This window comes from Nocardia sp. NRRL S-836 (genome assembly GCF_001279525.1).
Classification (GTDB): domain Bacteria; phylum Actinomycetota; class Actinomycetes; order Mycobacteriales; family Pseudonocardiaceae; genus Lentzea.
Genome location: NZ_LGDY01000125.1, coordinates 1 through 55,442, shown reverse-complemented (window position 1 = coordinate 55,442; position 55,442 = coordinate 1). Strand labels below are relative to the sequence as shown.

Below are 55,442 nucleotides of genomic sequence, written 5' to 3'. Positions count from 1 at the left end.
ATCTGGCGGGTGGACAAGGAGAAGAAGGCCTACACGCTGGTGGTCGAGCCGTTCACCAAGGTGTCCAAGAAGGACCTCGGCGCCCTGGAGAAGGACGGCCACGCGTTGCTGGGGTTCGCCTTCCCCAAGGCCGAGTCGTTCGCCGTGCAGGTCCTGCCGAGCCGCTGACACGACAGCACGCCCGCTCCCCTCGGGGAACGGGCGTGCTTTCCGGCGTGCTCAGAAGAGCTTGATGACGGTGGTACCGCTGTACTTGCGGTTCAGCAGGTCTGCGAACGTCTGCGGCAACGCCGGGACACCGCCCTCGACCACGGTGTGCGGGAACGAGATCTTGCCCTCGCGCAGCCACTCGCCGAACTGCTTGTTCCACCCGTCGAGCTGCTCGGGCGTGTGGTAGCAGGCGAACGGGCGCAGCTGCAGCTGCTTCGGGATCGCGGCCAGCAGGTTCAACCGCGGCTGTGCCCCGTCGCCGGCCCCGAGCTGGCCGGACAGCGCACCGCACAGCGCGAACCGGGCGAACGGCGCGGCCAGCAGCACCGCGGCCTCGAACTGCTCGCCGCCCACGTTGTCGAAGAACACCGTGATGCCCTCCGGGGCCAGCGCCGCGAGCTGCTCGACCGCCGGTCCGTCGTGGTAGTCGAACGCGGCGTCGAACCCGAGCTCGTCGACCAGGTAGTCGACCTTGGCCTTGCTGCCGGCGCTGCCGATGACCCTCTTGGCGCCGCGGGCCTTGGCGATCAGGCCAGCCATCGACCCGACACCGGAGCTGGCGCCGGACACGAACACGACGTCGCCCTCGCCGACACCGGCCATGTCGGACATGCCGAGCCACGCGGTCGGCCCGTTCGACAGGAAGTACTCGGCCGACGGCAGCTGCGCGCGGTCGCGCCGGAAGAACGTCTCCGCCGGTCCGGTGGCGTACTCGCGCCAGCCGTAGCCGTTCTCGACCAGGTCACCCACGGCCAGCTGCGCGCTGTTGGACTTCACGACCGTGCCGACCACCCGGCCCCACATCGGCTCGCCGATCTTGAACGTGGGCAGTGGCACGGTCGTGTCCTGCACCAGCAGCTCGCGGGCACCGGTGCCGAGCGACTGCCACTCGTTGCGGACCAGCACCTCGCCGTCACCGGGCTCGGCGATCTCGACGTCGACGACGGTGAAGTGGTCGGCGCGCACGTCACCGTCCGGGTAGGACGCCAGCCGCACTTCCTTGCCCGTCGCCGGAATGGTGTAGTCGGTCATCGGGGGATCTCCTTAGGACGGTTACCAGGTGACGGGAAGCGAGAGCACGGTGTGGTTGACGTCGCCGTGCTGCCACCGCAGCGACGACTCCGGGACGGCGAGGCGCAGGCCGGGGAAGCGGCGGACCAGGCCGGTCAGTGCGATCTCCAGCTCGATGCGCGCGAGCTGGGCGCCGAGGCAGCGGTGGATGCCGTGGCCGAACGCGACGTGGCTGCGGGCTTCGCGCGTGACGTCCACGCGGTCCGGGTCGGGGAAGACGGTCTCGTCGTGGTTGGCCGACGTGAGTCCGAAGAGGACCAGCGCGCCCTCCGGGACCACGGTGCCGCCGAGCTCGACGTCCTCGGTGGCGATGCGCGGGAAGCCCGTCGTGTCGGTGCCGAAGAGGTTCACCACGCGCAGCAGCTCGTCGACCGCATCGGGGATCAGCTCCGGCCGCTCGCACAGCAGCCGCCACTGGTCGGGGAAGTGTTCGAGCAGCGCCAGCACGGAGTTCGCGATCTGGCTCGCGGAGGAGTCGAAACCCGCGCCCAGCAACGTGAAGCCGAACACCACGAGCTCCTGCTCGGTGAGCTGGTCGTCCTCGTCGCGCGCGGTGATCAGCGCCGACAGCAGGTCGTCGGCCGGGTTCTCCCGCTTCACCTCGATGAGCTCGGCGATGTACTGGCTCAGCCGGGCGATGCCCTCCTGGATCTGCTCCGGCGGGCCGCCGACGGCGGCGAACTGCCTGGCCCAGCCGTGGAAGCGGCCGCGGTCCGCCGCGGGCACGCCCAGCAGGTCGCAGATGACGGTGAGCGGCAACGGCGTGGTGAGCGTCGCGACCAGGTCCGCCGGCCGCTCACTCGCCTCCAGGTCGTCGAGCAGGCCCTCCACGACCTTCTCGATGTGCGGCCGCATCCCCTCGACGCGGTGCGCGGTGAAGACCTTCATCACGAGCCTGCGCAGCCTGCTGTGCACCGGCGGGTCCGTCGAGATGATCATCTCCGGCGGCACGAGCGACATGCCGGGGAACGGTTCGACACCGCGGTGGAACGTCTCGGCGCGGCTGAAGCGCGGGTCGGTCGACGCCGCCTTCACGTCCTCGTACCGCGTCACCAGCCAGACCTGCCTGCCGTCGGGCAGCGCGACCGGCGCCACCGGGCACTCGGCGCGCATCCGCGCGTACTCGGGGTCGGGGCCGAGATAGGTCGAACCGGGGAAAGGGAACGTGAGTGCCACCTCTGGAGCGACCAACTCGAACACCTCCGGGTTTGGCGTGGCGGGGACCTGAGTGGCGGGCGCGCATCGCGTCCCGAAGCCTCACCACACCCCCTCGAAACGGCCTCGCCCGCCACTCGAACCCGTGCGGCCGTCTTCGAGCCGTGTTCCGGCTCACTTCCAGGCAGCGGTGGAAATCTCGCGTTACCCGACCAGGAGGACGAGTCATGACCACAGGTGCCGCCGTGTCAGGCACAGAAGCCGAGGAGACGTTCCCCTACAAGCGGCAGTGCCCGTTCACCCCTCCCAAGCAGTACGAGGAGATGATCGGGGAAGACGTGTCGCAGGTGACGTTGACGGGGTCGGGTCTGCGGATCTGGACGATCACCGGCTACCACACGATCCGCACCATCCTCACGGACCCGCGGATCAGCGCCTCCCGCAAGCACGACAACTTCCCGTTCTACTTCATTGCGCCGCCGGAGTTCCGCACGGAGACGTCGTTCATCGGCTACGACGCGCCCGAGCACACGGCGACCCGGCGCAAGGCGGCGGTGACGTTCACCAACCGCCAGGTGAAGCGGTTGCGGCCGCGCATCGTGGAGATCGTCAACGACCACATCGACAAGCTCCTGGAGATGGGGCCCGTGGTCGACTTCCACCACGCGTTCTCGCTCCCGGTGCCGATGACGGTGATCTGCGAGCTGCTCGGCATCCCGCACGACGAGCACGAGTTCTTCATCAAGCACGGCACCTGCCTGCTCGGCGGGCACAGCACGCCCGAGCAGCGCCAGGCCGCCATCGTCGAGGTGAACGCCTACGTCAACGACCTGATCGCGATCAAGGAGCGCGAGCCGGGTGACGACCTGCTCAGCCGGGCGATGGCCGAGTACGCGGCGTCGGGCGAGGAGTACACCAAGCGCGACCTGTTCAACATGATCCGCCTGCTGATGAACGGTGGCCACGAGACCACCGCGAGCATGCTCTCCCTCGGCACCGCGTGCCTGCTGGAGAACCCGGACCAGCTCAAGCTGCTGCTGGACGACCCGGAGGGCATGATCGACTCGGCGGTCGAGGAACTGGTCCGCATCGCCACCATCGGCGACACCGCGATCCCGCGCGTCGCGCTGGAGGACATCGAGATCGCCGGCAAGGTGATCCGCAAGGGCGACGGCATCCTGTGCCTCGGTCTCGCGGGCAACCGCGACCCGGAGGTCTTCCCCGAGCCGGACAGGCTGATCCTCGAACGCGGCACCCGCAAGCACCTCGGGTTCGGCTACGGCCTGCACCACTGCATCGGTGCCGACCTCGCGCGCCTGGAGATGCAGATCGTGTGGACGACGCTGTTCCAGCGCATCCCGAGCCTGCGCCTCGCGAAGCCGTTCAACGAGATCCCGCGCAAGGAAGGCGCCGTCATCTACGGCCTGTGGGAGCTCCCGGTCACCTGGGACGCATGAGAAGGGGGCCACCAATGGCCAAGATCACCTACATCCAGACCGACGGCACCTCGACCATCGTCGACGTCAAGGACGGCGACTCCGTGATGCGCGGCGCCAAGCTGAACGGCGTCCCCGGCATCGTCGCCGAGTGCGGCGGGGGAGCGTCCTGCGGCACCTGCCACGTCTACGTCGACAAGGACAACACCAAGCCGTTGTCGGCCATGCACGCGGTCGAGGACGAGCTGCTGTACTGCACGGCCAGCCCGCGCTTGGACAACAGCCGGCTCAGCTGCCAGATCCCGGTGTCCGACGACGTCGACGGGCTCGTGGTGCACGTGCCCGAGAAGCAGATTTAGGAGAAGAGCATGACCGCCTTCGTCACGGGCGCCACGAGCGGAATCGGTCTCGCCGTCGCGCAGTCCCTCGCCGCGCAGGGCAAACCGGTGTTCGTCGTCTCGCGCAACCAGGAGAACGTGTCCTCGACGGTGAAGCAGCTGCGCGAGGACGGCTACGAGGCCGACGGTGCCGCGTGCGACGTCACGTCCACTGAGGACGTTCACGCCGCCGTCACCAAGGCCGTGGAGAGCTTCGGCCGCATCGACGTCCTCGTCAACAACGCCGGCCGCGGTGGCGGCGGTGAGACCGCGTCGCTGGACGAGAACATCTGGCTCGACGTCGTCGAGACGAACCTCAACAGCGTCTTCCGCGTCACCAAAGAGGTGTTGAGCACCGGCGAGATGCTCAAGGGCTCGTGGGGGCGGATCATCAACATCGCGTCCACCGGTGGCAAGCAGGGTGTCATGCTGGCCGCGCCTTACTCCGCGTCCAAGCACGGCGTCATCGGCTTCACCAAGGCGGTCGGCCTGGAGCTCGCGAAGACCGGCATCACGGTCAACGCGGTGTGCCCCGGTTACGTCGAGACGCCGATGGCGAGCCGGGTCCGCCAGGGTTACGCCAACTACTGGGGCGTGACCGAGGAGGACGTGCAGGAGAAGTTCAACGCGAAGATCCCGCTGGGCCGCTACTCGACGCCGGAGGAGGTCGCCGGGCTCGTCTCCTACCTGGTGACCGACACCGCGTCCTCCATCACCGCACAGGCGCTCAACGTGTGCGGCGGGCTGGGGAACTACTGAGATGGCCGCCGCGTCGTCGTCAGTGGTCGTCGTCGGTGCCGGCCAGGCCGGAGGTCAGGTGGCGGTGTCCCTGCGCGAGCAGGGGTACCGCGGCCCGATCACGGTCGTCGGTGCCGAATCCGTTGCGCCGTACCAGCGTCCTCCGCTGACGAAGGCGTACCTGGCGGGGAGGACCGATGTCGAGGGACTCCTCACGCAGAAGCAGTCCTACTACGCGGACAACGACATCGACCTGGTGCTGGACGACCCGGTCGCCGTGGTCGACCGGGCGGCCAGGGTCGTCGTGTTGAGCTCCGGCCGCACACTGGAGTTCGGCGACCTGGTGCTCGCCACCGGGGCGGAGCCGCGCACCCTGCCCGGCACGTTCTCGTTGCGCACCATCGCCGACGTGGACGCCGTGCGGGCCCGTCTCGACGGCCCCTCGCGGGTCGTCGTCATCGGCGCCGGGTTCATCGGGCTGGAGTTCGCCGCGGTGGCGCGGGAACAGGGCCACGACGTCACGGTCGTGGAAGCGTTGCCGCGTGCGATGGCGCGCGCGGTCACCCCGTTCACCTCGGCCCACGTCGTCTCCGCGCACGAGCGGTCGGGCGTGCGGATCCTGCTCGGCACGCAGGTGAAGTCCGTGCGACCGGACGTGGTCGAGCTCGCCGACGGCACCCTGCTGCCCGCGGATCTCGTCGTCGCGGGCATCGGTGTCGTCCCGAACACGGAGCTCGCCGCCGGCGCCGGGCTGACCGTGGACGACGGCGTGGTGGTCGACGCGCACCTGCGCACCGACGACCCGTCGATCTACGCGATCGGTGACTGCGCGCGGTTCTCCAGCCCGCGCGCCGGGCGCCGCATCCGGCTGGAGTCCGTGCAGAACGCCGTCGACCAGGCCGCCTGCGTCGCCGCGTCGATCACGGGCTCGGCCGAGCCGTACACCGGCCTGCCGTGGTTCTGGAGCGACCAGTACGCGGTGCGGCTGCAGATCGCCGGCCTCGTCGACGGGCACGACCGCACCGTCGTCACCGGCGACCCGGACGGCGGGCGGTTCTCCGTCTTCTGCTTCCGCGGCGACCGGCTGCTCGGCGTGGAGGCGGTCAACAAGCCCGCCGACTACATGATGGCCCGGCGGCTGCTCTCCGCCGGTGGCACCGTTTCCCCGGACGTCGTCGCCGCTCCCGGCTTCGACCTCCGCACGTACGTGCAGGGCGGCGCCGTCGCCGCCTGACCACACCGCTCGACTCGCGCTCGGCCGGGAAACCTTCCCGGCCGAGCGTTGTGCGTTCCTGAAACCGGGACGCCGCAACGACTTCCGCCCCCTCGAACCACCTGGGTTCGAGGGGGCGGAAGTCGTCGCAGGGGTTCTCAGTCCACCCAGGAGGGCTTCTCGGTGATCTCCAGGACCGCGCAGCCCCAGCTGTAGCCGGCACCGACGCCGACCAGCACGACCCGCTGACCGGGCTTGGCCTGGCCGGTGTCCACGAGGTGCCCGAGTCCGGCGAACTGGTCGCCCGCGCCCAGGTGTCCGACGGTCCGGCTCCACTCCCACGTCGTGCGCGAGGTGTCGATGTCGTAGGGCCGCAGGTAGTTCACGTCGAGCCGGCGGCGCCCGAAGTGGGGGAGCACGACCCAGTCGGCGTCACCCATCTTCATGTCGGCGTCGGCCAGCGCCTCCTCGATGGCCACGTTCTGGCCCGCGTTGGCCTTGTTGATGCCGTAGGACAGCCCGTACTGCCTGCTGAACGTGTGCTTGGCCGCCTCGAAGTCCACCGGCATGCGGTAGGTGAACGGGGCCGGCCCGAACGGCTCGTCGCCGCGGTGCAGCGGCTCCAGGTCGGAGTCGGCGTGCACGGCCAGCGACAGCAGCTGCGCGTAGCCGCCCCGGCGGGACAGCACGATCGCGGTCGCGCCGTCCGCGTAGGGCGTGCCGGGGTCGGTGCGCCACCGGTCGATGCCGGGCAGGCAGAACCGGTCCGCCGTGGTCAGCAGGGCGTCCGCACGGCCGTGGCGCGACGTCAGGTACGACACCGCGAGGTCGAGCGCCGCCATGCCGCCGTTGGACATCTGCCGGATCTCCAGCGCCAGGCAGCCGTTGCGCACGGTCTCCCGCTGGATGTAGGAGGCGACCGGCCACAGGTCCTGGCCCTGGTGGTAGGTGTCGGCGTGCAGGATCAGGTCGACCTCCGCCGCCGTCGACCCGGCCCGCTCCAGCGCCGTCGCCGCGGCCGCGACCGCCATCTCCGCGGCCGACTCCTCCGGCGACACCGCGACCGACACGACGTCGGTGCGGGCCACCAGCTTCGGCTCGCACTCGCCGGAGGCGATCGCGTCGGCCACCGACAACGTCGACGGCAGCCGGATCCCGTTGCCGCGCACGTACACGTTCTCGTTGATTCGCACCGGTTCAGATCTCCTTCAACGCCCGTGCCACCCGCACGACCCGATTTGCCTGCACTTGCGCTGCCTGCAGCGCCTGCTCACCGACGCGGAGGTTGTCGCGCCCCAGCACGTGCGACGTGCCGTAGGGGTTCTCGTTCAGACCGGGCGGCACGATGATGCCGCCGAAGTGGCAGACCATGTTGTAGATCGACACCAGCGTCGTCTCCATGCCCCCGTGGGCGCTGCCGCCGGAGGTGAAGGCGCTGTAGACCTTGTCGGCCAGCTGACCGCGGAACCACGCCGGCCCCAGCGTGTCGATGAACTGCTTGAGCTGGGCCGACATGTTCCCGAACCGGGTCGGCGTGCCGAACAGCACCGCGTCGGCCCACAGCACGTCCTCGACGCGCGCCTCCGGCACGTCCGCGGTCTCGGCCAGGTGGGCGGCCCAGGCGGGCTTGGAGTCGACGGCGGCCCGCGGCGCCAGCTCGGCCGCCCTGACCAGCCGCACCTCCGCCCCGGCCTTCTCAGCCGTCTCCGCCAGCTCCGTGGCGATCCGGTGGATGGTGCCCGTCGAGGAGTAGTAGACGACGGCGACGTTCACATTGAGGTCCATGTCGGGTTCCTCGGGGTCGGAGCAGCCTCGGAGTGTGGTGCTCACACCCTCGCGGGCCGCTCTCGACGTCAGATCGAGCGCAGGTCGAAACACTGGGCATAATGTGTCCGCATCGGGGTTGAGGGGACATCGCGGATGATCAGGGTCTTGCTGGCCGAGGACATGCACATGGTCCGGGGCGCTCTGGTGGCCCTGCTCAACCTCGAGCCCGACATCGAGGTGGTCGCGGAGGTGGACTCCGGCGACAAGATCGTGGCCATGGTCCGCCAGCACCGGCCGGACGTCGCCGTCATCGACATCGACCTGCCGATCCTGGACGGCCTGACCGCCGCCGGGACGATCCGCGAGACCCTGCCCGAGGTCCGCACGCTGATGCTGACGAGCCTCGCCCGGCCGGGCACGCTGCGCAAGGCGCTCGCCGCCAGGGTCGACGGCTTCATCCTCAAGGACGCACCACCCGCCCAGCTCGCCGCGGCCATCCGCGACGTGCAGCAGGGCAAGCGGGTGGTGGACAGCCAGCTCGCGTTAGCCGCCTGGGACCAGGGCGAATGCCCGCTCACCGACCGTGAGCTCGACGTGCTGCGGCTGGCCGCGAGCGGGACGGACGCACCGGACATCGCCCAGGTCCTGTCGTTGTCGGTGGGCACCGTGCGCAACTACCTGACCATGGTCATCAGCAAGCTGAACGCCCGCAACCGGGTCGACGCGATCCTGATCGCCCAGGACGCCGGCTGGATCTGACGGGCCTCAGCGCGACAGCGGGATCTCCGCCTGCAACCGGTAGGTGTCCGGGGAGATCGCGCCGGCCTCCAGCGTGCCGCCGATGTCGGCGATGCGCGCGGTCAGGTTGTCGATCCCGTTGCCGCCCGCCGCGCTCGCTGCGGGTTCGCGGTGCCCCGTGAGCCCGTCGTTCACGATCACCATCGTGAGCCGGTCGCCGCCGCGCACCAGGCTGATCTCGCAGTGCTCGGCCTTGCTGTGGCGCAGCAGGTTCGTCACGCCCTCGCGCAGCACGGTGGCGAGCGTCGTGCGGACCTCCTGCGACAGCTCGCACTGGTCGAGGTTCATGCTCACCTCGATGTCGGCCGCCGCGAGCAGGGCCCGCGCCGACTCCGTCTCGGTGGCCAGCGAGAGCTCGCGGTAGCTCGACGCGACCGCGCGGACGTCGGCGAGCGCCTGCCGGGAGATCTGCAGGATCTCGGTCAGCTCCTGGCGTGCCCGCTCGTCGTCCTTGCCGATCAGCCGGCGGGACAGCTCGCTCTTCAGCGTGATCGCGGAAAGGCTGAAGCCGAGCAGGTCGTGCAGGTCGCGGGCGAACCGCAGGCGTTCCTTGGTGACGGCCAGCTCGGCCAGCTCGGACCGCGCGTCGTGCAGCTGCGACACCATCGCGCGCAGCCGGGTGATCGCCCAGACGACGAGACCGATGTTCGTGGTGGAGATGAAGCCGTAGGCGCTGCTGACGAGGTCGCCACCGCCCGGCTCGAAGGTGTAGAGCAGCCCGACGCTGACGACGATGGCCGCGAACGCGACAACGCCGGTGCGCGGCGGCAGCACCAGCAGCGCGACACCGGCGAGGAAGCCGGGCATCCCCAGCCACGGACTGCCGAACACGAGGATCGGCGTGTAGGTGAGGACGAACATCGCCGCCAGCAGCCCGTACCCGAGCCGGGAGCTGACCTCGATGTCCGGCCTGCCGAAGTAGCCGAGCACCAGCACCAGCGAGCACACCACGCCCGCCCCGGCGAGGAACATCGACGGTTCGGGCAGGCCGGAGTGCCACACCAGGGTCAGCGCGCCGGTCGTGTAGCCGATGAACAGCACGGCCGTCAGCAGCGTCGCCAGCCTGGGCGCGATGCGGGGTGCGCGGCGGCGGGTGGCCGGCGGTGCCGGTTCCCACGACTCGGCCGGGCCGCTGCTGCGCGCGGGGACCTCGGCCCGCAGCCGGTAGGTGCCGTCGGCGCGGGGGCCCGCGGTGAGCGTGCCGCCCAGCGCCTCGACGCGGCCGGCGAGGGTGCCGATGCCGTTGCCGTGCTCGGCGGCACGACCGGGCGGGACGCCGTCGTTGACGATGTCGATGACCACCGCGTCACCGGCCGGGGAGACCGTGATGGCGCAGTGCTCGGCCTTGCTGTGCTGCAGCACGTTCGTGACGCCCTCGCGCAGCACGGTCGCCAGCAGCGTGCGCACCTTCGGCGAGGCATCGCCGGTCCGCTGCGCCTCGACCGTCACGGCCAGGCCCGCCGCGTCGAGGACGGAACGGGCGGACGACAGCTCGTCGTCGAGGGAGAGCTCGCGGTAGCTCGACGCCACCGAGCGGACGTCGGCCAGCGCCTGCCGGGAGACCTCGATGACCCCGGACAGCTCCTGGCGCGCCTCGTCGGCGCGGCCGGCCATCATCCGGTGGACGACCTCGGTCTTGAGCGTGATCGCGGAGAGCCGGTAGCCGAGCAGGTTGTGCAGGTCGCGGGCGAACCGGAGGCGTTCCTGGGTCACGGCGGTGCCGGCGAGGGCGGACCTGGCCTTGTCGAGCTCCTCCACGAGCGACCGCAGGCGCGACAGGGCGTACACGACCAGGCCGGTGACCATGACGATGTTCGCCGTGTACGCGACGTGCGCCAGGTCGTGGTTGAACCGCCACTGGGCCGCACCGGCCGCCACGCAGACGGTGACGAAGACCGGCCACGCGATCGCGGGGCGCAGCACGAGCACGGCGGAGCCCGCGAAGAGGCTGACCATGGTCGTCCAGCCCTGGCCGAAGACCGCGAGCCCGCCGAACGACAGCACGCCGTGGACCAGCAGCGCGATCAGTCCCGCCCGGCCCCGCACGTCGGCGTTCGGGTTGCTGATGATCCGGAACTGCAGGAACGCGATCGCCAGGAGCGTCGCCGCTGCCATGAGCAGGGTGTGCAGCGCGGTCGTGCCGGCGAGCACGTAGGTGAAGGCGCTGACGAAGTAGCCGCTGAAGACGACGCAAAGCACCAGCAGGACGAGCCGTGGGGCGATCCGTGGGTACTCCCGCCGGACATCAGGGTCCGGGCGAACTGCCACATCCACTCCTTGCCGAGGGTCCGAGGCGTCACCGCTGGCCATGCTACCCATCAGCGCACGCCGCCGACCCGATTTCACCCGGCGGTAACACGATGAATCCCGCGCCCGCGATGTAGGCGACGACGTCGGCCACGATCAGCCGCTCGACCTGCAGGTTGTTCGCGATCTCGGCGATCGTGGACGACGGCGAGTGCATCAGCGACTTCGCGATCTCGGTGGCGGGCGCCCGGTGCAGCGTCACCTGGTAGTCCAGACCGGGGCACACCATCGCCTGGTCGCCGTTGAGGCCCTCGATGCTGGTGTCGGCCAGGATGCTGATCGGCTGCGAGTGCGGGATGTGCGGCAGGGTGAAGACCGCGTCGCCCGCGATCGCCACCACCGAGAGGATGGGGCCCACCCCGTCGTCGAGGCCGAGCGAGGGGATGACGCAGCCGCCGAGCTGGTCGAGCGTCTGCTTGAGCCTGCGCCACATCTGGCAGGGCCGCCCGGTGCCCGACTTCCAGCTCACGAAGTTCTCGTGCAGCGCGGGGATGTTCTCCAGCGAGACCGGCCCGAGCGTCATGCGGTGCAACGCCTCCAGCACCACGGGGCTCTCGTCGTGCAGCAGGATGTCGCCCCACCGGCCGTGCACGGTGAGGTGGCCGCGTTCCGGATCGCTCTCCACGACCGCGTCCTCGAGCAGCGACCACAGCGGCCGAGCCGAAGGGATGTGTGATTTCACGGCAGTACCCCGGCTTCCGCGGAAGTGGATCACATGAACATCGGGATCGGGTTCAGCTCGTCGTACCTCGCCGGTCTCTGTGCACGTCCCAGTGCTACCGGAACGTCGTAGAGCCGCCCTGGAGCGAGCCTCGACCAGAAGGGCCGCAGGCCGGGAACGATCGTCTTGACAACAGGTAGTCCCACGTCAGGCCGGGTCTGGTCGAGCACGAGCAGCTCCATCCCCGCCGTCTCGATCCGTTCGCGCACCGTCCGCACGTCCTCGCCGAGGTCGGGCTGGCGCGCGTAGGCGTGGCGCGGGGCGGGCGCACCGCTGGGCGCGAGGTAGGGCTGGTTCTCCAGCGTCGCGCCGCCCAGCCAGTCCCGCAGGTCCACGTCGAGCGCGCGCCGTCCGGCGTCGTCGAGGCCGAGGATCGCGGGCATCACCTGGTTGAGCTCGGTGAGTGCCCTGCGCAGTGCGCACCGCGGGTCCAGGTGGGCGCCGAAGCCGAACATGATGTCCTCGCGCGGCCCGTCGATCCGGCGGGACACCGCGGCCAGCACCGGCACACCGAGGTCGGAGGTCACGTCCAGCACCCACAGCTCCCGGCCGAGCTCGGCGTAGACCTCGCGCAGCTCGTCCACGAACGAGTCACCCGCGGCGTCCAGGTCCACGGCGGGCACGGAGCTGCGGTTGTACCACCACAACGCGACCGCGTCGCGTTCCACGAGCTCCAGCACGCCCTGCAGCGTGGCGTCCTCGACGCTGCTGCCCGCCGCGCACCCGTTGGAGCTCGCCACGATCGACGGCGGCGTGGGCGCGCCGTAGTACAGCGACGAGGTCGGCATGAGCTTGTGGCACTGGTTCGTCAGCGACCACACCGGCGTCCAGTCGAGCACGGCGTTCTCGTCGAACGGCTCCGCGACGTGCTGGAACGGCGAATGCGCCTGGTTCCACTCCGTCCGGTGCTCGAACTGCCGCGGGTGGTAGAGCTGGAAGGTGTCGGGGTGCACCGCCTCGTCGCCGAGGGTGCGGAGGCTGCCGCGGACCCGTGCCTCGTCGCCCTGGTAGCCGGCGCTGTAGCGCTCCAGGGCCTCGCACAGGGCGCCGACCTCGGCGTCGAGCGCCGTGACGCCCTTGCCGCCGTTCTCGCACCGCAGGGTCGAGCGCAGTCCCTCGAACCCACCGGCGCCGGCGGCGTGGTTCAGCCCGGAGCGGTAGGCGTGGAACATGCCGGGGCCGCGCGAGTCGCGCCGGACCTCCTTGACCACGCCGGTGAAGGGGCTGATCAGGTGGCGGTACGCGTCGAGCACCTCGCCGGGCGTCGCGGACCGGTGGCCGCCGCCGTCGCGTGAGCGCTTGGGCCTCGGCCCGATCACGACCGGCCGGTGCGCCTGCTGCCGCACGAGGTCGGGGTCACCGCAGTCAGGACACTGCGGCAGGGCCCTGACCTGGTGGTGCGAGGTCCGCAGGGTGAGGCTGTCGCACGCCCACACCTCGCGCTGGCCGGCGTGCCGATGACCGGCGAGCCACTTGGTGGCCTCCAGCGAGGCGACCTCGACGGCGGTGGCGGTCGCGGACGGCAGCCGCACGTCGGGCCTGGCCGCGGGACCGCGCTGTCCGCAGCGGGCCTGGACGTGCGCCTCGGCCGGCCGGTTGGCCGACAACCGGGTCGCGAGGCAGCGCCAGCAGGCGCCCTCACCCGGCGTGAAGATCGGTCCGACCCACACCTGCGTGCCGGTCGGCTTCGTGAGCAGCCACGGTGTGCCCGTGGCGCGGTGCGACTCCTCGACCTCCCGCAGGCCGGGTGCGAGGTAGTCGTCGCAGACCACGACGGTGAGTGCGGCACCCTGCTCGTCCTCGGCGCTGAGGACGAGCCCCGCACGACGCAGCGACCTGGCCATCGAGGCGGTCTCCGCACCGCCCACGGCGACGAGTCGCACGCGTGCGGTGGTCGTGTTGGTGAGCGCGCAAGCGGCGTCCAGGCCCGCCGCGTCCCAGTAGGCCAGCGTCGCCGCACGGGTGGCGGGGTCGCCGGGGTGGTCATCGGGTCCACGCGTGCCGATGAGCCCGGCGGCACCGAGCTGCGTCAGCACGCGTCCCACGTGCTCGGCGGGCACGTGCTCGGGCATCTCGCTCAGCAGAGCGGTGAGGTCCCTCGTGCCGTCGAGCAACGGGGCTATCACTTCCACGTGCGGCCCGCGCAGCGCCGTCACCCCGTTCTCGGAGAACAGGTAGACGGCCTCCCCGCGCACGATCTCGGTGCGCAGGTGTCGTTTGAACCCGATGAGCTCGCTCACGGCCTGGTCCGGACGCTCAGGCGGCCAGCGACCCGGCTGAGCGGTCGCGGGTACCGGGCCCGCTGCAGATGCTGAAGTACGCGAGCGCGCTGTCGCCGACGTGCGTCGGGCGATCGAAGTCGTAGATCGCGAGCACCGCGTCGTCGTCGCCGTGCGACTCGGAAAGGGAGAGGATGAGTTCGAACGCAGGTCTGTCAGACATGTCGGCTCCCGGAGCGTGTGCCTCAGTGGTGATGGCACCAATGTTCGTTCTCACCAGGGGAAACCCGGTAGTTACCCACTAATGTGCGGACATGTGAAGTTCTCATACCCGCGGCGGGCCGACTTCATCCCGGTTTGGTGGTCGGCACACTGCCCTTTCGCGTCCTGATGCGGTCAACTTGTCCATGAGTTCACAGCACGATCGCGGAGGAGGGACGACGATGCAGATCAAGGTCCTCGGTCTGGTGGAAGCCACGGTCAACGGCAGGTCGGTCGTTCCGTCCGCGGCCAAGCCGCGCCAGATCCTGGCGCTGCTCGCGTTGAACGCGGGGCAGGTCGTGCAGGTGCCGACGCTCGTCGAGGAGCTGTGGGGTGACCGCCCGCCGCGCAGCGCGCGCACCACGTTGCAGACCTACATCCTGCAGCTGCGCAGGCTGATCGGGGACGCGCTGGCCGCGTCCGACGACGGCGAGGCGAAAGAGGTGCTGGTCACCCGCTACGGCGGCTACCTGCTCGACGTGCCGGAGGAGGCCGTCGACGCGCACCGGTTCACGCGGCTCGTGCGGGAGGGCCACAGCGCCTACGACGCCGAGGACCACGTGACGGCGTCGCGGTTGCTGCGCTCGGCGCTGGAGATCTGGCGCGGCCCGGCCGTGGTCGACGTGCGGCCCGGCATGCCGCTGGGCATCGAGGCGGTCCGGCTGGAGGAGGCCCGGCTCAGCGCGCTGGAGACCCGCATCGACGCGGACCTGCGGATGGGCAAGCACAAGGCGATGCTGAGCGAGCTCGCGGTCCTCACCGTGCAGCACCCGATGAACGAGCACCTGTGCGCGCAGTACATGATCTCGCTGTTCCGCGCCGGCCGGCAGTGGCAGGCGCTCGACTCCTTCAAGGCGTTGCGCAACACGCTCGTCGAGGAGCTCGGCGTCGAGCCGTCGACGCGGCTGCAGCAGCTGCAGCACGCGATCCTGGCCTCGGACCCGCGGCTCGACCGCGAGGAAACCGCGCAACTGCAAGGACTTTTCGCCTAAGCCTGCGCTCCAGCGGCTCCCGTCACCCTGTGGCGGGAGCCGTTTTCGTTGTGCCGCAACGGTTTTGTCAAGGACTCCTCCAGTGGACTACCAGTCCGTGCTGGCAACCTCACTGTGAGGGCGCGCGAAACCGCCCAGGTGAGGAAAGGAAGAAGCCGTGAGCGCACTGACCATCGAGGGCCTCAAGGAGATCCTCAACGAGGCTGCCGGCGAGGACGACTCGTTCAAGGCCGGCCAGAACATCCTCGACACGCCGTTCCTGGAGCTGGGCTTCGACTCGCTCGCCCTGCTCGAGACCGTGGCGCTGATCAAGCGGAAGTACGGCGTCGCCGTCGGCGACGACGAGCTCGCCCACATCGACACCCCGCGCGACCTGCTGGCCAAGGTCAACGGCGACCTCGCGGCCTGACCGCGGGTGAGCCGGAAAGGGAAGACGGGAACATGACTCATTCCACCACGCACACGGTCATGGTCGGGGCTCCCGCCAAGGTGGTGTACGACCTGGTCGCGGACGTGACGACCTGGCCGTACATCTTCGGACCCACGGTGCACGCCGAGGTGTTCGAACGGGACGGCTCGACCGAACGGTTGCGGTTGCACGCGTTCGCCAACGGTGATGTGCGCACGTGGACCTCCCGGCGCGAGCTCGATCCGGCGAACCTGCACATCAAGTTCGACCAGGAGCGTTCGGCGGCGCCGGTGAGGTCGATGGGCGGGGAGTGGCGGATCACCCCCATCGCCGACTCGGCGACCAGGGTCGACCTGCTGCACCACTTCACCGCGGCGCAGCCCGAGGCGGTCGAGGTCATCCTGAACGCGGTCAACAACAACAGCGACGCCGAGCTCGCCGCCCTGAAGCGGGCGGCCGAGTACGGCGACGACTTCGACAAGCTGGTGCTGTCGTTCTCCGACAGCATCACGATCCACGCGAGCCGCAAGGACGTCTACGAGTTCCTGTACCGGTCGGACCTGTGGCCGCAGCGCCTGCCGCACGTGGCGAGGCTCGACCTGGCGGAAGCCGTCACCGGCGTGCAGTCCATGGAGATGGACACGCGCAGCCCGGACGGGTCGATCCACACCACGCACTCGGTGCGGGTCTGCACGCCCTACGACGGCATCGTCTACAAGCAGACGCGCACCCCGCCGATCATGGCGGCGCACGTCGGCCGGTGGACGTTCCGGGACATCGGCGACGGCGTGGAGGCCGGCATCGAGGCGACCTCGCACCACACGGTCGTCATCCGGCCGGAGGTGGTTCCCGAGGTGCTGGGCGCGGACGGCACGATCGAGCGCGCTCGTGAGCTCATCCGCCACGCGCTGGGCACCAACAGCCTCACGACGCTCCGGCACGCCAAGGAATTCGCCGAGAACGGGTGAGGTGCGCGATGGGGCTGGGTGGCGCGGAGCTGCTGACCGCCGCGGCGCGCGCTGCGAGGCGCAACGGACTGCACGTGGTGTCCATGTACCTGGAGAAGGCCGCGATCGAACACCAGCGCAGGGGTTGTCCCTCCGCGGACGTGGCGCCCTGCGCCCACGAGATCGAGGCCTCCCGGGTGCTGCTGTCGGGGTTCTGAACGTCGAAGCGCGAGGGGTTCTGGGTGGAGCTCTACGACATCTCGCTGCGCCGCACCGGCCAGTCCACATCGGACCGGCTGGTCGCGGCGCAGCGCCTCGACGCGCTCGGTGTCACGTTCGTCGACGCGGGCAGGCCCGGCCGGCTCTTCTACCGCAGGGCGGCCCTGGAGCTCCGGCTGCGGGCCGCCACCCTCATCGCCTCCGGTGGCGCGGAGGACCTCACGGCACTGCTCGCCGCGGAAACGCCCGCGGTGGCGGTGGTTGTTCAAGAGCACGGTTTCTCGGTGGTCCGGGAGGCCGTGCGTCAACTGGTGCGCGCCGGACGGCGAGTGGTCGTCGAGGCGCGGGACTTCTTCGACGGCTGGCTGGCCGACCCCGAGCACGCGCTCGAGGTCGTGCTGACGGCCGCCGAGGCTGGGGCGGAGACCGTGATGCTGCACGACACCGCGGGCGCACTGTGGCCCGACCAGGTGGGCGAGATCATCGCTGTGGTCGCGGAAACCGGTGTGCCCCTTGGGTTCGGTTGTCACGACGACAGCGGGACGGCCGCGAAGCAGCTGTTCGCGGCCGATGCGGGGGCAGGGCTCCTACAGGGGTCCTACGCCGTCGTTCGAGGTGGCCTCGATCGGGCCGTTCCACCATCGGTTCATCCGGCAGAAACAGGGGTCGCTCCCGTGCCCTGTCCGAGATTGGAGCAGACCATGTCCGCACAGACCACGATTGGAGGTGTCCGATGAGTCGTCGCGCCGTCATCACCGGTGTGGGCGTGGTAGCACCTGGTGGCATCGGAACGAAGGCGTATTGGAAACTGCTGTCCGAAGGGCGTACGGCGACTCGGATCATCACGCACTTCGACGCGTCTCCGTACCGCTCCCGCATGGCGGGCGAGGCAGACTTCGACCCGGTGCGCGAGGGCCTCTCGCCGCAGGAGATCCGGCGCCTGGACCGCGCGGCGCAGTTCGCCGTCGTGGCCGGCCGGGAAGCGATGGCCGACTCGGGCATCGAGTTCGACCAGCTCGACCCCGGCCGCATCGGTGTCTCGCTCGGCACCGCGGTCGGCTGCACGACCTCGCTGGAGCGCGAGTTCATCGTCGGCTCCGACCGGGGCAAGTACTGGGAGGTCGACCAGTCCTACGCCGTCCCGCACCTCTACGACTACTTCACGCCGTCCTCGATGGCGACGGAGCTGGCGTGGACGGTCGGCGCGGAAGGACCTGTCTCCGTGGTCTCCACGGGCTGCACCTCCGGCCTCGACTCGGTCGGGTACGCGGCCGAGCTGATCATGGAGGGCTCCGCGGACGTCGTCGTCACCGGCGGCACCGAGGCCCCGCTCTCCCCGATCACCGTGGTGTGCTTCGACGTGATCCGCGCGTCCAGCACCCGCAACGACGACCCCACCACCGCGTGCCGCCCGTTCGACAAGACCCGCGACGGCCTGGTGCTGGGCGAGGGTTGCGCGATCATCGTGCTCGAAGAGCTGGAGCACGCCCGCGCCCGCGGTGCGCACATCTACGGTGAGGTCGCCGGCTTCGCCTCGCGGTGCAACGCCTACCACATGACGGGCCTGCACCCCGAGGGCATCGAGATGTCCGACGCCATCAACATCGCGCTGAAGCAGGCGCGGTCGGACGCCACCGACGTCGGCTACATCAACGCGCACGGCTCGGGCACCAAGCAGAACGACCTGCACGAGACGGCGGCGTTCAAGCGTTCGCTCGGTGCGCACGCCTACAAGACGCCGGTGTCGGGCTTCAAGTCGATGATCGGGCACTCGCTCGGCGCGATCGGCTCGCTGGAGATCGTCGGCTCGCTGCTGGCGTTCGAGGAGGGCCTCATCCCGCCGACGGCGAACCTGCACGAGCCGGACCCCGAGTGCGACCTGGACTACGTGCCACTGGTCGCGCGCGAGGCGAAGGTCGACACGGTGCTGACCGTCGGCAGCGGTTTCGGTGGATTCCAGAGCGCCATGGTGCTCAAGAAGGTGGAAGGGGCAGGCCGGTGACTCGGGCGGTGGTGACGGGAATCGGCATCGCGTCGCCGAACGGGCTGGGGCCGACCGCGTACTGGCGGGCGACCCTGCACGGTGAGGCGGCGATCAAGCCGATCACCCGGTTCGACAGCGCGAACTACTGGGCGAAGATCGCCGGTGAGGTGCCCGGCTTCGAGGCAGGGCGGCACCTGCAGGGTCGCCTGCTGCCGCAGACGGACCACATGACGCGGCTGACCCTCGTCGGCACGGACTGGGCGTTGCGTGGTGCGGGCGTGCAGCCGAACGACATCCCCGACACCGACATCGCGGTGATCACCGCGGCGACGGCGGGCGGGTACGAGTTCGGGCAGCGCGAACTGCAGAAGCTGTGGCACCAGGGCCCGGAGTACGTCTCGGCGTACCAGTCGTTCGCGTGGTTCTACGCGGTCAACACGGGCCAGATCTCCATCCGGCACGGCACACGCGGTCCCGGCGCGGTGGTGGTGTCCGAGCAGGCCGGTGGCATCGACTCCATCGGGCACGCCCGGCGGCAGCTGCGCAAGGGCGTCCAGCTCGCGCTGACCGGCGGCATGGACTCGTCGCTGTGCCCGTGGGCCTGGGTGGCCCACCAGGCATCGGGTCGCCTGTCGCGCAACAACAACCCGAAGCGCGCCTACCTGCCGTTCGACCGCGACGCCTCCGGGTACGTCGCCGGTGAGGGCGGCGCGATCATGGTGCTGGAGACGCCGGAGTCGGCCGCCGGTCGTCCCGGCACCCGCATCTACGGCGAGATCGTCGGGTACGCCTCGACGTTCGACTCGCGGATGCCCTCGCGGGAGCCGGGGCTGAAGCGGGCGGCGGAGCTCGCGCTGCGCGACGCCGGCATGGACGCCTCGGAGATCGACGTGGTGTTCGCCGACGCGGCGGGCATCCCGGAGCTCGACAAGGCGGAGGCCGATGCCATCAAGGGCATCTTCGGTCCGTACGGGGTTCCCGTGACGGCACCGAAGACCATGACCGGGCGGCTCTTCGCCGGTGGCGGGTCCCTGGACGTGGCGTCGGCGATCCTCTCCATCTACTGGAGCGCGATCCCGCCGACCGTCAACGTCGAGAACCCCGTGCCGGAGTACGAGCTCGACCTCGTCCTGAACGAGGCGCGGCACGGCAAGATCAAGGCCGCCCTGGTGCTCGGGCGCGGCAAGGGCGGGTTCAACTCCGCCATGGTGGTTCGCGAGTACAGGTGATGTCACCCGTTTCTCAGGGGCCGTGGGGGTTCGTCCCTCACGGCCCCTGAGCCGTTCTCGACCTGGGCACGTTCTTACCTGGGCACGTTTCTGGAGGCTTTTGTGGACGTGGCACTGATGTTTCCGGGGCAGGGGTCGCAGTACCCGCGGATGGCGGCGTCGCTGTACGGCACCGAGCCCGTGTTCACCGCCGTGGTCGACGAGGTGGTCGAGCTGTTCGGCGAGGTCGGGTCAGTGGCCTGCGAGGACTGGCTCTCCGGCGCCGACGTCGACCACGTGTCGCGCGCGCAGCCGTTGTTGTTCGCCGTCGACTACGCGCTGGGGCGCACCGTGCTGTCGTGGGGCGTCGAGCCGGTCGCGCTGATCGGGCACTCCGCCGGTGAGGTCGTCGCGGCGACCCTGGCCGGTGTCTTCACCCTGGCGGAAGCGGTGTCGCTGGTACGGGACCGGGTGGTGTCGGCGGTGTCGATCCCGTCCGGCGGCATGCTGGCGGTGGCGGCGTCCGAGGCCGACCTGCTGCCGTACCTGGAGGGTGACGTCGCGATCGCCGCGGTGAACTCGGCGCGGCAGACGATGCTGGCCGGGTCCGACGAACCGCTGGCCCGCGTGCGGGCACGGCTGGAGGCCGACGAGTACATCGTGGTGACGGTGCCGGCGTCGACGCCGTTCCACAGCCCGGCGATGCAACCCGCCGTGGACGAGGCGCTGGCCGCGTGGACCGTGTCACCTCGCGCACCGCGGCTGCCGCTGTACTCCGGTTACACGGGCAAGCTGATGACCGAGGCCGACGCGGTGTCGCCGCGGTTCTGGACCCGCCAGCTGACCGACGCCGTCTACTTCGGACCGGCGCTCAACGAGCTGGTGGCGATGTACGACGTGCTGCTGGTGGAAGCCGGCCCCGGCCAGACCCTGACGTCGTTCGCGCGCCGCACGAAGGCGGTGCGGTCGGGTGCCTCCGCCGTGCTGCCGCTGCTGGACGCCGCGGACTCGGTCGACGCCGCTCGCGCCCGGCTGGTGTGACGCGACACGAAAGGGCCGCCCCCTCCGACGAGTGGGCGGCCCCTTCACGGATGTTCAGTCGATCCCGCGAACGATGTGGTCTTCGTTCTCGGGCGGCCATATTTCGTTGCTCTCCATACCTTTCACGGTAGGTTTGGTGATTCAGCTCTCACTTGAGACCTAGTCGTCGAGCAGCGCCACCGCACGGGTCCAGCCGGCACCAGCGCCCTTGATCTTCACCGGGAACGCGACGACGGTGAAGCCGAAGTCCGGCAACGCCTCCAGGTTCGCGAGCCGTTCGATCTGGCAGTACTCGCGGTCGCGGCCGGCGAAGTGCGCGGGCCACAGCACGCTCTCGTCTTCAGTCGCCAGGTAGCGCTTGACGATGTCGGGGAACGGCGCGTCGAGGCTGAACGCGTCGGTCGCGATCACCTTGACCCCCAGGTCCAGCAACAGGTTCGTGGCGGGCCCGTCGAGGCCGGTGTACTCGGTGAAGTAGGTCTGCGTGCCCGCGTACTGCGCGGCACCGGTGTCGAGGACGACGATGTCCATCGGCTTCGGCGTGTAGCCGATGCGGGCGAACTCCTTCTCCAGCACCTCGGGGCCGATGGCACCGGTGCCGTGGCCGCGCACGTCGAGCTTCACGCCGGGGTTGTGGAACCACTCCAGCGGCATCTCGTCGATGTGCCGCGGGATCCCGGTGCCATAGGTGGTCTTCGAGCCGTAGTGGCTGGGGGCGTCGACGTGGGTGCCGGTGTGGGAGGTCAGGCTGATCCGGTCCAGCGTCAGGAACTCCGAGTCCCGCAGCACGGAGACGTCGAACTCGATGCCCAGCCGGGCCTTCAGCTGCTCGGCCATGTGTTCGGCACCCTGGGCGGCCGTGAGCACCTCGTGCGTCACCGGGTCCGCTTCGTACGCGGATGCGTCAATGGGGGAAGACAGATCGATGATGCGCATGTCCACGAGCGTGACGGGCGTTCCTTGAGCACGTCTCAAGACGCGGTGTGCATGGTCGTCGCAGGTGTCCGGTCCTATTGGGGAGTGCCTCGCGATGATCACCTTCGTCAACCGCTTCACGCTCACCGGCGAGGCCGAGGAGTTCGAGAAGGCCTTCGACTCCACGGCCGCGTTCCTGCGCGCCCAGCCCGGCCTCATCAAGTACACGCTCTCGCGCCAGCTCGACGAGCCGACCTCGTACATCAACATCGCCCTGTGGGAGAGCGCGGACGCCCTGCGCGCCGCGCTGGCGCACCCCGACTTCGGCAACCACGCCAAGGCGATGCGCGGCCTGGCCGAGTCGCAGGGCGCCGTCTTCGGCCCGCGGCTGTCGTTCGACGCGCCCGTCGCCGAAGCGGCCTGATGAACCCGTTGCAGGGCCTGAAGGTCGTCGAGTTCGGCGGCATCGGCCCCGGTCCGCACGGTGCGATGCTGCTCGCGGACCTCGGCGCGGAGGTCGTGCGCGTCGAGCGTCCGTCCGGCGGCCTGTCCGTGGTGCCGGACGCCTCCCGCGACTTCCTGTTGCGCGGCAGGCGTTCGGTGTCCGCTGACCTGAAGTCGGCCGCCGGCCGCGCCGAGGTGCTGTCGTTGGTCGCCGCGGCCGACGTGGTGATCGAGGGCTTCCGGCCCGGGGTGCTGGAACGGCTCGGGCTCGGCCCGTCCGACTGCCTCGCCGTCAACCCCGGCCTGGTCTACGCGCGGATGACCGGGTGGGGCCAGGACGGGCCGCTGGCCCAGCGCGCCGGGCACGACATCAACTACCTGGCCGTGACCGGTGTCCTGCACGCGATCGGCAAACCGCCGCTGAACCTGGTCGGCGACTTCGGCGGTGGGTCGCTGTACCTGGTGCTCGGCGTGCTGGCGGCGCTGTGGGAACGGCAGCGCACCGGCCGCGGCCAGGTCGTCGACGCGGCGATCGTGGACGGTGTGGCGTCGCTGGCGCAGATGATCTGGTCGATGAAGGCGCAGTCGGTGTGGACCGACGCCCCCGACTCGAACCTGCTGGACGGTGGCTGCCCGTTCTACTCGCTCTACGAGTGCGCGGACGGCCGTTCGGTGGCGGTCGGGGCGCTCGAACCGCAGTTCTACGCGTTGTTGCTGGCGGGTCTCGGCCTGGGCGCCGACGACCTGCCGGGCCAGTCGGACCGGGACGGCTGGCCGTTGCTGCGCAAGACGTTCGCCGAGGTGTTCCTGACCCGCACCCGTGACGAGTGGTCGGAGGTGTTCGCCGCGTCCGACGCCTGCGTGACCCCGGTGCTGTCGCTGGAGGAGGCGACCGCGCACCCGCACCTGGTGGCGCGCGGGGTGTTCACCCGGGACGGTGCCGCCGTTCCTGCGCCGCGCTTTTCCGCGGACTAGATTCGGTCGCGTGGAACTTCGCATCTTCACCGAGCCCCAGCAGGGGGCGAGCTACGACGACCTGCTCCGGGTGGCGCGGACCGCGGAGGACGCCGGCTACGGCGCCTTCTTCCGCTCCGACCACTACCTGAAGATGGGATCGGCCGACGGTCTGCCCGGCCCCACCGACCCGTGGATCACGTTCGCGGGCCTGGCCCGTGACACGTCGACCATCCGCCTGGGCACGCTGATGACCGCCGCGACGTTCCGCTACCCCGGTCCGCTCGCCATCAGCGTCGCCCAGGTCGACCAGATGTCCGGCGGCCGCGTCGAGTTCGGCATCGGCGCGGGCTGGTACGAGGACGAGCACACCGCCTACGGCATCCCGTTTCCGGCGCTGGGGGAGCGCTTCGAGCGGTACGAGGAGCAGCTCGCCATCATCACCGGCCTCTGGGAGACGCCGCTGGGCGGCACGTTCTCCTTCGAGGGCAAGCACTACTCGCTGACCGACTCCCCGGCACTGCCCAAGCCCGCCCAGGAGCGGGTGCCGGTGCTGATCGGCGGCATGGGCGCCCGCCGCACCCCGGCGCTGGCCGCCTCGTACGCCACCGAGTTCAACCTGCCGTTCGTCCGCATCGCCGACGCCGTCGAGCAGTACGCCCGCGTCGACGCCGCGTGCGCGGAGATCGACCGCGACCCGGAGGAGATCATCCGCTCCGTCGCGCTCGTCGCCTGCGTCGGACGCACCGACGCCGACGTCGCCCGCCGTGCCGCCGCCATCGGCCGCGAGGTCGACGAGCTCAAGACCAACGGCCTGTGCGGCACCCCGGCCGAGGTCGTCGACCGCATCGGCAGCTGGCGCGAGCAGACGGGAATCCAGCGCGTCTACCTGCAGGTGCTCGACCTGGCCGACCTCGACCACATCACCGAGGTCGCCGCGGACGTGGCACCGCAGCTGGGCTGACGCACCGGGCTCAGGCGAGCGCTTCGCGGACCGCCGCCGGCATCGGCAGCACGAAGCCCGCGAAGCGCCGCCGATGTCCGAGGTAACGCAGCTGCAGGGCCGGTTCGTCGAGGTAGCGCTGCTCCAGGCCGTCTTGGCCGAGCACCAGCCGGAGCCCGCGCCCCAGCATCGACGGCGAGTCGAGCTCGAACCGGTCGCGCAGCACGTCGGCGGCAGCGTGGTCGCCGAACTCCAGTGCGGCCCGCCGCACGGACTCGACCGGCACCACCAGGTTCTGCTCGTCGGCGTGGACGCCATCGCGGTGCGCGATGTCCAACGCGCCGAGCGCCTTCTGGTGGGCTCCACCGTCGAGCCCGAGGTAGTACCGCTCCCAGTCACCGACGCGGACCTCGCCACCGCGGGTGCGCACCGGCGCGGCCACCGCCGCCGAGCCGGTGGACGCGCCCGCGGGCGTTTCCGCTGACAGTTCCGATGACGAGAGCGCCGCCACTGCGGCGGCCGTGAACAACTGGCGCCGGGACAACCTCACGACGCACCCTCCTCCGAATACCCGCAGGTCGCGCGGGGCTACGGAATGCTAGCGAAGGTGATACCCGGTGCGACGGGGCCAGATCGGGCCAAAGTGCGGTCCGTCAGGGGGAGTGTTCCGTCGAGCGCGGCCAGCACGGCGTCCCGCGCCATCGGCAGCACCTCGGCGACGGTGACATCGCGGTCGAGCTCGTGGGACAACGACGCCACGCCCGCGTCCTTGATGCCGCACGGGATGATGTCGCCGAACGCGTCGAGGCTGGCATTGCAGTTGATCTCGAAGCCGTGCATGGTCACGCCGCGCTGCACCCGGATGCCGATCGCGGCGACCTTGCGCTCCGGACCGCGGTCGTCGGCCGGGAGCCACACGCCGCTGCGGCCCTCGACCCGGCCGGTGTGCACGCCGAGCCGGTCGCACACCTCGATCAGGCCCTGCTCGACGCGGCGGACGTAGTCCACGACGTCCATCGGCTCGGTCAGCCGGACGATCGGGTAGCCGACGAGCTGGCCGGGGCCGTGCCAGGTGATCTTGCCGCCGCGGTCGACGTCGATGACCGGGGTGTCACCGCCGACGGGGCGTTCCTCGTCGAGGGTGCGCCGCCCGCACGTGTAGACGGGCGGGTGTTCGAGCAGCAGCAACGTGTCCGGCCCGGTGCCGCCGGCGCGCGCTTCCGCGATCTCCTTCTGCAGGTCCCACGCCGCCAGGTAGTCGATGAGGCCCAGCTCACGGACGACGACGGGGTCTGACGAGGTGCGGCACGAGTTCACGTACCGACGTTACCAACCCCAGCGCGAGCCCAGCCAGAAGACCGACCCCCGTCACACCCAGCACCGCGCCCACGACGTCGGTGACCCAGTGCATCTGCAGCACGACCCTCGCGAACCCGCCGACCAGCACCGCGAGCACCGCCCACAGCACACCGCGCCGGAACAGCACGAGCAGCGTGAACGCCACCGACGCCACCGCCACCGTGTGCCCGCTCGGATAGCTCGGCAGGTGGTACTCGACCGGCCGGACCCGGTCGAACAGCCACCGCGTCAGCACCGTCGCGCAGCAGAGCGCGTGCAGCGCGAGCGCCTTCCACAACCGCACGTCATGCCGCCGCCACGCCAGCACGGCCAGCACCGCCGCGAACGCCCAGCCGATCGCCGGCCCCAGCACCAGGCTCACGGCGAACGCGGTGACCCGCAGCCACTCCGGGCGCGGCAGCACGTCGTGCACCCACACGTCGAGGGCCGTGACCTCCGGCAGTCCGAGCAACACCCAGGAGATCACCAGCACCGCGCCGAGTGCGCGGGTCATGCCACCGCCACGGTCAACGCCGCCGGCAGCGCCGGGTGCAGGAAGTGGAAGCCGCGGCTCTCCAGCACCCCCGGCGTCAGTCCCGGCCCGCTGAGCAGCAGTTCCTCGGCCATCTCGGCGCCGAGCAACGCCTTGAGCGCGAACGCGGGCACCGACCACGGCGTCGGCCGGTTCAGCGCGGCACCCACGGCCCTGGTGAACTCGGCGTTCGTCACCGGCGTCGGCCCGGCGACGTTGACCGGACCGCTGATGTCCTCGTGCTCCACCACGAACCGGTACGCCGACACGACGTCGTCCAGCGACACCCACGGGAAGTACTGCTCACCCGACCCGAGCTTGCCGCCCAGGAAGAGCTGGAACACCGGCTTCAACCGGCCGAACACACCACCGGCGGGGGAGATGACGACAGCCGTGCGCATTAGTACGACACGCACACCGCCGTCGCGCGCCACCGCCGTCGCCGCCTCCCACTGCTGGGTCAGCCGTGCCATGAACGTGTGGCCGCCCGGCGCGTCCTCGTCCGCCAGCCGCGAACCGGTGTCGCCGTAGAAGTGCGCACCCGACGAGTTCACCAGCGCCGGCACGCCGTGCTCGACCACCGCCGCCGACAGCACCTCCGCCGGAACGATCCGGCTGTCGTGCAGCACCTGCTTGCGCGCGTCGTCCCACCGCTTGTCGCCGATGCCCGCGCCGCACAGGTTGATGACGGCGTCGACGCCGTCGAACGTGCCGTCGTCGATGCGGGCGGCGTACGGGTCCCAGCCGCGCTCGTCGGGTGCCGCGGCTTTGCGGCGCACCAGCCGCAGCACCTCGTGGCCCGCGGCGCGCATCGACGCCACCAGGCTCGTTCCGATCAGGCCCGACGATCCCGCGATGACAACTCGCATGCCTGAATCGTTCCCCACTCGTCCATCTCGTGCACAGCGGCAAAAACGGACAGGTCCGCAGATGTGTCGAGGGCCACCCCGGTGAACGGGATGGCCCTCGGCCCAGTTGTTCTTCTCCTCAGCTACCGGCCGCCGACGTATGAGACATCAGTGGCCTGTGGCCCCCCCGAGGAAGTGGTGGCGTCAGAGGCCGAGGTCGGCCTCGAACGCACCTTCCTCCAGGCGGTTCTTCACCGTCGTGAGGAAGCGGCCCGCGTCCGCACCGTCGACCAGGCGGTGGTCGTAGGTGAGCGCGAGGTACATCATCGAGCGGATCGCGATGGTGTCGTTGCCGTCCTCGTCGGTCAGGACGACCGGGCGCTTCTTGACGACGCCGACGCCCAGGATGCCGACCTGCGGCTGCTGGATGATCGGGGTGTCGAAGAGGGCGCCGTTGCTGCCCAGGTTGGTCAGCGAGAACGTGCCACCGGCGAGCTCGTCGGGCGTGAGCTTGTTCGACCGCGCCCGCGCCGCCAGGTCACCGATCTTGTGGGCGATGCCCGACAGGTTCAGGTCACCGGCGTTGTGGATCACGGCGTTGAGCAGGCCGCGCTCCGTGTCGATCGCCAGACCGAGGTGCTCGGCACCGTGGTAGGTGACCTCCTTGCGCTCCTCGTCGATCGACGCGTTGAGCACCGGGTGGGCCTTGAGGGCCTCGATGGCGGCCTTCGCGAAGAACGGCAGGAACGTGAGCTTCGCGCCCTCACGCGCCTCGAACGCCTTCTTCGCCTGGTTGCGCAGGCGGGCGATCTTGGTGACGTCGACCTCGAACACCTGGGTGAGCTGGGCCGACATCTGCAGCGACTCACGCGTGCGCTGCGCGACGATCTGGCGCAACCGCGGGAGCTTCTGCACGGTGCCGCGCTTGCCCGAGTTGTCGGCCGGGGCCGGGGTGGCGGTGCGCGCGGCGGGAGCCGAAGCCGCGGGAGCAGCGGCGGCGGGCGCGGGAGCCGGGGCCTTCTTGGCCTCGACCGCGGCCAGCACGTCCTGCTTGCGGATGCGGCCACCGACGCCGGTGCCCTTCAGCGAGCCCAGGTCGATGCCGTTCTCCGACGCGAGCTTGCGCACCAGCGGCGTGACGTACGGCGTGCCGTTCGCGTCATCGGAAGACGACGCGGCCGGAGCCTGCTGCTGCTGGGGCGCGGACTGCTGGGCCGGAGCCTCCTGCGGAGCCGGTGCCTGCTGCTGCGGGGCCGGCGCCTCCTGCTTCGGCTCGGGAGCCGGGGCTTCCTGCTTCGGCTCGGGCTTGGTCTCCGGCTCCGGCGCGGACTGGGCCGGGCTGCCCGACCCGATGACGGCGAGCTTGCCGCCGACCTCGACGGTCTCGTCCTCACCGGCGCTGATCTCCAGCAGCGTGCCGGCGACCGGCGACGGGATCTCGGTGTCGACCTTGTCGGTCGAGACCTCCAGCAGCGGCTCGTCGACCTCGACGCTGTCGCCGACCTGCTTCAGCCAGCGGGTGACGGTGCCCTCGGTCACGGACTCGCCGAGCGCGGGCATCGTGACGTCGGTGCCGGAGGCGGAACCACCGGACTGGGAACCGCTCGACTGGGCAGCACCGGACTGGGCAGGCGCCGGTGCGGCCTCCTGCTCGGCCTCGGCGGGCTGCGCCGACGGCTGGGTCTGCTCCGGCTCCGGCTCGGGCGCGGACTCCTGCGCGGGGGCCGGTGCCGGCTCGGCGGAACCGCCGTCACCGTCACCGATGACCGCGAGCTCACCGCCGACCTCGACGGTGTCGTCCTCCTGCGCGACGATCTTCTGCAGGACGCCGGCCGCCGGGGAGGGGATCTCGGTGTCGACCTTGTCGGTGGACACCTCGAGCAACGGCTCGTCCACCTCCACCCGGTCGCCTTCCTGCTTCAACCACCGGGTGACCGTGCCCTCGGTGACACTCTCACCGAGTGCGGGCATCTGGACGGAGAAGGCCATTGTTCGCTGACTCCTCGTGCTCTCGTGTGGCTGACTTGGATGGGAAACGGTCAGCCGTGCACGTGCAGCGGCTTGCCGGCCAGGGCGAGGAAGGCCTCGCCGAGGGCTTCAGTCTGGGTCGGGTGGGCGTGGATCAGCGGAGCCACGTCCTCCGGGTGAGCCTCCCAGCTGTAGATCAGCTGGGCCTCACCGATCAGCTCGCCGACGCGCTCGCCGACCATGGTCACGCCGACGACGGGGCCGTCGGGTGCCTTGATGAGCTTCACGCCACCGGCGGTCTTGAGGATCTGGCTCTTGCCGTTGCCCGCGAGGTCGTAGACGAACGTCTCGGCGGAACCGTACTTCTCCTTGGCCGCGGCCTCGGAGAGACCGACCGAGGCGACCTCGGGCTTGCAGTACGTGACCCGCGGGATGCCGGCCTCGTCGATCATCTTCGGGTTCTGGCCCGCGATCTCCTCGGCCACGAAGATGCCCTGCTGGAAACCGCGGTGCGCGAGCTGCGGGCCGGGCACGATGTCGCCGACGGCGTAGACGTTCGGCAGGTTCGTGCGCAGCCGCTCGTCGGTGACGACGAAGCCGCGGTCGATCTGGACGCCGGCCTCCTCGTAGCCGTGGCCCGCGGTGTTGGGGCCGCGGCCGACCGCGACGAGCAGCAGGTCGGCGTCGAGGACGTCGCCGTTCTCCAGCGTGACGGACACGCCGGAGTCGGTCCGGGTGGCGCCGGTGAACTTCACACCGGTCTTGAACTTGATGCCGCGCTTGCGGAACGCGCGCTCCAGCTGCTTGGAGGCGTACTCGTCCTCGGCGGGCACCAGGCGGGGCAGGGCCTCGACGATGGTCACGTCGGCGCCGAACGACCGCCACACGCTCGCGAACTCCACGCCGATGACACCGCCGCCCAGGACGACTGCCTTCTCCGGGATGAAGTCCAGGTTGAGCGCCTGGTCGCTGGTGATGACGCGGCCGCCGATGTCGAGACCGGGCAGGCTGCGGGCGTACGAACCGGTCGCCAGCACCACGTTCTTGCCGGTGTAGCGCTTGCCGTCGACCACGACGGTGTTCGGGCCGACGAACGTGCCCGCGCCCTCGACCAGGGTGACCTTGTTGGCCTTCGCGAGACCCTGCAGGCCCTTGTAGAGCCGCGAGATCACGCCGTCCTTGTACGAGTTCACACCGGCGATGTCGATGCCCTCGAGCGAGCTCTTCACGCCGAACTGGTCGCCTTCGCGGGCGTTGTCCGCGACCTCCGCGGCGTGCAGCAGCGCCTTGGTCGGGATGCAGCCGCGGTGCAGGCAGGTGCCACCCAGCTTGTCCTTCTCGACCAGGACGACGGACAGGCCGAGCTCAGCCGCGCGGAACGCGCAGGCGTAGCCACCCGAACCACCGCCGAGGATGACGAGATCGGCGTTGGTGGCCGACTCCAGTTCCGGCGAAGTCACTTCGGATCTCCTCGGGATTACTTACTACGCGCGGGTGCGCGCGAGGTACGCGGCCATCTTGTCACTAGTTGCCGGAGCGTGGTGATCCGGCATGGGCCACCAGGCCACTTCCCGATCATTCACCTACTCATCACACCACCACCTGGCACCATGGTGGCGGGAGTCGCAGGAGGTGCCCGATGGGGCTGTTCGATCGTTTCCGCAGGAAGCCGCGTCCTGGGGTGTTACGTGCCGCGTCCAACCAGGACACGAGCCACCTCGAGGAGTGGACGAGGTCGCGCCAGGGCGTCGAGGCCTACGTGGAACCGAAGACGACGGTGACCGAAACCACTGTGGTGCTGGTCGCGCACGACGGCGAGTGGACCCGCCGGCGCGTCGCGAGCGCCGACGCCGCCCGGTCGTTCGCCCGCAAGCACGGCATGCCGATCTACGACGCCGGCATCGTCGGCTACCCCAAGCGCATGCGCGACTACACCGCGCGACAGAAGAAGGCCGGCAACTAGCGCACCGGCGACCTCGCCCGCTCTCGGGGGCGCGCGTCGGAACCGGCCACTGTGGAGTCTTGGGGCCGGGCTCCTGTCCGGCCGCGGAACCGGGTTCCGCGCTCCACGGCACGCCACGCGGGTTCCCGCGACCGTCCACGCCGGACGGTCGCGGGACCGCGGGATCAGCCGTTGGCCGCGATGTCCGCGAGCACCGCCGCGATGGTCCGCACCGGGACGCCGGTGCCGCCCTTCGTGGTGTAGCCGTACGGGCCGCCGGTGTGGAACGCCGGGCCCGCGATGTCGATGTGCGCCCACTGCACGCCCTCGGCCACGAACTCGCGCAGGAACAGGCCCGCCGCGAGCATGCCGCCCCAGCGGTGGCCGGTGACGTTCGCGAGGTCCGCGAGCCGCGAGTCGAGGTCGGCGCGCAGCTCCTCGGGCAGCGGCATGGCCCAGGTGGACTCGCCGACGGCGGTGCCGATGCGGGCGACGCGGTCGCGGAACTCGTCCGAGCCCATGACACCCGACGTGCGCTTGCCCAGCGCGACGACCTGCGCACCGGTCAGCGTCGCGGTCTCGATCAGGTAGTCGGGGCCGTCCTCGCACGCGCGCACGATGGCGTCGGACAGGATCAGCCGGCCCTCGGCGTCGGTGTTGAGCACCTCGACGGTCTTGCCGCCGTACATGGTGAGCACGTCGCCGGGGCGGTAGGCGTCACCGGACGGCATGTTCTCCGCCATCGGGACCGTCGCGATGATCTCCAGCGGGTACTTGAGCTTCGCGGCGAGCACCATCGTGGCCACGATCGCGGCGGCACCGGCCATGTCCGAGGTCATCTCGTCCATGCCCGCGGCCGGCTTGATCGAGATGCCGCCGGTGTCGAACGTGATGCCCTTGCCGACGAGCGCGACCTTCTTGGTGGCCTTGGCGCCCTTGTAGGAGATGCGCACCAGGCGCGGCTGGCGCGACGAGCCGCCGCCGACGCCCAGGATGCCGCCGAAGCCCTGCTTCTTGAGGGCCTTCTCGTCGAGCACCTCGACGTCGAGGCCCGCGGCCGTGGCGAGCTTCTCGGCCCGCGCGGCGAACGAGGCGGGGTAGAGGTCGTTGGGCGGCGTGTTCACGAAGTCACGCGCGATGGCGACCGACTCGGCGATCGCGACGGCGGCCTTGAGCGCCGCCTTGTTCTCCTTGGTGCCCGCGGCGTGCAGGTCGACCTTCGCGACCGCGCCCTCGCCCTTCTCGGACCGGTACTCGGTGAACGCGTAGCCACCGAGCAGCGTGCCCTCCGCGGCGGCGGCGACGTGCAGCGCGCCCAGCGTGTTCACGGCGCGCTTCTTGCCGGCCAGCGCACGGGCGGCGACACCGGACGCGCGGCGCACCTGCTCCTCGCCCGCGGTCTTGCCCAGGCCCACGGCCAGCAGCAGCGGGGCGGTGATCTTGCCGAACGTCGGCACCTTGACGAGCTCGTCGGCCTTGCCCGTCGCGCGCAGGGTGGCGAGCACTTCGAGCAGCGCGCCGTCGAACGCGGCGTCGACCGCTTCGGCACCGGGCGCGAGCTCCAGACCGTCCGCACCCTGCAGGGTGCCCACGACGACTGCGTCCGCGGCGGTGGTGCTCAGGTCACCTTCGGTGAGGGCCAGCTTCGGGGCTGTCACGTGCTGCTCCATGGGTTGTGCGTGGTGTGGGTGTGCTCGGAATCGTGACCTATGCTAAAGGTCGGAGTGTTCTGCCGATGTCCAGGGCCGCTCGGCACGGCGGCGATCCGTGCCGTTGACAGTTGCCCAGGGTGTGCGGAGCGTGGTTGCTCGTCCCTCCACGGTGTCAGTCGACCGGGTGGTTTCGGCCGGACGGGGCATCTGCGAATGTGTACCGGTGACCCACACGCCTCGCGAGATCGTCGTCACGGTCGCGCTCGGTCTGCCCGCGGTGCTCGGTGCGGGGGTCTTCGCCGGATTCGCCCTCGCCGCAGGACTTGCGGGCTGGTGGGTGCTCCCGGCGCTGGCCATCGCCGCGTTAGCCGCGTTGTGCTCGGCCTTCTCGACCGCTGACCAGTCCCGCGCCTACCCCGACATCGGTGGCGGTTACGGATACGTACGTGCCCAGCTCGGCGTGTGGCCCGCACGGCTGACAGCGAGCGCGCACCTGCTCGGCCGGTGCGCGATGGCGGCGGCGGTGGCGTGGGCGTTCGGCGCGTACGTGGTGCCGGACCAGCCGCTGGCCGGTGCGCTCGTCCTGGTCGTGGGAACGACGTTGCTCGGCCTGGCGGGGTTCCGGTGGACCACGGGCGTCAGCGTGCTGACGGCGGTGCTCGTCCTCGGCGTGCTCGCGCTGGTGGTCGCGGCGAGCTTCTCGATCACGCCGGTGCCGTCGGCGGGGGAGACGGGCACGCCCAACGAGCTCGTCGGTGCCGCGGGCCTGATGTTCATGGCGTTTACCGGCTTCGAACGCATCACCGCCCCGCAGCGCGGTGAGCGGCCGCACCCGCCGGGCGTGCTGCGGTTCGCGATCCCGGCCCTGGTCGGGCTGTCGTTCGCGGTGTACCTGGCCGTGGGCACCGGTGTGCTGCGTCAGCTCGGCAGCGCACGCCTCGCCCTGTCGCCGGCGCCGCTGCGGGACGCGATGGCCGCGGCGGACGCGCCGGCGCTGGTGCCGCTCGTGCAGATCGCCGCCGCCGTGGCCGGTGTGGCCGCGTTGCACTTCGTGCTCCAGTCCGCGCACCGCACGCTGACCGGGCTCGTGGAGGACGGTGACCTGCCGACCCGCCTCAGGCCCGGTGTGCTGTCACTGGTCCTGGTCGTCGCGTGCGCGCTCGCGGTGGTCCTCATGCCGATGGCGACGGCTCTGGGCGTGGCGGCGTGCGCGACGCTCTTCTACTACGCGTTCACGAACGCGTCGGCCAGGGTGCTGCTGCAGAACGACCGCACGTGGCCGATGCGCACCGCCTGCCTGGGACTCGGGCTCTCCGTGCTGCTCGCCATGAGCCTGCCGGTGCCCGCGCTGCTGATCTCCCTCGCGGGCCTGGGCGTGGGCACGGGGCTCATCGGTGCGACGGCGTCCGTGAGGGGACGACGAGCGGCATCACGTCACTGAGATGAACACCAGCAGCGTCACGGCGACGCACACCGCGAGCCCGACGACGCGGCCGTTGGTGGACGGGCTGCCCTTGGTGATGGAGTAGTAGCAGAACAGGAAGATCGCGGCGGCGAACACAGCGCCGACGACGCCGCCGACCCCGCCGAGCACCCAGCCGTCCAGCAGGGTCGTGCCGGTGCCCAGCACGAGCAGCGCGGCCTGCAGCACGGTGCGGACGTCCGCACCTCTCGAGGATCGTTCCGGCTCGGTCATGATCGGGGACTCTAGCCGCCGGGAGTTAGTAGGACGTCCGAGTTTTGGGAAGACGATTTTCCGTATCCCGACCTGCGTATTACCGTGCTCACATGACGAGCGCGTTGCCTTTCACCCGGACTCCCCACCCGCACCCGGCGACCCCGGAGCGTGTAGCGGAGGTACTTGCCAAGCCGGGCTTCGGGCAGCACTTCACCGACCACATGGTGACGATCCGCTGGAACCGCGAGCAGGGCTGGCACGACGCCGAGGTCGGCCCGTACTCCACCCTCGCACTGGACCCCGCGGCAATGGTGCTGCACTACGGCCAGGCGATCTTCGAAGGGCTCAAGGCCTACCGCCAGCCCGACGGTTCGATCGCGTCCTTCCGCCCTGAGGCCAACGCCGAGCGCTTCCGCGCCTCGGCCCGCCGCATGGCCATGCCCGAACTCCCCGACGAGCTGTTCCTGTCCTCGGTGCGCGAGCTCCTCGCCGTCGACGGCCACTGGGTGCCCTCCGCCGAGGAGGAGTCCCTCTACCTGCGGCCCTTCATGATCTCGACGGAGAAGGGACTCGGCGTGCGACCCTCGTCGGAGTACCTCTACGTCCTGATCGCCTCTCCCGCCGGCTCCTACTTCGCGAGCGGCGTGCGTCCGGTGAGCGTGTGGCTCTCGACCGAGTACGTCCGCGCGGCCCCCGGTGGCACCGGTGCGGCCAAGTTCGCCGGCAACTACGCCGCGTCCCTGGTGGCGCAGGCGCAGGCCGCCGAGAAGGGCTGCGACCAGGTCGTCTGGCTCGACGCGGTGGAACGCCGCTGGGTCGAGGAGATGGGCGGCATGAACCTGTTCTTCGTCTTCGGCGACAAGGTCGTCACGCCCGAGCTCACCGGCACGCTGCTGCCCGGCATCACCAGGAGCTCGCTGCTGCGGCTCGCGTCCGACCTCGGCCTGACCGTCGAGGAACGGCGCGTCTCGACCGACGAGTGGGAGAAGGCGAACGCCTCCGGTGAGCTCACCGAGGTCTTCGCGTGTGGCACGGCTGCGGTCATCACGCCGGTCGGCCACGTCAAGCACGCCGGTGGCGAGTTCTCCATCGCCGACGGCGGCACCGGCTCGGTGACGATGAAGCTGCGCGAGCGCCTGACCGGCCTCCAGCACGGCCACGTGACCGACACCCACGGCTGGATGACGACCCTGGGCTGACCCCCACGCCGGTCAGCGCTGCTAGGCGATGACCAGCACGGCCAGAAGCGCGAGTTCGGCGGCAGCACCGAGCACATCACCGGTGATGCCGCCGAACCGCTTCCCGGTGTGCCGCACGAGCAACCACACCAACGCGGCCGCGACGACGACGGCGACGACCGCCCGCCACCCGAGCGGAACCGCCGCAGCAGCAAGCACCACCCACGTGCCGATGACGACCATCGGATGCTGCGTGCCCGCAACGAGCGCACCGAGCCCTTCAGGCCGTGCGGCGGGCACGCCACGCAAGCAGCAGATCCCGAACGCGGCCCGGCTGACCGCGAACGCGAGCAGCACCGTCCCCCAGCCGGCGTGGGGGAGCGCGGCGGCCTGCGCCCCCAGCACGACGATCAGGGTGACGACCCCGAACGGCCCGGCACCGCCGTCCTTCATGACCCGCAACGCCCGCTCGGGCGGCCCGTAGCACCCGAGCCCGTCGGCGACGTCGGCCAGCCCGTCGAGGTGCATCCCCCGCGTGGCCAGCCCGACGACGCCGACGACGAGGAACCCGGCCACCAGCGCCGGTACCTCAGCTGTTGCGAACAGCCGGAGCACGCCGACGGCGAACGCACCGAGCAGCAGGCCGACGACCGGCGCCCAGCTGATGGCCCGCCGGGCCGCCCTGTCATCGACGCCGTCGACGCGGACCGGCAGGACCGTCAGCCAGGAGAGGGCGAGCTTCACTCAGCCGGTTCTTCGCGACTCGGCCCGTTCTGGCTGGCGCCGTTCTGGCCGAGCCCGTGCTGACCTGCCGCGCTCTGACCGGCCGCGTCGCGCGCGGTCCCGGTCTGAGCAGGCCCGTTCCGGTCGGCCGCGTCGCGCGCGGCGCCGGTCTGGTCGGCCTCGCTGCGCGGGGCTCCGTCCTGGCCAGGCCTGTTCCGCTCGGCCTCGCCGCGGGCGGCCCTGTTCCGCTCGGCTTCGCCGCGGGCGGCCCCGGTCTGGTCGGCCGCGTCGCGCGTGGCCCCGGTCTGAGCAGGTCCGTTCCGGTCGGCCGCGTCACGCGCGGCCCCGCTCTGGTCGGCGCCGTCGCGCGTGGCCCCGTCTTGGCCAGGCCCGTTCCGCTCGGCCCCGCCGCGCGCGGCCTCGTCCTGGTCGGTCCCGTCCAGCTGCTGCTGCAGCTCGCGCTGCTCCTCGCGGCCCGTGACCCCGGCGCTCTCGAACGTCGCCATCTCCGCGAGCACCTTCACCGCCGCGCTCAGCAACGGCAGCGCCGCCACCGCACCGGACCCCTCGCCGAGCCGCATGCCGAACTCCAGCAGCGGCTTCAGGTTCAGGTGCCCGAGCGCGATCGCGTGCGCGGGCTCGGCCGACTCGTGCCCGGCCACCCACCACTCGCGCGCACCCGGCGCCAGCTCCTCGGCCAGCACCGCGGCCGCACCGACGACGACGCCGTCGAGCACCACCGGTGTGCGCCGGACCGCCGCCTGCGCCAGGAACCCGGCCATCGCGGCCAGGTCGGCGCCACCCGCGGTGGCCAGCAACGCGACCGGGTCGCTGATCACCAGCCGCGCCCGGCGCAGCGCGTCACGGATCGCCGCCGTCTTGCGCATCCACGCCTGGTCGTCGATGCCGGTGCCGCGTCCGACGACGCTGACCGGCTCCGACCCGGTCAGCGCCGCGATCAGCACCGCCGCCGGCGTCGTGTTGCCGATGCCCATGTCGCCCGCGACGAGCACGTCGGCCCCGGAGTCGACCTCCTCGTCGGCGACCGCGCGACCCGCGGCGATCGCCCGCTCGCACTCCTCGCGGGTGAGCGCGTCCTCGCGGTCGATCGACCCGGACGAGCGCCGCACCTTGTGCGCGCTGACCGCGGCGGGCGTGTCCGCGTCGACGGCCATGTCGACCACGCGCACGGTGGCGCCCGCGACCTGCGCGAGCACGTTCACCGCCGCGCCACCGGTCAGGAAGTTGGCGACCATCTGCCCGGTCACCTCGCTCGGGTACGCCGACACGCCCTGCGCGGTGATGCCGTGGTCACCCGCGAACACCACGACCCGCGGCCGCACGAACGGCTTGGGCGGCACGACGCCCTGGCACGCGGCGACCCACGTGCCGAGCTCTTCGAGGCGGCCCAGCGAGCCGACCGGCTTGGTCAGCACCGCGTGCCTGGCCTCGGCTTCACGCAGAACAGCCTCGTCCGGCGGGTCAACCGGCGGGAACTCGGTGCTCACCTGGTCACTCCTCAGCGCAGTTTCAGGGGGATGCCGGCGACGAGCAGCTGCACCTCGTCGCACACCTCGGCGACGCGCGCGTTGAGCGCACCGAGGTGGTCTCGGAAGAGCCTGCCAGAGCGGGTCGACGGAATGACGCCGAGGCCGACCTCCGCGGTCACGAGCACCAGCCGCGCCCGGCAGCGGGCCACGGAGCAGACGAGCTCGTCGACGTCGCGTTCGACCGCGCCGAGGCTGCCGCCCTCCCACGCGCCGGCGTCGTCCAGCGCCCCGGCCAGCCACGTCGACAGGTCGTCGACCAGGATCGGCGGGTCGTCGTACGACGTCGCCGTGAGCAACGCCGACAGGTCACCGGCCGCGGTCGCCTCGACGGTGTGCCACGTGGCCGGGCGGCGTGCGACGTGCTTCGCGATCCGCGCGTCCCAGTCCGGGTCGCCGGGGTACCGGCGCGCCGTTGCGACATATGTCACGGTCGCGTCCGTGAGCAGGCCTTCCGCATGTGCGGACTTGCCCGAACGTGCTCCGCCGAGCACGAGTGTCCTGGTGGTCAAGGGTTAGCCTTCGTCCATGGAGTTCCGCTGGCGCTACCAGGATGCCCAAGGTCGCGACGTGGCCGGTCCGGACGTGGTGTTCGCCGACCAGACCGAGGCGGAGGAGTGGTTCGGCGCCGCGTGGCGTGACCTGCTCGACGCCGGGGTCGACCAGGTCACGCTCCTGCGCGCGGAGTCCGAGGTGTACGGCCCGATGAGCCTGCACCCGGCCCAGTAAAACGGCCCGGTAGCTCGCCGGGCTCAGCCCGCGGCGGTCAGCCTCGGGTCGTCGGTGACGACGCCCTCGAGGACGGTGTCGATCTTCTTGAGCACGTCGTCGCCGAGCTCGACGTCGATGGCCTTGACGTTCTCGTGCACCTGTTCCGGACGCGAGGCGCCGATGATCGCGGACGCGACGTTCGGGTTGCGCAGCACCCACGCGATGGCGAGCTGCGCCATCGTGACGCCGGCCTCTTCGGCGATCGGCTTGAGCTGCTGCACCGCGGTCAGCACGTCGTCGCGCATCCAGCGGGCGATCATCTGCGCGCCGCGCTCGTCGGCCAGGCGCGAGCCCTCCGGCGCGTCGGCACCCGGCAGGTACTTGCCGGTGAGCACGCCCTGCGCGATGGGGGAGAAGACGATCTGGCTCAGGCCCTCGCGCTCGCACACCGGCACGACCTGCGGCTCGATGACCCGCCACAGCATCGAGTACTGCGGCTGGTGCGACACGAACGGGACCTGCAGCTCACGGGCCAGCGCGGCACCGCGGGTGATCTGCTCGGCGGTCCACTCGGAGACACCGACGTAGAGGACCTTGCCCTGCCGGACGAGGTCGGCGAACGCCAGCATCGTCTCTTCCAGCGGCACGGTGGGGTCGTAGCGGTGCGCCTGGTACAGGTCGACGTAGTCGGTCTGCAGCCGCTTGAGCGAGGCGTTGGCCGACTCCATGATGTGCTTGCGGCCCAGGCCGCGGTCGTTGGGACCGCCGGGACCCGTCGGCCAGTACACCTTCGTCAGCAGCTCGATCGACTCACGCCGCTGGCCCTTGAGCGCACGGCCGAGCACCGACTCCGCCGCGGTGTTGGCGTAGACGTCGGCGGTGTCGAAGGTCGTCACGCCGGCGTCGAGCGCGGCCTTCACACACGCGTGCGCCTGGTCCTCTTCGATCTGCGAGCCGTGCGTGAGCCAGTTGCCGTACGTGATCTCACTGATGCTCAGGCCGCTGCGGCCAAGACGTCGGAACTTCATACATCGGAGCTTAGACCGCGTTCCTTCGGCTTGCTAATGAACTTCGGGCGCGTCCCAGACCAGCGAGTACCGCCAGAACAGACGCCTGCGCACGCGCGCACCGGGCGTGATCCCGCTCGCCGCCGCACGGACCTCGGCCAGCGTCGGAGCGGTCCACACGACCGGCATCTCCGGGTCGTGCGACCCCGTGCGCTGCCCGGTCACCCACTTCGCCAGCCCGACGAGCGCGTTCGCGGGCAGTGCCACGACCTCCGTCGCCAGGTCGGCGAACGACGCCCGCGAGTACAGCCCGACGACGACCAGCCGGCCACCCGGCTTCGTGAGCTCGGCCAGCCGTGTTAGACCCTCTAACAACGGTAAGTGGTGCAAGCTCGCCTCGGCGGTGACGACGTCGAACAGGCCGAGCTCGTGCGTGAAGACGTCGCCGTGGACCCACCGCACCTCGGTGCTCGTCGCGCGGGCGCGTTCGACCATGCGCGCGCTGGCGTCGATCGCGGTGACACTCGTCGCCCTGATCGACCGCGCGAGGTCACCGAGCCCGCAGCCGACGTCCAGCGCGGAACCGGCCCCTGACGGCAGCTGCCGGAGCAACCAGCGGCGGTACCACGCGTTGTGGTCCCACCGCAGTCGCTCCGGCAGCTGGAGCTTGCCCACCCGGCGGCGTTACTTGACGGCCTCGCCGGGACCCACGCGCGGCTTGGGGATGCGCAGCTTGCGCAGCTGGCTCGCGCGGATGAACGCGTACCAGCCGATCGAGAGGCCCTTGATCGGCTCGGTCGGGAACTTCGCCCGCACCCGCTTCGTGACGATCCGGCCGAGGATGAAGCCCTCGATGATCATCGCGATCAGCATGAACGTCGTCGCCAGCGTCGCGTACCGCTGAACCGCGAGCGACGGCGTCAGCAGCGCCACGAACACCAGGATCGCGAGCGGCATGAACAGGCCCATGAGGTTGCGCCGCGAGTCGACCAGGTCGCGGATGTACGCCTTCACCGGACCGCGGTCGCGCACCGGCAGGTACTTCTCGTCGCCCGCCATCATGCGCGCACGGCGGTCGGCGGCCGCGGCACGGCGCTCTTCCTTGTTCACCTTGTTGCCGCGCATGCGCTTGAACGCCTCGCGCTGCGTGCGCGGCGGCGGCGGGACGGGACCGCTGCGCCGGGCCTGCGCTTCCCTGCGCTTCGGCGTCGGCCTGCCCTTGCCCGAGCTGTGCGCCTTGTCGAGCGGCTCGGCGAGCTGAGCTCCCGGCTGGGGAGCTTCGGCGGTGGTGTCGGCGGAGTTGCGGCGCAGGAACCTCACAACACCAGGGTAGGGCAGCGGTTCTTCTGTACCTTTCGCGAGGTGCGCGTACTCATCGCCCCGGACTGCTTCGGCGGCACCCTGACCGCCCGCGAGGCCGCCGACGCCATCGCCACCGGCTGGCACGAGGCTGAACCCGACGACGTCGTCGTGCAACGCCCTCTCGCCGACGGCGGCCCCGGCTTCGTCGACGTCCTGTACGCCGCCCTCGACGGAGACGTCCACCACCTCACCGTCACCGGCCCGCTGGGCACACCGGTCGAAGCCCGCTGGCTCCAGCACACCGCCGGCGGCAGGCGCACCGCCTACATCGAGTCCGCCGAGGCCTGCGGCCTGCACCTCATCCCCGCGGAGCTGCGACCCGAGTCGTGCGAGACCGCCACCACGCGAGGTGTCGGCGAGCTGATCGCGGCAGCTGCGGTTGACAACGATGTCATCGTGGTCGGTCTCGGCGGGTCCGGCACCACCGACGGCGGCGCGGGCCTGCTCGCCGCGCTGACCGACGCCGGCGTCGACCTGACCGGTACGTCGCTGGTGGCCGCGTCCGACGTCGAGAACCCGTTGCTCGGCCCGCACGGCGCCGCCCGGACGTTCGGCCCGCAGAAGGGCGCCTCCCCGGACGCCGTCGAACGCCTCGAAGCCACGCTCGCCGCGATGGACGCCCTGAAACCGGTCTCCGACATGCCGGGTGCCGGAGCGGCCGGCGGCCTCGGCGCCGCGCTGCTCTCCCTCGGTGCCACCATGAGCTCCGGCGCCGGTCTCGTCCGCGAGCTCACCGGCCTCGACGCCGCCCTCGACGACGCCGACCTCGTCGTCACCGGCGAGGGCAGCTTCGACTGGCAGTCCCTGCGCGGCAAGCTCGTCACCGCCGTCGCCGCGGCCGCCGCCGACCGTGCCATCCCCTGCATCGCCCTCGCCGGCCAGGTCAGCGTCGGCCGCCGCGAGATGGCCGCCGCCGGCGTCCAGGACGCCTACTCCGTCTCCGAGCACGTCGGCTCCGTGCAAAAGTCGATTGCGGACGCCCGCAAAAGTCTCATTGCAACGGCGCGGCACGTAGCTCGGCAGTGGTCGCGCTGACGCCGTCGTCGGCGCGGCGCACCGGCCTGAGGGCACCGTCGGGCTGACGTATCGGCTGGTGATCGGGGGTGGCCCACATGACGTTCGACATGGGGCCGTGTTGTGGGACCATGGAAGGCGGAACAAAGCGGGGAACGCCCGTGTTGTTGAGGGGCGAACCGCCCGCAAAGGACCTCTTAGGAGAGCCATGACGACCGCTCAGGATGCCGCTTCGACCTCCGAGGCGCCGACCCACGGCGTGACGCTGACCGATGCGGCCGCCGTCAAGGCCAAGGCCCTGCTCGACCAGGAGGGCCGCGACGACATGCACCTGCGCATCGCCGTCCAGCCCGGTGGTTGTGCGGGTCTGAAGTACCAGCTGTTCTTCGACGAGCGCACGCTCGACGGTGACGCGATGGTGGACTTCAACGGCATGAAGGTCGCCGTCGACCGCATGAGCGCCCCGTACGTCGAGGGTGCTGTCATCGACTTCGTGGACACGATCGAGAAGCAGGGCTTCACGATCGACAACCCGAACGCCGGCGGGTCCTGCGCCTGCGGCGACTCGTTCCACTAAGACGAACACGCGCGAGGCCGCGTTCCCGCACCGACGGGAACGCGGCCTCGCGCTGTGTGGACCGAAGACGCTGTGTGGACCGAAGACCGGGGGCGAACGGTGAGCGGGAGCTCAGACGCCGTACTCGGCCAGGCCCTCGACCTGGCTCGTGGTGCGGTCGTCGATCTGCCACGTCGCGGCCGCCCGCGGTGCGGGCAGGGGGTGCTCGGGGTGGGTCAGAGCGAAGGGGAGCTGAGCGCAGTCGTCGATCAGCTCACTCATCGTGGTCGCCTCGGGGATCGTCACCGCTCGACCGTATGTCCAGCGTCTGACCTGCGGTAGCCCTACCAAACGGTAGTCTTCAGAGCTGCACTCGTCCGGGTGAGCTATCACGTTGAGCAACAAGAAAGTGAGGGCCGACTGGTGCCGGTAGCCGTGTGCGGCAGCATCGCGACCGACCATCTCATGCACTTTCCGGGGCGTTTCGCGGACCAGCTGGTGGCGGAGCGTCTCGATCGCGTGTCGCTGAGCTTCCTGGTCGACGACCTCGTCGTACGCCGCGGTGGCATCGGCGCGAACATCGCGTTCGGGCTCGGCGTGCTGGGCGTGCGGCCGGTGCTCGTGGGCGCCGTCGGCCAGGACTTCGCCGACTACCGCTCGTGGCTGGAGCGGCACGGCGTCGACACCTCCGGCGTGTACGTCTCCGAGGTCGCGCACACCGCGCGGTTCGTCTGCACCACGGACGACGACATGTGCCAGATCGCCTCCTTCTACGCCGGTGCGATGGCCGAGGCGCGCAACATCGAGCTGGCGCCCATCGCGGACCGCGTCGACGACCTCGAGCTCGTCGTGATCAGCCCGGACGACCCCGCCGCGATGCTCCGCCACGCCGAGGAGTGCCGTCAGCGCGGCTACCGGTTCGCCGTCGACCCCTCGCAGCAGCTGGCCCGCATGGACGGCGAGCAGGCGCGCACGTTCGTCGAGGGCGCCGAGTACCTGTTCAGCAACGACTACGAGTGGGAGCTGCTGCTGCAGAAGACCGGCTGGACCGAGGCCGACGTGCTGGGCCGGGTCGGGCGCCGGATCACCACGCTCGGCGCCAAGGGCGTCGAGATCATCGACCGCGACGGCCTCTCGGTGCACGTGCCCGCCGTCCCCGAGGTCGCGAAGACCGACCCGACCGGTGTCGGCGACGGCTTCCGCGCCGGGTTCCTGGCCGCCACGTCGGCGGGCCTGGGCCTGGAGCGCGCGGCCCAGCTCGGTTCGCTGATCGCCGTCGAGGTGCTCGAAACCGTCGGCACGCAGGAGTGGGAGCTCGACCGCGAGTCCGCCCTGACCCGCATCCGCGGTGCATTCGGCGACGAAGCTGCTGAGGAGATCGCCCCCGTCCTGCCATGATCGGACAATGGGGACGTACCTGTTCGGCGACACCGGTGAGTCGCTCGACCCGCAGTTGGACGCGCTGAGCTCTCTGCTCGACGCGGGCACCTTCGCCCGCGTCGAGCGGCTCGGCATCACAGACGGATGGCGTTGCCTCGAGGTCGGGGGCGGTGGCGGATCGGTGGCCAACTGGCTCGCCGACGTCGTCGCACCCTCCGGCCACGTCACGGTCACCGACCTCGACGTCACGAGGCTGGAGGAACGCGACAACATCACCGTGCTGGAGCACGACGTCGTGTCCGGCGTCTTGCCGGGCAACGCGTTCGACCTGGTCCACGCCCGTGGCGTGCTCTTCCACCTCCCCGCCCGCGAGACCGTCCTGCGCAAGCTGCGCGACGCGTTGCGCCCCGGCGGCTGGCTCGTGCTCGACGAGTTCGACTGCCTGCCGCTGGAGGTGCTCGCCGCCGCTCCCGACGACGCGAAGCTGATCATGCGGGTGAAGAACGCCCTGCTGACGCTGCTCGACCAGGCGGGCGCGGAGCTGTCGTGGGGAGCGCGCATCGAACGCGCGTTGCTCGACACCGGCCTGCACGACATCAGCGGCGCGCGCGAGGTGCGGGAGTGGGAGGGCGGCTCACCCGGCTGCCGGCTCCTCGCCGCGACCGCGCGCCAGGTGCGCGCCAAGCTCCCGCTCTCCGACGACGAGTTCGGCCGCTACCTGGAGCTGATGGAGACCCCCGAGGTCGTCGTCAGCTCCTACGCGATGTGCAGCGCACAGGGCCGCAAGTAGCCTCGAACGTGCGAAAGGGCCCCACCGCGGAGGGGCCCTTTCCCGTCAGGACGTCAGAGCTTGACCGGGTAGTGCGGCTCCGGCACCACCGGCTTGATGCGGCCCTCGACGAAGATGCCGTGCCAGATCATGAACACCAGCAGCGCCCAGATGCGGCGGCTGTGGTCGAACACGCCCGACCGGTGCTCCTCGATGAGCCGCAGCACCGCCTGCTTGTCGATGTACTGGTCGGTCTGCGACGCGCGCACGTGCTCGACGGCCCAGTCGTGCATCTCGTCCTTGAGCCAGTGCCGGATCGGCACCGGGAAGCCGAGCTTGCGGCGGTTCAGCACGTGCGCCGGCACGATGTCGCGGATCGCCTTGCGCAACGCGAACTTCGTCGTGTCCTTCGTGATCTTCAGCTCGCTCGGGATCTGTGAGGCGATCTTGAAGACCTCGGGGTCGAGGAACGGGACGCGCAGCTCCAGCGAGTTCGCCATGGTCATCTTGTCGGCCTTGACCAGGATGTCGCCCCGCAGCCACGTGAACAGGTCGACGTGCTGCATGCGCGTGACCGGGTCCCAGTGCTGCGACTCGCGGTACGGCTGCGCCGTGACGTCCATGTGCGAGGTGTTCGGGTCGTACGTGCGCAGGACCTCCCGCAGCTGCGGGTCGAGGAAGATGCGCGCGTTGCCGTAGTAGCGCTCCTCCAGCGTCAGCGCGCCGCGGCGCAGCAGGTCCTTGCCGCGCACGCCCTGCGGGATCTTCGTGGAGACCTTGCCCATCGCCTTGCGCAGCGCGCCCGGCACCTTCTCGAACGCCGCCAGCGACAACGGCTCGCGGTAGATCGTGTACCCGCCGAACAGCTCGTCCGCGCCCTCACCGGACAGCACGACCTTGACGTGCTCGCGCGCCTCGCGGGCGATGAACCACAGCGGCACCAGCGCCGGGTCGGCCACCGGGTCGTCGAGGTACCAGGTGATCAGCGGCAGCGAGTCCATCATCTCCTGCGGGCTGACCGTGCGCACGACGTGCTTCACGCCGATCAGCGCCGCCGACTCCGCCGCCACGTCGACCTCGGAGAAGCCCTGGCGCTCGAAACCGGTGGTGAACGTGATCAGGTCCGGGTTGTGCTCCTTGGCCAGCGCCGCGACCACCGTCGAGTCGATGCCGCCGGACAGGAACGAGCCGACCGTCACGTCCGCGCGCATGTGCTTGGCGACCGAGTCGCGCAGCGCGGCGGTGATCTCGTCGTACAGCGCCTCCGCCTCGGCCTCGGTGCGGACCGTGCGCACCCGGAACTCCGCCGGGAAGTAGCGCTCGAACCGCGGCGCCTCACCCGGCACCACCGTGAACGAGTGGCCGGACTCCACGCGGTGGATCTGCTCGTGCAGCGAGTCGGGCTCCGGCACGTACTGCAGCGTCAGGTACTGCTGCAGGCCCTTGACGTTCATCTGCGGGTTGACGCCGAGCGTGCGGGCGATCTCCAGCAGGATCTTCTTCTCGCTGGAGAACGCGATCCCCAGCGCGCCCTGCGCCCAGTACAGCGGCTTGATGCCGAACGGGTCGCGGCCGCCGAACAGCACCTTGCGCTCGGCGTCCCAGATGATGAACGCGAACATGCCGCGCAGCTTCGAGATCGCCGCGGCACCGTAGTAGTGGTGGGCGGCGACGATCGTCTCGGTGTCACCGTCGGTGTGGAACACGGCGCCGAACTTCTCGGTGAGCTCGGCGCGCAGCTCCAGGTAGTTGTAGATCTCGCCGTTGAAGTTGATCGTGTACCGGCTCGGCGACTCCGGCGGACCCCACGTCAGCGGCTGGTGGGAGTGCTCGATGTCGATGATGGCGAGGCGGTTGAAGCCGAAGACGACCTCGTCGACCCGCCGGGTGCCGCTCTCGTCCGGACCCCGGTGCCGCATGCAGCGCAGCGCGGCCTCCACAGCCGGGCGGGCGCTCTCGGCCTCGTTCTCGCTAGGGCAAACAAGTCCTGCCAGGCCGCACAAGGCTCTCGCACCTCTCAGAAATCCGACGGGGAAGTCCTCAGTATGCCGAAGCGGCTCTGTGTGACCGAAACTGCACCGCAGCGGCGGTGCCCCCGAGGGGTGAGCCCCGCCCCGCTGGGCTACGCTCCCGCTTGATCCGTTGGCATGGAACGAGGAGGCGGGCGAGCAGTGGGCCTGAAGGAGGGCACCAGGGCATCCCGGCTGGCGAAAACCGCTGGCCTGGTGGGCCTGGTCGGTATCGGGGCCACCGGTTGCTCCACGGACGAGGTGCTGCGCTTCGGCTGGCCGGTGGCCGTCACGCCGCAGGCCGAGAAGATGCGCGAGCTCTGGACCTGGTCCGTGATCGCCGCGCTCGTCGTCGGCGTCATCGTGTGGGGCCTGATCCTGTGGTCGGTGGCTTTCCACCGCAAGAAGTCGGAGGAGTTGCCGCGTCAGACGGCGTACAACCTCCCGCTGGAGATCGTGCTCATCGTCGTGCCGACGGTGATCGTGGCCGTTCTGTTCTACTTCACGGCGGTGACGCAGAACTACGTCACGGACAAGTCGGGCAAGCCGGACGTGAACGTCGACGTCATCGCGTTCCAGTGGAACTGGGAGTTCCAGTACCCGGACCACAAGACGTCCGCGGGCAACGTCGTCAGCACGGTCGGCACCTCGGGCGAGGTCCCGATCCTGGTGCTGCCCGCCGGCAAGCGCGTCCAGTTCACGCTGGAGTCGACCGACGTCATCCACTCGTTCTTCGTGCCGGAGTTCCACTTCAAGCGGGACGTCTTCCCGCAGCCGAAGAAGAACAACCAGGACAACGTCTTCCAGATCGACGAGATCAAGCGCCCCGGCGCGTTCGTCGGCCGGTGCGCCGAGCTGTGCGGCTCCTACCACGCGGTGATGAACTTCGAGGTCCGCGCCCTGGAGCAGGCGGACTTCGACAAGTACATCTCGTTCCGCAAGGAGATCAACGAGAAGACGGGCAAGCCGTACACCACGGCCGAGGCGCTCGCCAAGGTGGGCTGCAAGGACTGGTGCTCGCCGCTGGCCACCACGACCACCCCGTTCAACACCGACCGGACGGCCCGTGAGGCCTCCGGCGCGGGTCAGAAGTAGGGACGCCCCGCGATGAAGATCGAAGCTCGCGTATTCGACCTGGTGATGGCCTTCTCGTTCCTGATGGCCGTCGTCTACGGCTTCTGGACGCACCAGGCCACCGGCGCCGTGGAACCCACCGGAACGGTCGCGCTCGCGCTGACCGGTGGCCTCGCGCTCATCGTCGGCACGTACTTCCGGTTCGTCGCCCGCCGCATCGAGGTCCGTCCTGAGGACAACCCCGAGGCGGAGGTCTCCGACGGTGCCGGTGAGCTGGGCTTCTTCAGCCCCGGCTCGTACTGGCCGATCGGTCTGGCCGCCGCGGCGGCGACCACGGGTGTCGCGGTGGCGTTCTGGCACGTGTGGCTGCTGGTGATCGCGGTCGTGCTCGTGCTGGTCGCGGTCGGCGGCCTGGTGTTCGAGTACCACACCGGCCCGAACCACGACTGACAGTCCGACATCGCCGAGGCCCTCTCCGTTCGCGGAGGGGGCCTCGGTCGTTGTGTGCCACGCACCGCACGAAGGCCCTCCCCAACCGGCGCGAGCCAAGTGGGGGAGGGCCTTCGTGATGGTCCGTGCGACGGCCTCAGCGGCCCGTCAGCGGCCTAGGCGGCGACCGGCGCCTTCTGGTACGCGTCGACGTACTCCTGGCCGCTCAGGTCGAGGATGCGGTAGATGATCTCGTCGGTGACGCTGCGCAGCACCGGCAGCGACTCCTGCATGCCGTCGTAGCGGCTGAAGTCGAGCGGCTCGCCGAACCGGATGGTCACCGGGACGATCTTGGGGAACCTGCTGCCGACCGGCTGGACCTTGTCCGTGCCGATGATGCCCACCGGCACCACCGGGGCACCGGACTCCAGCGCCATGCGCGCGACACCGGTGCGGCCGCGGTGCAGCATGCCGTCCAGCGACCGGGTGCCCTCGGGGTAGATGGCGAACGCGTCGCCGCGCGCCAGGATCTCCGCGGCCGTGTCGAGCGCGGCGCGGGCGTCACGGCCCTTGCCGCGGTGCACCGGCACGTGGCCCAGCGAGGAGAAGAACCAGCGCGACATCGCACCCTTGAACCCGGTGCCGGTGAAGTACTCGGCCTTCGCCAGGAACGACACGCGCCGCGGCACCACCATGGGGATCACGACGCTGTCGATGAAGCTGAGGTGGTTCGCCGCCAGGATGACCGGGCCCTCGGTGGGGACGTTCTCCAGACCGTCGACCACCGGGCGGTAGACCATCCGTGCTGCGCGCGCGACACCATGCTTCATCACCGGGTAGAGGACCATGCCTCCAGCATTCCAGGTCGTCGTTGCCGCGGCGTTACCACGTGGCGCGCATCTCCAGGCCGTCACTCGCTCGGACTACGTCCGCGGTGCGGCCGTGCCGGTTCGGTCACGCGACGGGAACACCGCGTGACCGAACCGGGTCGCTCAGCCCTTCAGGGACGTCGAGAGCTCCACCCAACGGCCCAGCAGCTCGGCCGCCCTGCCCGAGTCGACCGCCTCGGCCGCACGGCTCAGCGAGGCCGTCAGGTCGGCGTGCAGGTCGGCCGAGAACCCGCCGTGCGCCGCGATGGCACCCGCCGCGTTCACGAGCACCGCGTCGCGCACCGAGCCGGTCTTGCCGGCCACGAGGTCGCGCACCACCTGCGCGTTGACCGACGCGTCGCCGCCCTTGAGGTCCTCCTCGCGAGCGGGCCGCACGCCCAGCACCGCCGGGTCTATCGTCGCCGCCCGCACCTCGCCGTCCTGCGCGACCCACGCCGACGTCGTCGTGGTCGTGGTGATCTCGTCGAGGCCGTCGTCACCGCGCACGACCAGCGCCGTGTTGCGGCGCCGGGCGAACACGCCGGCGATCAGCGGCGCCGCTGCCGCCCGCGCGCAGCCGATCAGGCCGACCTGCGGCTGAGCCGGGTTCGTCAGCGGCCCGAGCAGGTTGAACGACGTCGGGATGCCGATCTCGCGGCGCACCGGGCCCGCGTGCCGGAAGCCGGGGTGGAACACCGGCGCGAAGCAGAACCCGATGCCCAGCTCGGCCACGGTCGCCCGCACGCCGTCGGGCGGCAGGTCGATCGCGACGCCCAGCGCCTCCAGCACGTCCGCCGTGCCGCACTGCGACGACGCGGCCCGGTTGCCGTGCTTGACCACCGGCACGCCCGCCGCGGCCGTGACGATCGCGGCCATCGTCGAAATGTTCACCGAACCGGAATGATCGCCGCCGGTGCCCACGATGTCGGCCGCCCGCACGCCCACGTCGAAGCGCCGGGCGTGGTTGAGCATCATCGTCGCGAGGCCGTCGACCTCCTCCGGCGTCTCGCCCTTGGCGCGCAGCGCGACGATGAACGCCGAGATCTGCGCGGGCGTCGCCGCGCCCGACATGACCTGGTCCATGCCCCAGGCCGTGTCGTCGGCGGTCAGGTCGACGCCGTCGAGCAGGCGGTTGAGCAGCGAAGGCCAGGTGCGCTCGCTCATCGCGGGCTCAGCCCTTGACGACAGGAACAGCCGAGCCCCGCAGCACCTCGGCCACGGTCTCGGCGGCGGCCAGCGGGTCCAGCGGGTGCACCAGCACCGCGTCGGCCTGCGACCAGGTCGCGAGCCACCGGTCGTCCTTGCGGCGCACCGCCACGACGATCGGCGGGCAGTCGGTGATCTCGTCCTTGAGCTGGCGGGACAGGCCCATGCCACCGGTCGGCTGCGCCTCGCCGTCGAGGATCAGCAGGTCGACGGTGCCGTTGTCGGCCTCGTAGAGCACGTCGGCGATCGTGCCCGCCTCGACGTAGTCCACCCGCGGCAGGTCCGGCGCCGGACGGCGGCCGACGGCAGTGATGATCGTCTCACGCACCTCGGGTCGGTGGCTGAACACCAGGATCTTCGTGGTCTGCGTGCTCATCTCTCGATCCTCCACTGCTACTGCCGACTGGGTCGTGAAGAAAGTGACCAAGGTCGCGGCGATGCTATCGGGCCGGTTGCAGGGCGTCCCACCCCAGGGCTTCACCGCCGAGCCGTTGCGCCAGCGACGCCATCCGCGACCGCTCCTGCGCGCAGTGCAGCGCGTCCAGCTTCTGCACCCGGCTGATCTTCGCCACGTCACCGGCGACGAGCACCCAGCCGTCCGGCTCCAGCAGCTCCCGCGCGCGTTCTACCTGGTCAGGCGGGATGCGCACGTGGTGACGGAGCACCGCGAGCTCGTCCGCGCGCCACCGCGGTGACCGCGCGAGCGCCGCCGAATCCGCCTCCACGACGTCGAACGCCTCGACGACCACCACGAGGTCCGGGTCGTCCACCGACAGCGACGGCACCTCCGGCCGGCGCAGCAGGTCCCGCAATCGGCCCAGCATGCCCATCCTCAGCTCTCCTCCACGATCACGCGCTGTGTGACCCAGCCGACCCATGATCCGCCCAGGACCCGATGGGCGGACGGAAATAGCGCAGGCAATAATGCTGCTCGTGACCACGGCAGCGCCTTCAATCGGCCAGCGCGTGCACTCGCTGAACCGCCCGAACATGGTCAGCGTCGGCACGATCGTCTGGCTGTCCAGCGAGCTCATGTTCTTCGCTGGCCTCTTCGCCATGTTCTTCACGGCGAAGGCCCAGAACGAGGGACCTTGGCCCCCGCCTCCCACCCATCTGAACGTCCCCTACGCGGCGGTCTTCACGATCATCCTGGTCGCGTCGTCCTTCACCTGTCAGTGGGGCGTGTTCGCGGCGGAGCGCGGTGACGTCTTCGGTCTGCGTCGCTGGTACCTCGTGACGCTGATCATGGGCGCGATCTTCGTCGGCGGCCAGGCGGGTGAGTACGTCGAGCTGGTCGAGCACGGCACCACGATCCCGTCGTCGGCCTACGGCACCGTCTTCTACCTGACGACCGGCTTCCACGGCCTGCACGTCATCGGCGGTCTGATCGCGTTCGTCTACCTGTTGATCCGGACGAAGCTCAGCAAGTTCACGCCGGCCCAGGCCACCTCCGCCATCGTCGTGTCGTACTACTGGCACTTCGTCGACGTCGTGTGGATCGGCCTGTTCGCCATCATCTACATCGTGCCCTGACCGGGTCGGCACGAAGCAAAGCCACGAGCTCCCGAACTGACAGCAAGGGTTGCCGCACACCATGACCACCACTACGAAACGCCCCCGCGGCGCCCGCACGAAGCTGCGCCGCCGGGTCGCCGGCCTGCTCGCGCTGGGCTTCGGCCTGCTCAGCGCCGGCCTGCTGTTCGCCGCGTTCGCGCCCACCGCGCAGACCGCGCAGGCGCAGCAGGAGGACGCGCTGGTCCGCCAGGGCGAGCAGATCTACCTGAACACCTGCATGGGCTGCCATGGCAAGTCCCTGGAGGGTGTCGAGGACCGCGGTCCGAGCCTGATCGGCGTCGGCGACGCCGCGGTGTACTTCCAGACTTCCTCCGGCCGCATGCCCCTGGCGCGGCAGGAGGCGCAGGCCATCCGCAAGCCCGCGAAGCTCTCCCCCGAGGAGATCAACGCGCTGATGGCCTACATCACGGCCAACGGCGGCGAGGGCCCGAAGAAGCCCGCCGAGTCCGGTGAGGCCCTGCGCGGCGACAACCCGGCGCGCGGTGGCGAGCTGTTCCGCCTCAACTGCGCCAGCTGCCACAACTTCACGGGTCGTGGTGGCGCGCTGTCGTCCGGCAAGTTCGCGCCGGAGCTCGACGGGGTCGCCGAGGAGCAGATCTACACGGCGATGCTGAGCGGCCCGCAGAACATGCCGAAGTTCGGCGAGCGCCAGCTCACGCCCGAAGAGAAGAAAGACATCATCGCGTACGTCAAGTCGGTCACCGACGGGAACAACAACTCCGGCGGTAACCCCCTGGGCGGGTTCGGACCCGTGTCCGAGGGATTGATCGCGTTCATCGTGGGCATCGCCGCGCTCATCGGCGTGACCCTCTGGATCGGAGCCAAGGCATGAGCGGCGACAAGCCGACCGAGCTGCCCAGCGAGGCAGAGCTCGCGGAGATGAGCCGGGACGACCTCGTCAAGCTCGGCACCAAGCTCGACGGCGTCGAGCTCGTCCACTACGAGGAGAAGTGGCCGGTTGCCGGCACCCGCGCCGAGCGTCGCGCTCAGCGCCAGGTCGCCATCTGGTTCATGATCTCCGCCCTGTCCGGGCTGGCCTTCCTCGGCGTGTTCCTGTTCTGGCCGTGGCGGTACGAGGCGCCGCACACCGAGGGCCACTTCTGGCACCTGCTCTACAACCCGCTGATCGGCCTGTTCCTGGGCCTGTCCGTCGTGGGCCTGGGCATCGGAGCGCTGCTCTACACCAAGAAGTTCCTCCCCGACGAGCTCGCGGTGCAGCAGCGCCACGACGGCCCGTCGGCGCAGGTCGACCGCGCCACGCTGGTCGCGGAGCTCGCCGACGCCGGCTCCCGCAGCGGCATCGGCCGCCGCAGCCTGATCAAGCGCACCGCCGGTCTCGGCGCGGGCGTGCTGGGCCTGGGCGTGGCGGCGGTCCCGCTGGGCGCGCTCATCAAGAACCCGCACTCCGACAGCGAGACCAAGAACTCGCTGTGGCACACCGGCTGGAAGGCCGAAAAGGGCGAGAAGGTCTACCTCCGCCGCCACACCGGCAACTTCCACGAGGTCTCCCTGGTGCGTCCCGAGGACGTCGAGCCGGGCGGCTTCGAGACGGTCTTCCCGTTCCGCGAGTCCGAGCGCGACGACGAGCACGCCCTGGTCGCGGCCCTGAAGCGGGCCGACGCGCCGGTCATGCTCATCCGCATGCGGCCGAACCAGGCCATCACCAAGCGTGCGGGCCAGGAAGACTTCAACTACGGTGACCTGTACGCGTACTCGAAGATCTGCACGCACCTGGGTTGCCCGACCTCGCTGTTCGAGCAGCAGACCGGTCTGCTGCTCTGCCCGTGCCACCAGTCGCAGTTCGACGTGTTCGAGTACGCCAAGCCGCGGTTCGGGCCGGCGACCCGTCCTCTGCCACAGCTTCCGATCACTGTGGACGAAGAGGGATACTTGGTTGCCCGCAGTGACTTCATCGAGGCTGTGGGTCCGGCGTTCTGGGAGCGTAAGTCATGAGTGCCATCACCACGCCGACGAAGCCGGCCAACGCGGCCGCGCGCGTCGCCGGAGCGGCGGCCAACGCGGCCGATGAACGGTTCCACGCGGCCTCTGGCCTGCGCAAACAGCTGAACAAGGTCTTCCCGACGCACTGGTCGTTCCTGCTCGGCGAGATCGCGCTCTACAGCTTCATCGTGCTGCTGCTGTCGGGCACGTACCTGGCGTTGTTCTTCGACCCGTCGATGACCGAGGTCACCTACAACGGCCCGTTCGAGAACCTGCGCGGCATCGAGATGTCGCGGGCGTACGCGTCCACTCTCGACATCTCGTTCGAGACCCGCGGTGGCCTGTTCGTCCGCCAGGTGCACCACTGGGCGGCGCTGCTGTTCATGGCCTCGATCGTCGTGCACATGTTCCGGATCTTCTTCACCGGCGCGTTCCGCAAGCCGCGTGAGATCAACTGGGTCATCGGCATCGTGCTGTTCATGCTCGGCGCGATCGAGGGCTTCCTCGGCTACTCGCTGCCCGACGACCTGCTCTCCGGCACGGGCCTGCGCGTCATGGCGGCGCTGCTGATCTCGTTCCCGGTCATCGGCACCTGGCTGAACTGGCTGATGTTCGGCGGGGAGTTCCCCGGCACCGACATCATCCCGATGCTCTACACCGCGCACATCCTGCTCATCCCGGCGATCATCCTCGGCCTGATCGGCGCGCACCTGGGCCTGGTCTGGTACCAGAAGCACACCCAGTTCCCCGGCGTCGGCCGCAAGGAGACCAACGTCGTCGGCGTCCGCATCATGCCGGTGTTCGCCGCGAAGGGCGGTGGCTTCTTCGCCATCGTCGTCGGCATCACCGCGATCATGGGCGGCGTCTTCCAGATCAACCCGATCTGGAACTTCGGCCCGTACAACCCCGCGCAGGTCTCCGCCGGCTCGCAGCCCGACTGGTACATGGGCTGGACCGACGGCCTGGTCCGCATCTGGCCCGCGTGGGAGTTCTACCTGGGCAACTACACGATCCCGGCGCCGTTCCTGCCGTTCATCCTCGGCCTGCCGCTGCTGACCGGCATCGCGGCGGTCTACCCGTGGATCGAGCGCAAGATGACCAAGGACTACGCCCACCACAACCTGCTGCAGCGCCCGCGCGACGTGCCCGTCCGCACCGCGCTCGGCTGGATGGCGATCACGTACTTCATGGTCCTGCTGCTCATGGGCGGCAACGACATCTTCGCGTACAAGTTCGACATCTCGTTGAACCTGACGACGTGGATGGGCCGCATCGGCATGCTGATCCTGCCGCCGATCGCGTACTTCATCGCCTACCGCATCTGCATCGGCCTGCAGCGCGCCGACCGCGAGGTGCTGGAGCACGGCGTGGAGACCGGCATCATCAAGCGCCTGCCGCACGGCGAGTTCATCGAGATCCACCAGCCCCTGGGCCCGGTGGACGACCACGGCCACCCGATCCCGCTCGCCTACCAGGGCGCGTCGGTGCCGAAGAAGATGAACAAGCTCGGCTCGGCCGGCCACCCGGTCGCCGGCAGCACGCTGTCCCCGGACCCGGTCGAGGAGACCGTGGCCCTGGAGAACGCGCGCCGCAAGGCCCACGTCTCCGAAGGCATCAGCGCCGAGGACACGGCCGGCGAGCTCGCGGGCAAGCCGTCCGACCCGAAGCCCTGATCCGCTGAGAGCCGCGAAAGCCCCCGTGACCAGCTTGGGTTCAAGAGGTCGTTGCAACACCTGAGTTGAGGGGTTGCGGTGGACTTCGAGATCCGGAGTGATCGGGGACCGCAGGGCCGGAGGAAGTTGGCC

General features: G+C 70.4%; 59 protein-coding genes and 1 pseudogene (1 of these 60 running past the window's edge). 31 read left to right on the top strand and 29 right to left on the bottom strand.

What is annotated here, in order from left to right:
- On the top strand, nt 1–168 hold the final stretch of the coding sequence (locus tag ADL03_RS33815) for a winged helix DNA-binding domain-containing protein (protein WP_053737670.1). It extends 978 nt beyond the left edge of the window; the window shows 168 of its 1,146 coding nt (coding positions 979–1,146); its start codon lies off the left edge, out of view; its stop codon occupies nt 166–168.
- 51 nt (nt 169–219) lie between these two features.
- On the opposite strand, the gene ADL03_RS33810 is transcribed toward ADL03_RS33815, so the two are convergent.
- Nucleotides 220–1,242 carry an NADP-dependent oxidoreductase gene (locus tag ADL03_RS33810; RefSeq protein ID WP_053737669.1) on the bottom strand — a complete coding sequence of 341 codons (1,023 nt, stop codon included), beginning with the start codon at nt 1,240–1,242 and terminating at the stop codon, nt 220–222.
- 21 nt (nt 1,243–1,263) lie between these two features.
- A complete protein-coding gene (locus ADL03_RS33805) occupies nt 1,264–2,472 on the bottom strand; it encodes a cytochrome P450 (RefSeq protein ID WP_197288882.1) in 1,209 nt (402 codons plus the stop codon).
- A 209-nt stretch (nt 2,473–2,681) separates the two neighbouring features.
- On the opposite strand from ADL03_RS33805, the gene ADL03_RS33800 reads away from it, so the two are divergent.
- The 4 genes from ADL03_RS33800 to ADL03_RS33785 are packed head-to-tail and all read left to right on the top strand — an operon-like array spanning nt 2,682 to nt 6,221.
- On the top strand, nt 2,682–3,893 hold the full coding sequence (locus ADL03_RS33800; RefSeq protein ID WP_197288881.1) for a cytochrome P450: 1,212 nt from the start codon (nt 2,682–2,684) through the stop codon (nt 3,891–3,893).
- Between the two features lie 14 nt (nt 3,894–3,907).
- Nucleotides 3,908–4,231 carry a 2Fe-2S iron-sulfur cluster-binding protein gene (locus ADL03_RS33795; RefSeq protein ID WP_053737666.1) on the top strand — a complete coding sequence of 108 codons (324 nt, stop codon included), beginning with the start codon at nt 3,908–3,910 and terminating at the stop codon, nt 4,229–4,231.
- Nucleotides 4,232–4,240: 9 nt separating this feature from the next.
- A complete protein-coding gene (locus ADL03_RS33790; protein WP_053737665.1) occupies nt 4,241–5,008 on the top strand; it encodes an SDR family NAD(P)-dependent oxidoreductase in 768 nt (255 codons plus the stop codon).
- Between the two features lies 1 nt (nt 5,009).
- Nucleotides 5,010–6,221 (top strand): NAD(P)/FAD-dependent oxidoreductase, encoded by a 1,212-nt coding sequence (locus tag ADL03_RS33785; protein WP_053737664.1) that lies wholly within the window; start codon nt 5,010–5,012, stop codon nt 6,219–6,221.
- A gap of 137 nt (nt 6,222–6,358) precedes the next feature.
- Here the strand turns inward: ADL03_RS33785 and ADL03_RS33780 are convergent, their stop codons facing one another.
- Nucleotides 6,359–7,393 carry a ketoacyl-ACP synthase III family protein gene (locus ADL03_RS33780; RefSeq protein ID WP_053737663.1) on the bottom strand — a complete coding sequence of 345 codons (1,035 nt, stop codon included), beginning with the start codon at nt 7,391–7,393 and terminating at the stop codon, nt 6,359–6,361.
- 4 nt (nt 7,394–7,397) lie between these two features.
- Nucleotides 7,398–7,985 carry an NAD(P)H-dependent oxidoreductase gene (locus ADL03_RS33775; protein WP_053737662.1) on the bottom strand — a complete coding sequence of 196 codons (588 nt, stop codon included), beginning with the start codon at nt 7,983–7,985 and terminating at the stop codon, nt 7,398–7,400.
- A 135-nt stretch (nt 7,986–8,120) separates the two neighbouring features.
- Here ADL03_RS33775 and ADL03_RS33770 point away from each other — a divergent pair, with 135 nt between their 5' ends.
- Nucleotides 8,121–8,726 carry a DNA-binding response regulator gene (locus tag ADL03_RS33770; RefSeq protein ID WP_053737661.1) on the top strand — a complete coding sequence of 202 codons (606 nt, stop codon included), beginning with the start codon at nt 8,121–8,123 and terminating at the stop codon, nt 8,724–8,726.
- Between the two features lie 6 nt (nt 8,727–8,732).
- Here the strand turns inward: ADL03_RS33770 and ADL03_RS33765 are convergent, their stop codons facing one another.
- From ADL03_RS33765 to ADL03_RS33750, 4 genes are read right to left on the bottom strand one after another with little or no spacing between them, the layout of a single operon-like run.
- The gene (locus ADL03_RS33765; RefSeq protein ID WP_197288880.1) at nt 8,733–11,033 is read right to left on the bottom strand and encodes a sensor histidine kinase; all 2,301 of its coding nucleotides are present in this window, start codon (nt 11,031–11,033) and stop codon (nt 8,733–8,735) included.
- A 43-nt stretch (nt 11,034–11,076) separates the two neighbouring features.
- Nucleotides 11,077–11,754, bottom strand: coding sequence for a hypothetical protein (locus tag ADL03_RS33760; RefSeq protein ID WP_053737659.1), 678 nt, complete (start codon nt 11,752–11,754; stop codon nt 11,077–11,079).
- A gap of 29 nt (nt 11,755–11,783) precedes the next feature.
- Nucleotides 11,784–14,033 carry a TOMM precursor leader peptide-binding protein gene (locus tag ADL03_RS33755; protein WP_053737658.1) on the bottom strand — a complete coding sequence of 750 codons (2,250 nt, stop codon included), beginning with the start codon at nt 14,031–14,033 and terminating at the stop codon, nt 11,784–11,786.
- A 16-nt stretch (nt 14,034–14,049) separates the two neighbouring features.
- The gene (locus ADL03_RS33750; protein WP_053737657.1) at nt 14,050–14,235 is read right to left on the bottom strand and encodes a hypothetical protein; all 186 of its coding nucleotides are present in this window, start codon (nt 14,233–14,235) and stop codon (nt 14,050–14,052) included.
- A 220-nt stretch (nt 14,236–14,455) separates the two neighbouring features.
- Between ADL03_RS33750 and ADL03_RS33745 the strand changes: the two genes are divergently transcribed.
- From ADL03_RS33745 to ADL03_RS33710, 8 genes are all read left to right on the top strand, one after another.
- A complete protein-coding gene (locus ADL03_RS33745) occupies nt 14,456–15,265 on the top strand; it encodes an AfsR/SARP family transcriptional regulator (RefSeq protein ID WP_053737656.1) in 810 nt (269 codons plus the stop codon).
- Nucleotides 15,266–15,422: 157 nt separating this feature from the next.
- On the top strand, nt 15,423–15,674 hold the full coding sequence (locus tag ADL03_RS33740) for an acyl carrier protein (RefSeq protein ID WP_053737655.1): 252 nt from the start codon (nt 15,423–15,425) through the stop codon (nt 15,672–15,674).
- Nucleotides 15,675–15,706: 32 nt separating this feature from the next.
- On the top strand, nt 15,707–16,642 hold the full coding sequence (locus ADL03_RS33735) for an aromatase/cyclase (protein ID WP_082373687.1): 936 nt from the start codon (nt 15,707–15,709) through the stop codon (nt 16,640–16,642).
- An 8-nt stretch (nt 16,643–16,650) separates the two neighbouring features.
- Nucleotides 16,651–16,839, top strand: coding sequence for a hypothetical protein (locus ADL03_RS33730; protein WP_053737653.1), 189 nt, complete (start codon nt 16,651–16,653; stop codon nt 16,837–16,839).
- Between the two features lie 24 nt (nt 16,840–16,863).
- The gene (locus ADL03_RS33725) at nt 16,864–17,577 is read left to right on the top strand and encodes a hypothetical protein (protein ID WP_053737652.1); all 714 of its coding nucleotides are present in this window, start codon (nt 16,864–16,866) and stop codon (nt 17,575–17,577) included.
- The gene (locus ADL03_RS33720) at nt 17,574–18,842 is read left to right on the top strand and encodes a beta-ketoacyl synthase (protein ID WP_053737651.1); all 1,269 of its coding nucleotides are present in this window, start codon (nt 17,574–17,576) and stop codon (nt 18,840–18,842) included. The genes ADL03_RS33725 and ADL03_RS33720 overlap by 4 nt, the downstream gene beginning before the upstream one ends.
- The gene (locus ADL03_RS33715; protein WP_053737650.1) at nt 18,839–20,053 is read left to right on the top strand and encodes a ketosynthase chain-length factor; all 1,215 of its coding nucleotides are present in this window, start codon (nt 18,839–18,841) and stop codon (nt 20,051–20,053) included. The genes ADL03_RS33720 and ADL03_RS33715 overlap by 4 nt, the downstream gene beginning before the upstream one ends.
- Before the next feature lie 102 nt (nt 20,054–20,155).
- The gene (locus tag ADL03_RS33710) at nt 20,156–21,073 is read left to right on the top strand and encodes an acyltransferase domain-containing protein (protein ID WP_053737649.1); all 918 of its coding nucleotides are present in this window, start codon (nt 20,156–20,158) and stop codon (nt 21,071–21,073) included.
- Nucleotides 21,074–21,232: 159 nt separating this feature from the next.
- Here ADL03_RS33710 and ADL03_RS33705 read toward each other — a convergent pair whose 3' ends face one another.
- Complete coding sequence (locus ADL03_RS33705) at nt 21,233–22,009, bottom strand: cyclase family protein (protein WP_053737851.1); 777 nt, start codon at nt 22,007–22,009, stop codon at nt 21,233–21,235.
- Nucleotides 22,010–22,103: 94 nt separating this feature from the next.
- Between ADL03_RS33705 and ADL03_RS33700 the strand changes: the two genes are divergently transcribed.
- From ADL03_RS33700 to ADL03_RS33690, 3 genes are read left to right on the top strand one after another with little or no spacing between them, the layout of a single operon-like run.
- Nucleotides 22,104–22,412, top strand: coding sequence for an antibiotic biosynthesis monooxygenase (locus ADL03_RS33700; RefSeq protein ID WP_053737648.1), 309 nt, complete (start codon nt 22,104–22,106; stop codon nt 22,410–22,412).
- The gene (locus ADL03_RS33695) at nt 22,409–23,407 is read left to right on the top strand and encodes a CaiB/BaiF CoA-transferase family protein (RefSeq protein WP_157529575.1); all 999 of its coding nucleotides are present in this window, start codon (nt 22,409–22,411) and stop codon (nt 23,405–23,407) included. The genes ADL03_RS33700 and ADL03_RS33695 overlap by 4 nt, the downstream gene beginning before the upstream one ends.
- A 10-nt stretch (nt 23,408–23,417) precedes the next feature.
- On the top strand, nt 23,418–24,350 hold the full coding sequence (locus tag ADL03_RS33690) for an LLM class F420-dependent oxidoreductase (protein ID WP_053737646.1): 933 nt from the start codon (nt 23,418–23,420) through the stop codon (nt 24,348–24,350).
- 10 nt (nt 24,351–24,360) lie between these two features.
- Here ADL03_RS33690 and ADL03_RS33685 read toward each other — a convergent pair whose 3' ends face one another.
- The 6 genes from ADL03_RS33685 to lpdA form a co-directional block, all read right to left on the bottom strand.
- Entirely contained in the window at nt 24,361–24,879 is a 519-nt protein-coding gene (locus tag ADL03_RS33685; RefSeq protein WP_053737645.1) for a hypothetical protein, read from the bottom strand.
- Nucleotides 24,880–24,917: 38 nt separating this feature from the next.
- Nucleotides 24,918–25,646, bottom strand: a complete 729-nt coding sequence (lipB, locus tag ADL03_RS33680) for a lipoyl(octanoyl) transferase LipB (protein WP_053737644.1) — start codon at nt 25,644–25,646, stop codon at nt 24,918–24,920.
- Nucleotides 25,603–26,181: a phosphatase PAP2 family protein gene (locus ADL03_RS33675; RefSeq protein WP_053737643.1), complete on the bottom strand. Its 579-nt coding sequence runs from the start codon at nt 26,179–26,181 to the stop codon at nt 25,603–25,605. The genes lipB and ADL03_RS33675 overlap by 44 nt, the downstream gene beginning before the upstream one ends.
- The gene (locus ADL03_RS33670) at nt 26,178–27,068 is read right to left on the bottom strand and encodes a TIGR01777 family oxidoreductase (RefSeq protein WP_053737642.1); all 891 of its coding nucleotides are present in this window, start codon (nt 27,066–27,068) and stop codon (nt 26,178–26,180) included. Before ADL03_RS33670 ends, ADL03_RS33675 begins: the two co-directional genes overlap by 4 nt.
- A 183-nt stretch (nt 27,069–27,251) precedes the next feature.
- The gene (gene sucB / locus ADL03_RS33665; protein ID WP_053737641.1) at nt 27,252–29,036 is read right to left on the bottom strand and encodes a 2-oxoglutarate dehydrogenase, E2 component, dihydrolipoamide succinyltransferase; all 1,785 of its coding nucleotides are present in this window, start codon (nt 29,034–29,036) and stop codon (nt 27,252–27,254) included.
- 50 nt (nt 29,037–29,086) lie between these two features.
- Entirely contained in the window at nt 29,087–30,475 is a 1,389-nt protein-coding gene (gene lpdA, locus ADL03_RS33660; protein WP_231642611.1) for a dihydrolipoyl dehydrogenase, read from the bottom strand.
- 179 nt (nt 30,476–30,654) lie between these two features.
- Between lpdA and ADL03_RS33655 the strand changes: the two genes are divergently transcribed.
- Nucleotides 30,655–30,978 (top strand): hypothetical protein, encoded by a 324-nt coding sequence (locus ADL03_RS33655; protein WP_053737640.1) that lies wholly within the window; start codon nt 30,655–30,657, stop codon nt 30,976–30,978.
- A gap of 164 nt (nt 30,979–31,142) precedes the next feature.
- On the opposite strand, the gene ADL03_RS33650 is transcribed toward ADL03_RS33655, so the two are convergent.
- A complete protein-coding gene (locus ADL03_RS33650; protein WP_197288879.1) occupies nt 31,143–32,627 on the bottom strand; it encodes a leucyl aminopeptidase in 1,485 nt (494 codons plus the stop codon).
- Between the two features lie 205 nt (nt 32,628–32,832).
- Here ADL03_RS33650 and ADL03_RS33645 point away from each other — a divergent pair, with 205 nt between their 5' ends.
- Nucleotides 32,833–34,050, top strand: a complete 1,218-nt coding sequence (locus ADL03_RS33645) for an amino acid permease (protein ID WP_053737639.1) — start codon at nt 32,833–32,835, stop codon at nt 34,048–34,050.
- Here ADL03_RS33645 and ADL03_RS33640 read toward each other — a convergent pair.
- Nucleotides 34,039–34,305, bottom strand: coding sequence for a hypothetical protein (locus ADL03_RS33640; RefSeq protein WP_053737638.1), 267 nt, complete (start codon nt 34,303–34,305; stop codon nt 34,039–34,041). The genes ADL03_RS33645 and ADL03_RS33640 overlap by 12 nt on opposite strands.
- 92 nt (nt 34,306–34,397) lie before the next feature.
- On the opposite strand from ADL03_RS33640, the gene ADL03_RS33635 reads away from it, so the two are divergent.
- Nucleotides 34,398–35,486 carry a branched-chain amino acid aminotransferase gene (locus ADL03_RS33635; RefSeq protein ID WP_053737637.1) on the top strand — a complete coding sequence of 363 codons (1,089 nt, stop codon included), beginning with the start codon at nt 34,398–34,400 and terminating at the stop codon, nt 35,484–35,486.
- 21 nt (nt 35,487–35,507) lie between these two features.
- Here ADL03_RS33635 and cobS read toward each other — a convergent pair whose 3' ends face one another.
- The 3 genes and pseudogenes from cobS to cobU all read right to left on the bottom strand — a co-directional run bounded on the left by cobS (nt 35,508) and on the right by cobU (nt 38,247).
- Nucleotides 35,508–36,209, bottom strand: a complete 702-nt coding sequence (gene cobS / locus ADL03_RS33630; RefSeq protein ID WP_053737636.1) for an adenosylcobinamide-GDP ribazoletransferase — start codon at nt 36,207–36,209, stop codon at nt 35,508–35,510.
- Between the two features lie 440 nt (nt 36,210–36,649).
- Nucleotides 36,650–37,711, bottom strand: a pseudogene (gene cobT, locus ADL03_RS33625) (nicotinate-nucleotide--dimethylbenzimidazole phosphoribosyltransferase); the annotation flags it as partial.
- Nucleotides 37,708–38,247, bottom strand: coding sequence for a bifunctional adenosylcobinamide kinase/adenosylcobinamide-phosphate guanylyltransferase (gene cobU, locus ADL03_RS33620; protein ID WP_053737635.1), 540 nt, complete (start codon nt 38,245–38,247; stop codon nt 37,708–37,710). The pseudogene cobT and the gene cobU, both read right to left, overlap by 4 nt.
- 16 nt (nt 38,248–38,263) lie before the next feature.
- Here cobU and ADL03_RS33615 point away from each other — a divergent pair, with 16 nt between their 5' ends.
- Nucleotides 38,264–38,464: a hypothetical protein gene (locus ADL03_RS33615; protein WP_053737634.1), complete on the top strand. Its 201-nt coding sequence runs from the start codon at nt 38,264–38,266 to the stop codon at nt 38,462–38,464.
- Between the two features lie 23 nt (nt 38,465–38,487).
- Here ADL03_RS33615 and ADL03_RS33610 read toward each other — a convergent pair whose 3' ends face one another.
- Genes ADL03_RS33610 through ADL03_RS33600 form a run of 3 tightly spaced genes read right to left on the bottom strand, consistent with a single transcriptional unit; the run spans nt 38,488 to nt 40,773 of the window.
- A complete protein-coding gene (locus ADL03_RS33610; protein ID WP_053737633.1) occupies nt 38,488–39,474 on the bottom strand; it encodes an aldo/keto reductase family protein in 987 nt (328 codons plus the stop codon).
- Between the two features lie 33 nt (nt 39,475–39,507).
- On the bottom strand, nt 39,508–40,128 hold the full coding sequence (locus ADL03_RS33605) for a bifunctional 2-polyprenyl-6-hydroxyphenol methylase/3-demethylubiquinol 3-O-methyltransferase UbiG (protein ID WP_053737632.1): 621 nt from the start codon (nt 40,126–40,128) through the stop codon (nt 39,508–39,510).
- A 9-nt stretch (nt 40,129–40,137) separates the two neighbouring features.
- Nucleotides 40,138–40,773 (bottom strand): DUF3043 domain-containing protein, encoded by a 636-nt coding sequence (locus tag ADL03_RS33600; RefSeq protein WP_053737631.1) that lies wholly within the window; start codon nt 40,771–40,773, stop codon nt 40,138–40,140.
- A gap of 42 nt (nt 40,774–40,815) precedes the next feature.
- Here ADL03_RS33600 and ADL03_RS33595 point away from each other — a divergent pair, with 42 nt between their 5' ends.
- Both ADL03_RS33595 and ADL03_RS33590 read left to right on the top strand, forming a co-directional pair.
- Entirely contained in the window at nt 40,816–41,850 is a 1,035-nt protein-coding gene (locus ADL03_RS33595) for a glycerate kinase (protein ID WP_053737630.1), read from the top strand.
- 187 nt (nt 41,851–42,037) lie between these two features.
- Nucleotides 42,038–42,406: an iron-sulfur cluster assembly accessory protein gene (locus ADL03_RS33590; RefSeq protein WP_053737629.1), complete on the top strand. Its 369-nt coding sequence runs from the start codon at nt 42,038–42,040 to the stop codon at nt 42,404–42,406.
- 111 nt (nt 42,407–42,517) lie between these two features.
- Here ADL03_RS33590 and ADL03_RS47620 read toward each other — a convergent pair whose 3' ends face one another.
- Nucleotides 42,518–42,691: a hypothetical protein gene (locus tag ADL03_RS47620; RefSeq protein ID WP_157529551.1), complete on the bottom strand. Its 174-nt coding sequence runs from the start codon at nt 42,689–42,691 to the stop codon at nt 42,518–42,520.
- Nucleotides 42,692–42,808: 117 nt separating this feature from the next.
- On the opposite strand from ADL03_RS47620, the gene ADL03_RS33585 reads away from it, so the two are divergent.
- Together ADL03_RS33585 and ADL03_RS33580 are read left to right on the top strand one after the other, a co-directional pair.
- Nucleotides 42,809–43,783, top strand: coding sequence for a carbohydrate kinase family protein (locus ADL03_RS33585; protein ID WP_197288878.1), 975 nt, complete (start codon nt 42,809–42,811; stop codon nt 43,781–43,783).
- A 7-nt stretch (nt 43,784–43,790) separates the two neighbouring features.
- Nucleotides 43,791–44,555, top strand: a complete 765-nt coding sequence (locus ADL03_RS33580; protein WP_053737628.1) for a class I SAM-dependent methyltransferase — start codon at nt 43,791–43,793, stop codon at nt 44,553–44,555.
- Between the two features lie 53 nt (nt 44,556–44,608).
- Here ADL03_RS33580 and asnB read toward each other — a convergent pair whose 3' ends face one another.
- Nucleotides 44,609–46,537, bottom strand: coding sequence for an asparagine synthase (glutamine-hydrolyzing) (gene asnB, locus ADL03_RS33575; protein ID WP_053737627.1), 1,929 nt, complete (start codon nt 46,535–46,537; stop codon nt 44,609–44,611).
- 174 nt (nt 46,538–46,711) lie between these two features.
- On the opposite strand from asnB, the gene coxB reads away from it, so the two are divergent.
- Complete coding sequence (coxB, locus tag ADL03_RS33570) at nt 46,712–47,638, top strand: cytochrome c oxidase subunit II (RefSeq protein WP_231642630.1); 927 nt, start codon at nt 46,712–46,714, stop codon at nt 47,636–47,638.
- A gap of 12 nt (nt 47,639–47,650) precedes the next feature.
- A complete protein-coding gene (locus ADL03_RS33565; RefSeq protein WP_053737626.1) occupies nt 47,651–48,067 on the top strand; it encodes a cytochrome c oxidase subunit 4 in 417 nt (138 codons plus the stop codon).
- A 155-nt stretch (nt 48,068–48,222) separates the two neighbouring features.
- Here the strand turns inward: ADL03_RS33565 and ADL03_RS33560 are convergent, their stop codons facing one another.
- The 4 genes from ADL03_RS33560 to ADL03_RS33545 all read right to left on the bottom strand — a co-directional run bounded on the left by ADL03_RS33560 (nt 48,223) and on the right by ADL03_RS33545 (nt 50,951).
- Complete coding sequence (locus ADL03_RS33560; RefSeq protein WP_053737625.1) at nt 48,223–48,894, bottom strand: 1-acyl-sn-glycerol-3-phosphate acyltransferase; 672 nt, start codon at nt 48,892–48,894, stop codon at nt 48,223–48,225.
- A gap of 144 nt (nt 48,895–49,038) precedes the next feature.
- On the bottom strand, nt 49,039–50,079 hold the full coding sequence (trpD, locus tag ADL03_RS33555) for an anthranilate phosphoribosyltransferase (protein ID WP_053737624.1): 1,041 nt from the start codon (nt 50,077–50,079) through the stop codon (nt 49,039–49,041).
- A gap of 7 nt (nt 50,080–50,086) precedes the next feature.
- Entirely contained in the window at nt 50,087–50,497 is a 411-nt protein-coding gene (locus ADL03_RS33550) for a hypothetical protein (RefSeq protein WP_053737623.1), read from the bottom strand.
- Between the two features lie 64 nt (nt 50,498–50,561).
- A complete protein-coding gene (locus ADL03_RS33545) occupies nt 50,562–50,951 on the bottom strand; it encodes a hypothetical protein (RefSeq protein WP_053737622.1) in 390 nt (129 codons plus the stop codon).
- Nucleotides 50,952–51,045: 94 nt separating this feature from the next.
- On the opposite strand from ADL03_RS33545, the gene ADL03_RS33540 reads away from it, so the two are divergent.
- The 4 genes from ADL03_RS33540 (at nt 51,046) to ADL03_RS33525 (ending at nt 55,310) form a co-directional block, all read left to right on the top strand.
- Nucleotides 51,046–51,654, top strand: coding sequence for a heme-copper oxidase subunit III (locus ADL03_RS33540; RefSeq protein ID WP_053737621.1), 609 nt, complete (start codon nt 51,046–51,048; stop codon nt 51,652–51,654).
- Nucleotides 51,655–51,715: 61 nt separating this feature from the next.
- Nucleotides 51,716–52,528 carry a c-type cytochrome gene (locus tag ADL03_RS33535; protein ID WP_053737620.1) on the top strand — a complete coding sequence of 271 codons (813 nt, stop codon included), beginning with the start codon at nt 51,716–51,718 and terminating at the stop codon, nt 52,526–52,528.
- A complete protein-coding gene (locus ADL03_RS33530; RefSeq protein WP_053737619.1) occupies nt 52,525–53,649 on the top strand; it encodes a ubiquinol-cytochrome c reductase iron-sulfur subunit in 1,125 nt (374 codons plus the stop codon). Before ADL03_RS33535 ends, ADL03_RS33530 begins: the two co-directional genes overlap by 4 nt.
- Nucleotides 53,646–55,310 carry a cytochrome bc complex cytochrome b subunit gene (locus ADL03_RS33525; protein WP_053737618.1) on the top strand — a complete coding sequence of 555 codons (1,665 nt, stop codon included), beginning with the start codon at nt 53,646–53,648 and terminating at the stop codon, nt 55,308–55,310. The genes ADL03_RS33530 and ADL03_RS33525 overlap by 4 nt, the downstream gene beginning before the upstream one ends.
- Nucleotides 55,311–55,442: the final 132 nt, after the last annotated feature.

Bases quoted from the DNA above. Each gene is read 5' to 3' on its own strand.
- ADL03_RS33615 (WP_053737634.1), top strand. From the start codon at position 38,264: ATGGAGTTCCGCTGGCGCTACCAGGATGCCCAAGGTCGCGACGTGGCC.
- ADL03_RS33550 (WP_053737623.1), bottom strand. From the start codon at position 50,497: ATGAGCACGCAGACCACGAAGATCCTGGTGTTCAGCCACCGACCCGAG.
- ADL03_RS33785 (WP_053737664.1), top strand. From the start codon at position 5,010: ATGGCCGCCGCGTCGTCGTCAGTGGTCGTCGTCGGTGCCGGCCAGGCC.
- ADL03_RS33540 (WP_053737621.1), top strand. From the start codon at position 51,046: ATGCTGCTCGTGACCACGGCAGCGCCTTCAATCGGCCAGCGCGTGCAC.
- ADL03_RS33790 (WP_053737665.1), top strand. From the start codon at position 4,241: ATGACCGCCTTCGTCACGGGCGCCACGAGCGGAATCGGTCTCGCCGTC.
- ADL03_RS33535 (WP_053737620.1), top strand. From the start codon at position 51,716: ATGACCACCACTACGAAACGCCCCCGCGGCGCCCGCACGAAGCTGCGC.
- ADL03_RS33635 (WP_053737637.1), top strand. From the start codon at position 34,398: ATGACGAGCGCGTTGCCTTTCACCCGGACTCCCCACCCGCACCCGGCG.
- ADL03_RS33650 (WP_197288879.1), bottom strand. From the start codon at position 32,627: ATGGAGCAGCACGTGACAGCCCCGAAGCTGGCCCTCACCGAAGGTGAC.
- ADL03_RS33750 (WP_053737657.1), bottom strand. From the start codon at position 14,235: ATGTCTGACAGACCTGCGTTCGAACTCATCCTCTCCCTTTCCGAGTCG.
- ADL03_RS33565 (WP_053737626.1), top strand. From the start codon at position 47,651: ATGAAGATCGAAGCTCGCGTATTCGACCTGGTGATGGCCTTCTCGTTC.
- ADL03_RS33560 (WP_053737625.1), bottom strand. From the start codon at position 48,894: ATGGTCCTCTACCCGGTGATGAAGCATGGTGTCGCGCGCGCAGCACGG.
- trpD (WP_053737624.1), bottom strand. From the start codon at position 50,079: ATGAGCGAGCGCACCTGGCCTTCGCTGCTCAACCGCCTGCTCGACGGC.
- ADL03_RS33735 (WP_082373687.1), top strand. From the start codon at position 15,707: ATGACTCATTCCACCACGCACACGGTCATGGTCGGGGCTCCCGCCAAG.
- ADL03_RS33730 (WP_053737653.1), top strand. From the start codon at position 16,651: ATGGGGCTGGGTGGCGCGGAGCTGCTGACCGCCGCGGCGCGCGCTGCG.
- ADL03_RS33530 (WP_053737619.1), top strand. From the start codon at position 52,525: ATGAGCGGCGACAAGCCGACCGAGCTGCCCAGCGAGGCAGAGCTCGCG.
- ADL03_RS33675 (WP_053737643.1), bottom strand. From the start codon at position 26,181: ATGACCCGCGCACTCGGCGCGGTGCTGGTGATCTCCTGGGTGTTGCTC.
- ADL03_RS33580 (WP_053737628.1), top strand. From the start codon at position 43,791: ATGGGGACGTACCTGTTCGGCGACACCGGTGAGTCGCTCGACCCGCAG.
- ADL03_RS33770 (WP_053737661.1), top strand. From the start codon at position 8,121: ATGATCAGGGTCTTGCTGGCCGAGGACATGCACATGGTCCGGGGCGCT.
- ADL03_RS33795 (WP_053737666.1), top strand. From the start codon at position 3,908: ATGGCCAAGATCACCTACATCCAGACCGACGGCACCTCGACCATCGTC.
- ADL03_RS33545 (WP_053737622.1), bottom strand. From the start codon at position 50,951: ATGGGCATGCTGGGCCGATTGCGGGACCTGCTGCGCCGGCCGGAGGTG.
- ADL03_RS33670 (WP_053737642.1), bottom strand. From the start codon at position 27,068: ATGCGAGTTGTCATCGCGGGATCGTCGGGCCTGATCGGAACGAGCCTG.
- ADL03_RS33720 (WP_053737651.1), top strand. From the start codon at position 17,574: ATGAGTCGTCGCGCCGTCATCACCGGTGTGGGCGTGGTAGCACCTGGT.
- ADL03_RS33655 (WP_053737640.1), top strand. From the start codon at position 30,655: ATGGGGCTGTTCGATCGTTTCCGCAGGAAGCCGCGTCCTGGGGTGTTA.
- ADL03_RS33705 (WP_053737851.1), bottom strand. From the start codon at position 22,009: ATGCGCATCATCGATCTGTCTTCCCCCATTGACGCATCCGCGTACGAA.
- ADL03_RS33590 (WP_053737629.1), top strand. From the start codon at position 42,038: ATGACGACCGCTCAGGATGCCGCTTCGACCTCCGAGGCGCCGACCCAC.
- sucB (WP_053737641.1), bottom strand. From the start codon at position 29,036: ATGGCCTTCTCCGTCCAGATGCCCGCACTCGGTGAGAGTGTCACCGAG.
- ADL03_RS33775 (WP_053737662.1), bottom strand. From the start codon at position 7,985: ATGGACCTCAATGTGAACGTCGCCGTCGTCTACTACTCCTCGACGGGC.
- ADL03_RS33610 (WP_053737633.1), bottom strand. From the start codon at position 39,474: ATGAAGTTCCGACGTCTTGGCCGCAGCGGCCTGAGCATCAGTGAGATC.
- ADL03_RS33700 (WP_053737648.1), top strand. From the start codon at position 22,104: ATGATCACCTTCGTCAACCGCTTCACGCTCACCGGCGAGGCCGAGGAG.
- ADL03_RS33525 (WP_053737618.1), top strand. From the start codon at position 53,646: ATGAGTGCCATCACCACGCCGACGAAGCCGGCCAACGCGGCCGCGCGC.
- ADL03_RS33810 (WP_053737669.1), bottom strand. From the start codon at position 1,242: ATGACCGACTACACCATTCCGGCGACGGGCAAGGAAGTGCGGCTGGCG.
- ADL03_RS33745 (WP_053737656.1), top strand. From the start codon at position 14,456: ATGCAGATCAAGGTCCTCGGTCTGGTGGAAGCCACGGTCAACGGCAGG.
- ADL03_RS33640 (WP_053737638.1), bottom strand. From the start codon at position 34,305: ATGACCGAGCCGGAACGATCCTCGAGAGGTGCGGACGTCCGCACCGTG.